At 60.4% G+C, this 48,384-nt stretch carries 51 protein-coding genes; 9 read left to right on the top strand and 42 right to left on the bottom strand.

The features are described 5' to 3' along the window. The 24 genes from ACIQWP_RS10690 to ACIQWP_RS10575 form a co-directional block, all read right to left on the bottom strand. On the bottom strand, positions 1 to 332 hold a 332-nt coding region (locus ACIQWP_RS10690), incomplete at its 3' end, for a tetrahydrofolate dehydrogenase/cyclohydrolase catalytic domain-containing protein (RefSeq protein WP_402786070.1). Between the two features lie 117 nt (positions 333 to 449). After that, complete coding sequence (locus ACIQWP_RS10685; protein WP_402786067.1) at positions 450 to 2,354, bottom strand: succinoglycan biosynthesis transport protein; 1,905 nt, start codon at positions 2,352 to 2,354, stop codon at positions 450 to 452. A gap of 99 nt (positions 2,355 to 2,453) precedes the next feature. Further along, positions 2,454 to 3,293, bottom strand: coding sequence for a WecB/TagA/CpsF family glycosyltransferase (locus ACIQWP_RS10680; RefSeq protein ID WP_402786064.1), 840 nt, complete (start codon positions 3,291 to 3,293; stop codon positions 2,454 to 2,456). A gap of 254 nt (positions 3,294 to 3,547) precedes the next feature. Then, positions 3,548 to 4,075, bottom strand: coding sequence for a hypothetical protein (locus tag ACIQWP_RS10675; protein ID WP_402786061.1), 528 nt, complete (start codon positions 4,073 to 4,075; stop codon positions 3,548 to 3,550). Continuing rightward, positions 4,072 to 4,440: a hypothetical protein gene (locus ACIQWP_RS10670; protein ID WP_075855144.1), complete on the bottom strand. Its 369-nt coding sequence runs from the start codon at positions 4,438 to 4,440 to the stop codon at positions 4,072 to 4,074. The genes ACIQWP_RS10675 and ACIQWP_RS10670 overlap by 4 nt, the downstream gene beginning before the upstream one ends. Positions 4,441 to 4,454: 14 nt before the next feature. Beyond that, a complete protein-coding gene (locus ACIQWP_RS10665; RefSeq protein ID WP_402786058.1) occupies positions 4,455 to 5,051 on the bottom strand; it encodes a rod-binding protein in 597 nt (198 codons plus the stop codon). A 130-nt stretch (positions 5,052 to 5,181) separates the two neighbouring features. Then, complete coding sequence (locus tag ACIQWP_RS10660; protein WP_402786055.1) at positions 5,182 to 5,601, bottom strand: hypothetical protein; 420 nt, start codon at positions 5,599 to 5,601, stop codon at positions 5,182 to 5,184. Positions 5,602 to 5,672: 71 nt separating this feature from the next. Then, positions 5,673 to 6,425, bottom strand: a complete 753-nt coding sequence (gene fliR / locus ACIQWP_RS10655) for a flagellar biosynthetic protein FliR (RefSeq protein ID WP_402786052.1) — start codon at positions 6,423 to 6,425, stop codon at positions 5,673 to 5,675. Further along, a complete protein-coding gene (flhA, locus tag ACIQWP_RS10650) occupies positions 6,422 to 8,509 on the bottom strand; it encodes a flagellar biosynthesis protein FlhA (protein WP_402786049.1) in 2,088 nt (695 codons plus the stop codon). Before flhA ends, fliR begins: the two co-directional genes overlap by 4 nt. 149 nt (positions 8,510 to 8,658) lie before the next feature. Continuing rightward, positions 8,659 to 8,925: a flagellar biosynthesis protein FliQ gene (gene fliQ, locus ACIQWP_RS10645; protein ID WP_402786046.1), complete on the bottom strand. Its 267-nt coding sequence runs from the start codon at positions 8,923 to 8,925 to the stop codon at positions 8,659 to 8,661. A 29-nt stretch (positions 8,926 to 8,954) separates the two neighbouring features. Continuing rightward, a complete protein-coding gene (gene flgD / locus ACIQWP_RS10640; protein WP_402786043.1) occupies positions 8,955 to 9,467 on the bottom strand; it encodes a flagellar hook assembly protein FlgD in 513 nt (170 codons plus the stop codon). Beyond that, positions 9,455 to 9,907, bottom strand: coding sequence for a flagellar biosynthesis repressor FlbT (flbT, locus tag ACIQWP_RS10635; RefSeq protein ID WP_402786040.1), 453 nt, complete (start codon positions 9,905 to 9,907; stop codon positions 9,455 to 9,457). The genes flgD and flbT overlap by 13 nt, the downstream gene beginning before the upstream one ends. Next, complete coding sequence (flaF, locus tag ACIQWP_RS10630; RefSeq protein WP_402786037.1) at positions 9,904 to 10,251, bottom strand: flagellar biosynthesis regulator FlaF; 348 nt, start codon at positions 10,249 to 10,251, stop codon at positions 9,904 to 9,906. Before flaF ends, flbT begins: the two co-directional genes overlap by 4 nt. A 37-nt stretch (positions 10,252 to 10,288) precedes the next feature. Continuing rightward, positions 10,289 to 11,338: a flagellar hook-associated family protein gene (locus ACIQWP_RS10625; RefSeq protein WP_402786034.1), complete on the bottom strand. Its 1,050-nt coding sequence runs from the start codon at positions 11,336 to 11,338 to the stop codon at positions 10,289 to 10,291. A gap of 3 nt (positions 11,339 to 11,341) precedes the next feature. Further along, positions 11,342 to 12,844 carry a flagellar hook-associated protein FlgK gene (flgK, locus tag ACIQWP_RS10620; RefSeq protein ID WP_402786031.1) on the bottom strand — a complete coding sequence of 501 codons (1,503 nt, stop codon included), beginning with the start codon at positions 12,842 to 12,844 and terminating at the stop codon, positions 11,342 to 11,344. A gap of 24 nt (positions 12,845 to 12,868) precedes the next feature. Beyond that, positions 12,869 to 13,054, bottom strand: a complete 186-nt coding sequence (locus ACIQWP_RS10615; protein WP_402786028.1) for a hypothetical protein — start codon at positions 13,052 to 13,054, stop codon at positions 12,869 to 12,871. Between the two features lie 291 nt (positions 13,055 to 13,345). Further along, on the bottom strand, positions 13,346 to 14,017 hold the full coding sequence (gene rem, locus ACIQWP_RS10610) for a transcriptional activator Rem (RefSeq protein ID WP_402786025.1): 672 nt from the start codon (positions 14,015 to 14,017) through the stop codon (positions 13,346 to 13,348). A gap of 280 nt (positions 14,018 to 14,297) precedes the next feature. Beyond that, on the bottom strand, positions 14,298 to 14,921 hold the full coding sequence (locus tag ACIQWP_RS10605) for a transglycosylase SLT domain-containing protein (protein WP_402786131.1): 624 nt from the start codon (positions 14,919 to 14,921) through the stop codon (positions 14,298 to 14,300). Continuing rightward, the gene (locus ACIQWP_RS10600) at positions 14,833 to 16,455 is read right to left on the bottom strand and encodes a flagellar hook-length control protein FliK (protein WP_402786022.1); all 1,623 of its coding nucleotides are present in this window, start codon (positions 16,453 to 16,455) and stop codon (positions 14,833 to 14,835) included. Before ACIQWP_RS10600 ends, ACIQWP_RS10605 begins: the two co-directional genes overlap by 89 nt. A gap of 1 nt (position 16,456) precedes the next feature. Further along, positions 16,457 to 17,761, bottom strand: a complete 1,305-nt coding sequence (gene motC / locus ACIQWP_RS10595; protein ID WP_402786019.1) for a chemotaxis protein MotC — start codon at positions 17,759 to 17,761, stop codon at positions 16,457 to 16,459. A gap of 3 nt (positions 17,762 to 17,764) precedes the next feature. Next, the gene (locus tag ACIQWP_RS10590; RefSeq protein ID WP_402786016.1) at positions 17,765 to 19,192 is read right to left on the bottom strand and encodes a MotB family protein; all 1,428 of its coding nucleotides are present in this window, start codon (positions 19,190 to 19,192) and stop codon (positions 17,765 to 17,767) included. Beyond that, complete coding sequence (locus tag ACIQWP_RS10585; RefSeq protein ID WP_402786013.1) at positions 19,189 to 19,821, bottom strand: hypothetical protein; 633 nt, start codon at positions 19,819 to 19,821, stop codon at positions 19,189 to 19,191. The genes ACIQWP_RS10590 and ACIQWP_RS10585 overlap by 4 nt, the downstream gene beginning before the upstream one ends. Before the next feature lie 243 nt (positions 19,822 to 20,064). Beyond that, positions 20,065 to 21,045 (bottom strand): flagellin, encoded by a 981-nt coding sequence (locus ACIQWP_RS10580; RefSeq protein ID WP_402786010.1) that lies wholly within the window; start codon positions 21,043 to 21,045, stop codon positions 20,065 to 20,067. Positions 21,046 to 21,301: 256 nt separating this feature from the next. After that, on the bottom strand, positions 21,302 to 22,222 hold the full coding sequence (locus ACIQWP_RS10575) for a flagellin (RefSeq protein ID WP_402786007.1): 921 nt from the start codon (positions 22,220 to 22,222) through the stop codon (positions 21,302 to 21,304). Between the two features lie 453 nt (positions 22,223 to 22,675). Between ACIQWP_RS10575 and ACIQWP_RS10570 the strand changes: the two genes are divergently transcribed. Together ACIQWP_RS10570 and ACIQWP_RS10565 are read left to right on the top strand one after the other, a co-directional pair. Further along, positions 22,676 to 24,163, top strand: coding sequence for a pyridoxal phosphate-dependent decarboxylase family protein (locus ACIQWP_RS10570; protein WP_402786004.1), 1,488 nt, complete (start codon positions 22,676 to 22,678; stop codon positions 24,161 to 24,163). After that, positions 24,157 to 25,407: a tetratricopeptide repeat-containing protein gene (locus tag ACIQWP_RS10565; protein ID WP_402786001.1), complete on the top strand. Its 1,251-nt coding sequence runs from the start codon at positions 24,157 to 24,159 to the stop codon at positions 25,405 to 25,407. Before ACIQWP_RS10570 ends, ACIQWP_RS10565 begins: the two co-directional genes overlap by 7 nt. 114 nt (positions 25,408 to 25,521) lie before the next feature. On the opposite strand, the gene ACIQWP_RS10560 is transcribed toward ACIQWP_RS10565, so the two are convergent. After that, on the bottom strand, positions 25,522 to 26,436 hold the full coding sequence (locus ACIQWP_RS10560) for a flagellin (RefSeq protein ID WP_402785998.1): 915 nt from the start codon (positions 26,434 to 26,436) through the stop codon (positions 25,522 to 25,524). Between the two features lie 255 nt (positions 26,437 to 26,691). After that, complete coding sequence (locus tag ACIQWP_RS10555) at positions 26,692 to 27,606, bottom strand: flagellin (RefSeq protein ID WP_402785995.1); 915 nt, start codon at positions 27,604 to 27,606, stop codon at positions 26,692 to 26,694. 331 nt (positions 27,607 to 27,937) lie between these two features. Between ACIQWP_RS10555 and ACIQWP_RS10550 the strand changes: the two genes are divergently transcribed. After that, entirely contained in the window at positions 27,938 to 29,881 is a 1,944-nt protein-coding gene (locus ACIQWP_RS10550) for a glycosyl transferase (RefSeq protein WP_402785992.1), read from the top strand. 53 nt (positions 29,882 to 29,934) lie between these two features. Here the strand turns inward: ACIQWP_RS10550 and fliP are convergent, their stop codons facing one another. The 13 genes from fliP to flgF form a co-directional block, all read right to left on the bottom strand. Continuing rightward, positions 29,935 to 30,693, bottom strand: coding sequence for a flagellar type III secretion system pore protein FliP (fliP, locus tag ACIQWP_RS10545; protein ID WP_402785989.1), 759 nt, complete (start codon positions 30,691 to 30,693; stop codon positions 29,935 to 29,937). Continuing rightward, complete coding sequence (locus ACIQWP_RS10540) at positions 30,690 to 31,184, bottom strand: flagellar basal body-associated FliL family protein (RefSeq protein ID WP_402785986.1); 495 nt, start codon at positions 31,182 to 31,184, stop codon at positions 30,690 to 30,692. Before ACIQWP_RS10540 ends, fliP begins: the two co-directional genes overlap by 4 nt. A 23-nt stretch (positions 31,185 to 31,207) precedes the next feature. After that, the gene (flgH, locus tag ACIQWP_RS10535; RefSeq protein WP_402785983.1) at positions 31,208 to 31,921 is read right to left on the bottom strand and encodes a flagellar basal body L-ring protein FlgH; all 714 of its coding nucleotides are present in this window, start codon (positions 31,919 to 31,921) and stop codon (positions 31,208 to 31,210) included. Further along, a complete protein-coding gene (locus ACIQWP_RS10530; RefSeq protein ID WP_402785980.1) occupies positions 31,918 to 32,469 on the bottom strand; it encodes a MotE family protein in 552 nt (183 codons plus the stop codon). The genes flgH and ACIQWP_RS10530 overlap by 4 nt, the downstream gene beginning before the upstream one ends. Then, a complete protein-coding gene (locus tag ACIQWP_RS10525) occupies positions 32,466 to 33,584 on the bottom strand; it encodes a flagellar basal body P-ring protein FlgI (RefSeq protein WP_402785977.1) in 1,119 nt (372 codons plus the stop codon). The genes ACIQWP_RS10530 and ACIQWP_RS10525 overlap by 4 nt, the downstream gene beginning before the upstream one ends. Next, the gene (gene flgA, locus ACIQWP_RS10520) at positions 33,581 to 34,066 is read right to left on the bottom strand and encodes a flagellar basal body P-ring formation chaperone FlgA (protein ID WP_402785974.1); all 486 of its coding nucleotides are present in this window, start codon (positions 34,064 to 34,066) and stop codon (positions 33,581 to 33,583) included. Before flgA ends, ACIQWP_RS10525 begins: the two co-directional genes overlap by 4 nt. A 34-nt stretch (positions 34,067 to 34,100) precedes the next feature. Next, positions 34,101 to 34,889, bottom strand: coding sequence for a flagellar basal-body rod protein FlgG (gene flgG / locus ACIQWP_RS10515; RefSeq protein ID WP_402785971.1), 789 nt, complete (start codon positions 34,887 to 34,889; stop codon positions 34,101 to 34,103). Between the two features lie 97 nt (positions 34,890 to 34,986). Beyond that, on the bottom strand, positions 34,987 to 35,337 hold the full coding sequence (locus tag ACIQWP_RS10510; RefSeq protein ID WP_402785968.1) for a flagellar hook-basal body complex protein FliE: 351 nt from the start codon (positions 35,335 to 35,337) through the stop codon (positions 34,987 to 34,989). Continuing rightward, complete coding sequence (flgC, locus tag ACIQWP_RS10505; protein ID WP_402785965.1) at positions 35,334 to 35,750, bottom strand: flagellar basal body rod protein FlgC; 417 nt, start codon at positions 35,748 to 35,750, stop codon at positions 35,334 to 35,336. Before flgC ends, ACIQWP_RS10510 begins: the two co-directional genes overlap by 4 nt. Positions 35,751 to 35,766: 16 nt before the next feature. Next, positions 35,767 to 36,159: a flagellar basal body rod protein FlgB gene (gene flgB, locus ACIQWP_RS10500; protein WP_402785962.1), complete on the bottom strand. Its 393-nt coding sequence runs from the start codon at positions 36,157 to 36,159 to the stop codon at positions 35,767 to 35,769. A 119-nt stretch (positions 36,160 to 36,278) separates the two neighbouring features. Then, a complete protein-coding gene (locus tag ACIQWP_RS10495) occupies positions 36,279 to 36,824 on the bottom strand; it encodes a flagellar protein (RefSeq protein WP_402785959.1) in 546 nt (181 codons plus the stop codon). 85 nt (positions 36,825 to 36,909) lie between these two features. After that, positions 36,910 to 38,295, bottom strand: coding sequence for a flagellar protein export ATPase FliI (gene fliI, locus ACIQWP_RS10490; protein WP_402785956.1), 1,386 nt, complete (start codon positions 38,293 to 38,295; stop codon positions 36,910 to 36,912). 11 nt (positions 38,296 to 38,306) lie between these two features. Next, complete coding sequence (gene flgF, locus ACIQWP_RS10485) at positions 38,307 to 39,041, bottom strand: flagellar basal-body rod protein FlgF (protein WP_402785954.1); 735 nt, start codon at positions 39,039 to 39,041, stop codon at positions 38,307 to 38,309. A 223-nt stretch (positions 39,042 to 39,264) separates the two neighbouring features. Between flgF and motA the strand changes: the two genes are divergently transcribed. The 6 genes from motA (at position 39,265) to ACIQWP_RS10455 (ending at position 44,394) form a co-directional block, all read left to right on the top strand. Then, positions 39,265 to 40,137 (top strand): flagellar motor stator protein MotA, encoded by an 873-nt coding sequence (motA, locus tag ACIQWP_RS10480; RefSeq protein WP_095433943.1) that lies wholly within the window; start codon positions 39,265 to 39,267, stop codon positions 40,135 to 40,137. A gap of 2 nt (positions 40,138 to 40,139) precedes the next feature. Next, complete coding sequence (locus ACIQWP_RS10475; protein WP_402786128.1) at positions 40,140 to 41,087, top strand: FliM/FliN family flagellar motor switch protein; 948 nt, start codon at positions 40,140 to 40,142, stop codon at positions 41,085 to 41,087. Between the two features lie 63 nt (positions 41,088 to 41,150). Next, a complete protein-coding gene (gene fliN / locus ACIQWP_RS10470; protein WP_402785949.1) occupies positions 41,151 to 41,681 on the top strand; it encodes a flagellar motor switch protein FliN in 531 nt (176 codons plus the stop codon). A gap of 50 nt (positions 41,682 to 41,731) precedes the next feature. After that, on the top strand, positions 41,732 to 42,775 hold the full coding sequence (fliG, locus tag ACIQWP_RS10465; RefSeq protein ID WP_402785946.1) for a flagellar motor switch protein FliG: 1,044 nt from the start codon (positions 41,732 to 41,734) through the stop codon (positions 42,773 to 42,775). Positions 42,776 to 42,868: 93 nt separating this feature from the next. Further along, positions 42,869 to 43,948 carry a flagellar biosynthesis protein FlhB gene (gene flhB / locus ACIQWP_RS10460; protein ID WP_402785943.1) on the top strand — a complete coding sequence of 360 codons (1,080 nt, stop codon included), beginning with the start codon at positions 42,869 to 42,871 and terminating at the stop codon, positions 43,946 to 43,948. 5 nt (positions 43,949 to 43,953) lie between these two features. Beyond that, positions 43,954 to 44,394: a hypothetical protein gene (locus ACIQWP_RS10455; RefSeq protein ID WP_402785940.1), complete on the top strand. Its 441-nt coding sequence runs from the start codon at positions 43,954 to 43,956 to the stop codon at positions 44,392 to 44,394. A 146-nt stretch (positions 44,395 to 44,540) separates the two neighbouring features. Here ACIQWP_RS10455 and visR read toward each other — a convergent pair whose 3' ends face one another. From visR to fliF, 3 genes are all read right to left on the bottom strand, one after another. Then, on the bottom strand, positions 44,541 to 45,287 hold the full coding sequence (visR, locus tag ACIQWP_RS10450; RefSeq protein WP_402785937.1) for a transcriptional regulator VisR: 747 nt from the start codon (positions 45,285 to 45,287) through the stop codon (positions 44,541 to 44,543). Positions 45,288 to 45,298: 11 nt separating this feature from the next. Further along, entirely contained in the window at positions 45,299 to 46,036 is a 738-nt protein-coding gene (gene visN / locus ACIQWP_RS10445; RefSeq protein WP_402785934.1) for a transcriptional regulator VisN, read from the bottom strand. A gap of 522 nt (positions 46,037 to 46,558) precedes the next feature. Then, positions 46,559 to 48,235: a flagellar basal-body MS-ring/collar protein FliF gene (fliF, locus tag ACIQWP_RS10440; protein ID WP_402785931.1), complete on the bottom strand. Its 1,677-nt coding sequence runs from the start codon at positions 48,233 to 48,235 to the stop codon at positions 46,559 to 46,561. Positions 48,236 to 48,384 lie beyond the last annotated feature (149 nt).

Here is a 48,384-nt window from a genome sequence, read left to right as displayed (position 1 = left end):
TGGATGATCGCATCCGAATCCAGATGCTTCGGCAGCGGCAGCTGCACCAGAATGCCGTGGATTAAGGGATCGTCGTTCAGCGACTGCACCAGACCGGCAAGCGCCTCCTGCGTGGTCTCGGCCGGCAGCGTGTGCTGGACCGACTTGAAGCCGCATTCCTTGGCCATCTTGCTCTTGGAGTTCACATAGGCGTGGCTGGCCGGATCATCGCCGACGATGACGACCGCAAGCCCGGTCTTCACACCGCTCTCCGTCTCAAGCCCTGCAGCCGCAACCTTCACAGCCTCGATCACCGATGCCGCTGCTTGTCTCCCGTCGATCACTGTCGTCACGCTCGTCTCCCGATCATGAATTCGGTGGCAATCTACAGGCCATCCACCGCACGGAATTGCCTGCAAACGCCCTATGGTGTCTGAAAGCGGTAATTGCAAGGGAAAACGATGAGGCGGTCAGCCGCGGTCCTGATGCCGGCGCACCGCGTAGGTTTCGACCTTGGCGCGCAAGGACGCGAGCTCCTGCTGGATGCGGACCCACTCATCCGCGACATCGAGCTGATCCGTATCCTTCGAAACGAGAGCAGCCGGCGGCTCAACTGCGATCTCGAGAAATGACGGGAGAGCGGCATCATCATGGTGCAAATCGAGGCCTGCCGACATGATGTTTTCGTCGACCGTGTGGTCTTCTGCGGGCTCGACGCCCGCCAGCCATTTGCGCAGGAACACGGCACAAAGGGCCAGGCCGAGGCCTGCAAGGAAGCCGGCCGCCTGATTACTCGCGAGATGATCGTCCAGCGGCGCAACGGACGCGACAGCCTGGGATAGCACCGTCAGCGGCGGCCTGGCTTCGGACACCGTCATGGCAGCATTCTGTTGCTCGGCCTCATAGCGGTTCTGTGCTGTCGTGACAGCATCCTGCAGCTGCGCGAGATGGGTAAGATCGACATCGCTGCCCGTCTGGCTGGCGGCAGTCATCTGCGCCGAGAGAGCCGCCTGCTTTTCAACAGCCGCTTTAACCGCCGCTTCGCTGCTGACGGCCAGCTGCTGCAGCTGGCTGCGCATGTTGGCGGCAAGATCGTCGACGGTTGCCTGCTGCGCCAGCAGACGCGGATGGCGCGGGCCGAGCTGCACGGAAAGCTGCGTCAGCTGCGTCTTAGCGGCGTTGTAGCGGCTGCGCAGATCATCAAGGCCCGCGGAGGAAAGATCGCCCGACAACGCGCCGCTCAGCACGGATGCCGGCGTGGCCGACTTGACCGCTGTGAGGCGGGCCTTGGCGGTACGCACGGCCAGATCGGCTGCCCTAATCTGCAGGTCCAGCTGCTGACGCTGCCGCTGAAGCGTCTCCGCCGCCATGATCTTGTCTTCGCCATAGCGCGCCTTGAATTCGGCAAGAGCGGCGGAAGCGCGATCGAGGTCCTTGCGGCTGCGATCGGCCGCCGTCTCGACCCCGAGCGACGTGCCAGCCGCGTTTGCGACCGCGGCATCATAGAGAGTGGCGATAACAAGCCTATTGGCAATATCGGCCGATCTTGCGGGATCGCCCGACGTAACGATCAAACGCAGCAGACCTGCCTGACCGTCGATATCGACGGCAACGCCTTTGCGCAGCACTGCCTGCGCGCGCGATGGCGCATCGGACGCGTTGCCGCTGCCGGAGAGCAGTTCGACCACAACACCGAGGGCGCCGGCGCGACTGCCGGTAAACTCCGGATCGCGATCAAGCTTCATCCTGGCAACGACGTCGGACAATACGGACGGCGCGACGACACGCTTCGCCGCAACATCCAACAAGGCCTGACGTCCGCGACCCTCGCCTTCCGCATGGAGAACGGCCTGCGAAACATAACGCGGCGGCGGCGCAAGCAGGGTGGGAATTGCCGCTCCCGCCAAGGCTGTTGCGAAAACGAAACCGAGGGCCGGGATGCTGAAAGACCAGCGTCCGGCACGAGATACATGTTCAGCGACAACAGGCACGGCGGCAGCCTGCCGCGGAAGCTCCGTTACGCCGTCAAGCAGATCAGGCACGAATTCCAAAAGATCAGGGACCTGCTCCTGTAACTGTCGGCGTTTCGCGTCGAGGGCGTCTCGAATACGTTCAGCCTGATCGGCGGCCGGTCCGGTCTCCAGCGATCGTCTGTGGCCCGACACCGGAAAGGGATCGCCATTCAACCGTCTGCGCAGGATGGCGCGCAATTGCGCATCGCGCGGGTCGTCGGCGTTGGCGGCACGCAGACCGGCGACGCTACCCAGGTCGTCATCGTCGCCGTGGGGAGAAACATGCCGGCCGGATCGCCGCGAAACCTCTGAGGTTTCCGCATCGTCGGGGTGTAATCCGGTCCTGGCTTTGCTTTCAAACATAGCGGGCTATCTCGCGCACATGGTCCAGGACCAATGCAAATGGTTAACCCACTCTAAAATTTCATGCCAAAGAAAGAGTTAACGCCGAGCCCGCAAATACTAACTTGCTAATTTATCTGGCGGAGCGATGCGCCGCTGCGGCAGGGGATGCGGCTCTGCGCGAAGGACGCGCTCCTTGCGGCCGAACTGATGCCTGACAACCTGATAGAAGAACTGCGGTATGCCCAGCATGTAACGCCGCCATAGCCGGTTCGGCTCCAATGCCAGACGGAACAACCACTCGCTGCGCATCGCCCGCACGAGCCTCGGCGCCCGTGGCACCGTCTCGGAAATGAAATCGAACAAGGCACCGACGGTCAGGACGAGACGCGCATGTTGCGGCCCGACATGTTCGGCGACCCATTTTTCCTGCAGCGGCGTGCCCATGCCGACGATCAGCATATCGATCTTCTGGCGGCGGATTTCCGCCGTCACGGCATTGCTTCGCGCCGGATCGAAGAAACCGTCCGATACGACGATGAACTGATGCCAAGGTGCATGCTGGCGGAGTTTCTCCGCTGCCTTTTCCACGACGGAGCGCTTGCCGCCCAAGAGGCCGATCCGCCGCGGCCGCTCCATGAAAGTCAGCAGCGCGGGCACGAAATCCGTACCATTCAGATTGGCGGGGAAAGGTTCGCCGTGAGCGACGCGCGACGCGATGTCGAGGCCGATGCCGTCAGGGAGAACCAGATTGCGCTCGAGGACATTGCGGTAGTTGTCGTCGCGCAGCATGACCAGCATGTTGTGGGCATTGACGAAGGAGATGGAGGTCTGTCCGACCGGCAGGGAGGCAAGCTCGTTGACGAAGGTCAGCGCATCATCCCAGTCAAGATCGCACACCGGCAGATCGAAGATCATGCGGCGTGATGCAACGACGGCAAAATCGGCTACCTGGTTCAATCCCATAACCTCCTGCCCGGCATCGCAAACGCGCATGATGCCGGTACTCACAAGCTCATGCCCCTCGCCGTTCATCGGCGCGGCGACTGCGAGGCATCGCTGGGACGTACTTATAGCAAGACAAATCCAACTTTCCGTTAGGAAGGAAGCTTGGATTTGCCGGAAGACATCAGGGATCTGTTAAGCATGCCCGTTAATAGTAAGTAATTACTTATATAAACATGTGAAGCAGCTAACTTATGGCTGGCGCACGATTATTCGCCGGGCGCCTTGTCCTTGGCTGCATCCTGCACGATCTTGACGGGCTTGACCGTTCTCTTGCCGATGCTTTCCCCGCCATGGGTCTCTTCCTTGGAGAGATAGTCGAGCTGTTCGATCAGCACGTCGGCGACATAGTCCCCGCCGAGCCGCTCGTTCATGCGTTTCTTCAAATCGCTGCGGAAGGCGGCAACGTCGAAACTCTGCGTGTGCGCAATATCGATCGCCTTGTTGCCGATCAGCAGCGAAAAGAGTTCGTCTGTCGTCAGCTCCGGCAAGGGTATCTGGAGGGCATTGGCCTTGCCCTTCTCCATCATGAAGGAGATGCGCGTCAGGAAATAGCCGGTCACCTGGCCGTTGGCGATAACGGGAACGTTGATCGATTCGCCCTTGACCAGCTCCTGCTGTGCCTTCTTGGCATCGTCAGGGCTGATCGCGGGCGCCGTCGCCACCTGCACCGAAAAATAGACCGAGGCCAATGTTACGGCGCAGACCCACAGGCCGGTGATGACGAGCTTGATCATCCGGCCTCACGGACGCGGAATTGCTCCTGCGAATAGGTGCCGTCCGCATCGGCGTTCTGCACGGCATTCTTCAAGATCTCGGCGACGGCCCGCACCGCCTCGAGATGCGCCTCGACGCGGCGAGCATTCAGAACCAGCTTCTTCTTCAGATCATGCAGCTGCTCGATATGGGTGGCGGCGAGATCTGCCGGATCGGTATCGCGAAACAGCATCGACAATTCGTAAAGGCAGCGGCTCTTGTGCGCGTTCGATACCTTGAGATCGAATTCCGGGTCGGTGCCGATCCGGTTGTTCTCATTGTCGATAATCATCTCCAGGCGGCCAAGGACAGACTTGATCCGATAGTCCTGCGACATCATTTCCATGTTTGTTACCTCGCTCATGCTTTCTGGGACGTCAACGAATTCTGGTTGGTGATGCTGTTGTTGCCGTCGTTATCGGCATCAGCGGCGGCCAGCGTCTTGCGCTGAAAATCAGTGATCGCGCTGAGCGCCATCTTCTTGTCGTTCTCATCGGTCGCGGTATGGATGGCGCCGGTGTTGCGCATCTTGTCGACCTGTTCCTTGTACATTTTTTCAGCGATGCCCACGCCGCCGTTCTTGGAGATCGTGTCGCCCAACTGCTCGGCCATCATGCCCTTCCAGATCTCGCCGGCCGAGCCCTTGCCGTAGAGCGTCTCGCTGCTCGGCAACATGTTCTTCACGAAGTTCTGCAGCACCATCGACTCGAACTTGCGATAGGCCTGCGGAACCTTCGTCCCGGCCACATGGGTATTGGCATTGGCGAGACCGGCCTGGGTTGCGGCGCTGTTGAGCGCGTCCACCGACGCGCCGAAGCCGTTGCCATTCTCGGCCAGGCTGGTCGCCGCAAAGGCAGCTTTGTTGGCGGCGAGCTTGGCTTGCGCTGCCTCGACATCGGCGGGATTGGCCGCCTTGACGACATCGAGGACCAAGTCACTCGGAGGCGAAATAGCCACGTCACGTCTCCTTCTATTCTCGCATACCAGAAAATGCGCGGCTCAGCGCTCATCTCAGGGCATATCGAATCAAACTGTCAGAGCAGGCCGGCAACCCAACGATGCGAATCCTGCCCCATGATCGCGATGATTATGGTTTTTGAACCTTGCTGGAGGCTGGCGTTGCGCCAGCGAAGCGCTGATCGATGATGTCGTAGACGGCGTTGTCGTCCGCCTCCCGCGTTTCTAGCTCGCGGGCATCCTTCATATGCTCTTCCAGCCTATCGGCCTTGGTACGCTCCTGCTGGACCTTCATCTGAATGAGCTTCTGGATGCTTTCCAGCTGCTGGTCGCGGATCATCAGGCGGCCGTAGCGTTCGGCGTAATGGATCGAGAAGGCCATATGCACGGGATCGACCGAGCCGATGGCAACCATGACCCGCTCCATCGATTCGGTCACTTCCGAGCGCTGGCGGGTCGTGTCAGCAAGTTCGTTTTCTGCTATCCGCTCCAAATGCCGCTGCACCGCGACCAGGCGCTTCAATTTCTCTGAACGGTTTTTCTCCGCCATCGCCACCTACCCGCCGGTTGCCTTACTCCGGCTACGCTCGCATCGGACCACGTCCTCTTTCCGTTCGCGGGCTAATGCCCATTGAAGACGGTAAGGAACGCACTGGAAAATTGACTGACCAAAGCCGCGATGGTGAGATAGAGCATGAACAGCCCTCCCATCAGCAGATATGGCGTGGAGATGAAGTAGATCGGGATCTGCGGCGCCAGCTTGTTGATGAAGCCGATCGAAATCTGAAACATCAAGCCGTAAAGCACAAAGGGGCTCGCCAGCCGCAGCATGATGAAGAAGGTCGTCTCCAGCGTATCCGTGATCGAGATCAGCGCGGCGCGCGGCTCGATGTGACCGCCGAAAGGAATGACGGAATAGGAATCGACCAGCGCCTGCAAGACATAATGGTGGAAATCCAGAATGAAGAGAATCATCAGCCCGCAAAAGCTGACGAGGCTGGTGAGCGACGTTTCGTTCGATTCCTCGATGATATCGGCGCCGCCAGGCGCATTGAAGCCGATCATCATCGATATGACCGTGCCGGTGAATTGCAGGCCCAGCGTATAGATCCTGGCCATCATCCCATACATCAATCCGATGACGGTTTCGGTGAAGATGAGGCCGATATAATTCGCATCGCCTTTCGACACCTGCGGATAGATCGTGTTCCAGAGCAACGGCAGGATCGCCATCGTCAGGGCCACGGAAAGCAGCAGCCTGATCTGCGGGGGGACACGGCCAGAGGAAAATCCCGGGAGAACCATCATGCAGCCGCCGATGCGGCAGAAGGCGACGAACAGCGCCAGAATGGTCCCCTGGGGGTCGGTTATCATGAAATCGAACCTAGAATCTTGATCTCGATCCCCTTGGCCAATTCCACATGCGACAGGACCGGAAGGGTCGCGAACAGGCGTTCGATGATCATGCGCACATAGGAGCGCGTTTCCGGCGACGTGACAAGAACGAAGGGCATGCCGCGATCCATGTATTCACGGATAACTTTGCCTGCCTGCTCGCTGAACTCTTCGAGGCTGCGCGGATCGATGTCGAATTCGACGATCTCGCCCTTCTGGTCGCGCTTCAGCGCCTGATGGAAGATGAGATCCCATTTGCTGCCGAGGCGCAGCACACGCAACACGCCGTTGTCGGCCAGATCGCCGCAGAGCTGTTGCGCCATGCGCACGCGTACATGCTCGACGATCTGCTCGGTCTTGCGGACATGCGGCGCGAGTTCGGCAACCGCTTCAAGAATGAGATGCAGGTTGCGGATGGAAACACGCTCGGCGAGCAGCAGCTTCAGCACCGCCTGCAAGCCGGAATAGGACATGTGCGACGAGCAGATCTCGTCGGCGAGCTTCTTGTATTCCGGGTCGAGGCGCTCGATCAGGATCTTGACGTCCTTATACGACAAGAGCGCCGGCAGATTGTTGCGGATGACTTCGCTCATGTGGGTGAGGACGACGGAGACGTTGTCGATCGGCTGGAAGCCTTCGCGCTTCAGATCCTCGGTGAAGGCCTCGAGCACGGAGACAGCCGGCATGCCGAAAGCGGGTTCGCGAATCTCGTCGCCAGGAACGGTCGGCTTGCGGCCGGAGCCGGTGACGACGAGCACTTCGCCGACGCGGAGCATGTTGGAGGCGATCGTCGTGCCGTGGATGCGGATCTGATACGACTTGTCGGCAATCGCCATGTCGTCGATCACCTTGATTTCCGGCACGACGAAGCCGTATTGCGTCGCGAACTTCTTGCGCATCTTGCCGACGCGGAAAGCCAGTTCCTGATGGGCCCCGAGCAGGCGGGTCGAGACGATCTTGCCGAGCGCCAGCTCGATCTCGGCGGTCTTCAGAACCGACTTGACCGAATCCTTTTCCATTTCCTTCGTCTGCATCACCTTCTGCTCTTCGGCATCACGGCGAAGCTTGTTCTCGGCCTCGATCTGGCGCGGAATGAACCAGGCGCCGGTCGCCATCAGGCCACCGAGGAGGATGAAGGGAAAGAAGGGCATGCCGGGCATGATGGCCAGGATGCCCATAAGCACTGCCGAGACGGCAAGCGCGCGCGGATAGCCGCTCAGCTGATTGATGACCGCCTGGTCGGTGGAGCCGGACGTGCCACCGCGCGAAACAAGAAGACCGGCGGCGAGAGACACGATCAGCGCCGGCATCTGCGAAACCAGACCGTCGCCGACTGAGAGCTTGACGAAGACGTCGGCGGCCTGGCCGATCGGCATGCCGTGACGGAAATAGCCGATGATGATGCCGCCGAAGATATTGATGCAGGTGATGAGAAGGCCGGCGACCGCGTCGCCGCGCACGAACTTGGACGCACCGTCCATCGCGCCGAAGAACGAGCTTTCTTCCTCCAACTCGCGGCGACGGCGCTGCGCTTCCTTCTCATCGATCAGGCCGGCCGAAAGATCGGCGTCGATCGCCATCTGCTTGCCGGGAATGGCGTCCAGGGTGAAGCGCGCGCCGACTTCCGCGATACGCGTCGCGCCTTTGGTGATGACGATGAAATTGATGGTGATGAGGATCAGGAAGACGATCAGACCGATGACGAAATCGCCCGACATCACCAGGCTGGCAAAGCCGGCGATGACACCGCCTGCAGCATCATGGCCTTCATAGCCATGTGAGAGGATGACGCGGGTCGTCGCAATGTTTAGCGCCAGACGCGTCATCGTAGCGATGAGCAGGATCGTCGGGAAGGACGAGAATTCCAGCGGCTTCTTGATCCAGAGCGCCACCATGAGGATCAGCACCGAGAAAGCGATCGAGAAAGCCAACCCAAGGTCGATCAGAAACGGCGGGATCGGCAGGAACAGCACGCACAGGATGACCATGATACCGAGGGCGAACCCGATATCGCGAATGCTGGGATTGGCTTTTGGAAGTGCTATTGCGGGTGGTTGTGCCATCGACCGGTTCCGTCTCTTCATGAGAGGAGGCAAACGGCTGACCCGCGTGCCCTAGTGGAACCGACCTCTAAAGATCGAAGCTTGCGCGAGCATGGCCGATGCCATCGGCGCGCATGATCCGCCGGCCGGGAACGGCCTTCGGATCTAACTCAGAAGCCCGATTGGATGCGGGAGAAGACGAGATTGGTGAAGATCGAAATCTGCGAGCCGACGAACGGCGCCGAGATGCCGATCGTGACCATGACGGCGACGATCTTCGGCACGAAGGTCAAAGTCGCCTCCTGCACCTGGGTCAGCGCCTGGATCAGGGCGATGACCAGACCGACAACCATGGCGGCGATAACCGCTGGACCGGAAGCCACCAGCACCGTCCAGATCGCCGCCTGGAAAATATCCAATGCATCGGCTTCATTCATGGCATGTCCACTCCCGGTTCAGCGGCACATCATGTGCCGCTGGTCTGATCCGTGCTCGATGAATCGGACGAATCACTGCTGCTACTATCGCTCGACGACGTCGGCTGATCAATGGTGGTGCCCGCCGGAGCAATCGTCACGCCGGCCTGGATCAGAATCTTGTCGCCGGCATCGGTCTGGGCGATGATACCGTCCGTATAGACGGTCACTTCCTTGATCGTGCCTGTCGTCTTGCCGTCGGCGCTCATGATCTGCTTGCCGATGTAGTCAGAGGCCTGCGAGATCCACTGGTTCTGCAAAACCGTTTCCAGATGCGAGTTCGTCTGGATCTGCTGCTCGACCTGGGAGAAGCTCGCCAGCTGCGAAATCTGCTGGCTGGCGTCCATCGGGTCGGTCGGGTCCTGGTTCTGCATCTGCGCGATGAGGAGCTGCAGGAAGTCGTTGTAATTCAGGCTGGCGCTCGCCGACGCGGCGGCGGCGCTGCTCGAGGAACTGCTGGAAGAGCTGCTGCTGGCGCTGTTGACGGCGTCTACCGCTGCCATGGAGCGATCTCCCGACGAATGTGCTCGATCGTCGCCGCCGGCATTTCCTGGTTGTGCAGAATATTATCCTCGACCGGGTAAAGGCCGCGGATCGCCTTCAGCGCGTCGAAGGCGCGGCCGGTGGCAACGAGGCCGTCGATGCGCTTCAGCTCGGCCAGCACTTCGTCATTGTGGAAGCACGACAAGAGCATGACGATCGACTTGCGGAACATCGCCGTCGACTGTTCCTTGCCCTCCGGATTGATGAGGATCATCTGCGCGATGAAATAGAGCTGACGCAATGGCGTCGTCGCGTCCTCTGGCTGGAGGACATGGTTCTCGAGCAGGAATGTCACATCATTCAGGAATTCCAGAGCAACCTTGCGATCGACGCGCAGGACGGCTCCGTTGATAAAGATCTTTTCCCCGGCTTTAAGCGATATGCGAAGCGTACTTTTCATTTAAGTCCATCCCTGATGATGGTGGTGACATCGATGATGCCTTGATAGTTTTCCGACTGGCGCCGCCTGATCCGTTCGCATTCCTTCAATATCCAGATGGCGATCGAAATTAGGTTGGCGCGCAGTTCGACGTTGAGCTGGTTCTCCGGACTTTTCAGGTCCTCGACGAAGCTCACCCACAAGCGTCGCGTGTAGAAGAGAGCTTCGATCGCTTCGCGGCCGTATTTCCCCGCATCACGGGCCGCAGAGAGAAGGGCTACCGACCGGTCCAGAACTTGTCGTTCTCGTTCCTTGGCGTCGGCCACAGCATCCTGCAGGACTTCCGCATATGAGAACTGATACATTCATGCATCCTTCCTGGTCATTACTTCCCTTTGATCATCAAAGGTAATTTACAAGGCTTAGCTGCTGGATCTTGGAAACAATAGTGTAAGCCGTTTCGAGCTGGGTCTCGAGACTGTTGACCTTGGTCGACGCTTCATAGGGATCGACCCCGGTCAGATCACCGATACTGGTGTTGAGAATGGTCTTCTGGGCGTTCAGTGTCGTGTTCGCATCCGACAGGCGCGACTGAGAGAGGCCGAGCTGACTTGCCTGGCTGTTCAATCCGTCAATCGACTGGCGCGTATAACTGATGGCCTGCTGCGTGACGGCATTCACCGCGCTTTGGTTGAGACCAGGCGGCGTTCCCATCAGCGCATTGGTCACGCTGGTCGCAAGCGCCAGATACCGCATGCCAGAGGAATTGGAATTCGTCGAGGTTTCCACGACTTCCGAATTATTGATGCGGCTCGTCATATTCTGATCGGACGCGCTCGACCAATTGGCCCAGCCGGTGTCGGACGTGAACATCGGCGCTACGGTATTGGTGATGAAATCGTTTATCTGCGCGGCAGATATGGTCGATGCGGTTACCGCCGGAGACTGGCTGCTCATGTAAGCCGTCAGTTGCGACTGAATACTCGCGTTCGCCGTCGACGAATAATCCGTCATCGGCTGGACGTCGGTATTGGTTCCGGCAAAGAGATACTCGCCATTGACCATCGTATTAGCGGACGCGATGACGCCCGACAAAGTCGACGTCGCGGCCTGCTGCGCCAGGGCGACGCTGCTGCCGTCGGTATTGCCGCTCAGCGCCACGAGCTGGTCCATCAGGTTCTGCGCCTGCGTGCCCATGCCAGTCAAGGCGGTTTGCGATGTCGTCATGCGCTGGTTCGCAACGGAGTTGCTGCTGAGGATGGAGTCGATGCGCGACACTTCCCTCGTCAGGTTCACGTTGAGCGAAGTGCTGCTACCGAGCGCAACTCCGATATCGGCGTAGACGCCCGTGGTTGCCTCCGTCGAAGCGCTCGTCATCTCATTCTGCGCCTGACGGATCGTCTGGCGCATCGCGTTCTGAATGGCATTGCTCGAAATGAAAGATAGTTTCATGGCTTAGCTCGCAATATCCAGTACCGATTGAAGCATCTCGTTGACTGCGTTCAATATCTTCGTTCCAGCCTTGTAGGACTGCTCGATATCCATCATCAGCGTCAGCTCTTCGTCGAGGTTGACGCCGGTCGCATTCGAATAGGCGCTCGAGGAGCGCGAAAGAGCTGCAGACGTATTTTCCGCCGCTGTCGTTGCCGTGCTGCGCTGGCCCTCGAGCCAGCCGATGGAGCTCGATGAATAATCCATGAGCGTCGCATTGGTGCTGGAGCCCGCATTGCCATCGAAGCTCGCCTTGGTATTCATGGCGGTAATATAGGCGTCCAACTGCGTGGAGTAGCCGCTGTCACCACTGGTATTCTTCGTGTAACTAGTGTCGGTAGTGGTATTGTTAATACCGCCATCACGCACCAGGTTCGGGTTAGCAACCGCGGCGGCACTGAGCTTGATGGAACCGGCCAGACCGGTAATGACCGTCGCACTGCTCGGTCCTGTACCGCTTGTCCACGTGGTCGCGCCGGAGTAGGTGAACAGACCGGTCGCCATGACCGGGCTGCTCGGATTTGTGTTGCTCGTTTCCGCAAACGTCGTCACCAGGCCGCGCGCGATCTCATCGAGCTGCTTCTGGTAGGTCGGCGCAACATCATCACGGATCTGCAGCGCCGCCTGAAGAGTGCCCTGCGCCGTTGTGCTCGCGCCTTGGCCCGGGGTCAACGCAACGCCGTCGATATAGACGCTGTTGCCCGGGACGGGACTATCGGGTGTGTAGGTATCCGTCGACTTGAACGTCACGGTGCGCGGAATGGTCTCGAAGAGGGTCGTCCCGCTCGTGGTGTAGAGCGCCATGTCGTTGTTGCCGCGCGTCACCGTCGTCACACCGACAATCTTCGAGATCTGGCCCAGGATCGAATCGCGCTGATCCAGCGCATCGGCAAGGGCGCTCGACGTTGGACCGGCCGTGGCCGTGGCGGATTTTACCGCGTCGTTTGCCGTCTGGAACTGCGTCAGCAGGCTGTTCAGCGTACTGACGTCGGAGCTGATCTGCTTGTCGGCGTCGCTGCGGGCGGTCTGCACCGCCGTCGTGGCATTGTTGAGCGATGTGACAAGGCTCTGTGCGGCATTGATGGCAGATTGCGCCGCCGTGGAATTGGACGGCGACCCCGCATAGTTCTGCATCGCGTCCTGAAATGCCGACAGATAGGTCGCCGGCGCGATCTCGTTGTCGTTGCCGCCGAGCGTCGCCGACTGGAGATTGCTATAGGCGTTCAACAGCAGCTGCTGCGCCGAATCCGATGACGACGAACCAAGATAGGCCTTCTGCAGAGATGGCTCGCTGCTGCGGGCGATCTGCACCACCTGAGCACCGGCCATATCGGTGGTCACCACCGCCTGCCGACGCGAATAGTTCGTGTTGTTGGCGTTGGCGATATTGTTCGACACGACGCTGCTCTGCGTGCCGGTATTGTTGAATATTGCCTGCGCGTTGTTGAGAGCTGTTGTGAGCGACATGACTTACTCGATACCCTATTCGTTTTAGCGCGGCAGATTGGCCGAAGTGTCGGGATAGCCTGTCAGAGCAAGGCCGGCGAAATAGACCAGATAGTCGTTGGTGACGGACGGATGACCAGCCGAGTGAACCGGCATCGCACTGGCAGAGCGGCGACGTGCGGTGCCCAGGCCAGCTGCCCGTGCTCCCACTTCCGCAAATGCAGTCTTCATGCTGCCCAAATTCCTCATCTGGAATCCTCGTTATCCTTCATACGACTAAGAGTAGGTGGCGGGCCTTGCGTGAAGCTGTCTGAGAGGACGAAAAGCCGATCATCGCGAAAAGCCTCGCCGTGAGCGCCGCACACTGGGCTCGTCCTCGGCCATTCTGCGCCGAAACCGTAAGGAAGAACGCACCTTCCAGCGTCACAGCCATCCGGCAGGCCGCAAAAGAATAAGCCCGAGAATCAAATGATTCTCGGGCTTATTCATGGGTTTGAAGTCCGTGATAGGCGACTTGCCGTATCAGCTCCAGTCGATGCAGTAGCCGAGGAAGCGCTTGGAATCGACCGGGTCGAAGCCGAGCTTCTTGCGCAGCTTCTTGCGCAGCTTGGAAATATGGCTTTCGACGACGTTCTCTTCGACTTCCTCGTCGAAGATGCCGTAGATGGCGTTGAAGATCTGCGTCTTCGTCACGCGGCGCCCGCGATTTGCTATCAGATATTCGAGGATGCGGCGCTCGCGGCGCGGCAAGGCAAATACGGAACCGTTGATCTCCGGATCACGACCGTCTGCGAAGACGCGAATCGGACCGATATCGGTATAGTTGTTGATCGCCTTCAACCGGCGGCGGATCGCCGCGGCCCTGGCAAGGATTTCGCGAGGATGCACCGGCTTGCGCACGACATCGTCCACGCCACAATCGAAAAGTGCAAGGGTGGCTTCCAGCGAGGGCTGGTCGCTGACCGCGATGACAGGTGCCGTCGTGCGGTCACGAATCGCTCTGGGGAGCTCGTGCACCTGCTGGCCCTGCCCGATCAGAAAGGCTTCGACCGCAGCGATATCGCCCTCTGCCGCCGTCGTAACCCATTCGCCGAATTCGCGTGGGTCAAACCCAGTGGACGGGATGCCTTCCCGTCCAAACAGTGATGTATATCCGTCCTTAACGAGCTCTCGCTCATCAACCACTACGATCATTCGTCCGCCTCCGAATCAGTGTGGTGTTTCGATGAACTATGGGTACGAATCGGGCGAATCACGAACAACTGTCGGAAATGAGTGGCGGAAATTAATAATTGATTAACTTTGTAGGTGCGATTTGCACTAGATGTAGTGGGTGGCTTGCGTTTTACACCGATAAAAAAGTTGTTAGTGAGCGTATTATTAACACGCGCATTTTGGGCAAATCCACGGCAGTCAACTGCTTCGATTGGGTTAGTGTCGGCTAACCGGAAAGGGCATGCAACCTATAGGTTGTCTAATTCCGGCAGAACGTCGCCGCGTTGGGCGTCCATTTTCCGTAACCGGTTGCAACCAGATTGGCAATCACGCGGCAGACATAGATCTTTTGGGCGGGGTCATTGTTCGGGCCTGCGTGGTATCTAGCTACCGCCATTGTCCAGGTCTCATGCCTGTCGTGGAGATTGCGGAGAAACTTTGCGGCATACTCGACATTACTACGCGGATCGAACATGGCGTCGACAGATGCAAAGTTTTCGCCATGAAAATACTGATTGATCTGCATGCACCCGACATCGATAAGCTTTGCCCCATTTTGCCGTGCCGCGGCGAATACCTGCAGCGCGGCGCCCTCCGACGGCGGAAAGATGGGCCGTCCCTCAACATTGAGGGCGTAGGGGTAGAGCGATCCCTTGCGCCCCGTCTCCGTCAGACCGACCGAGTAAAGAATCCCTTCCGGTATTCCATATTTCGCGGCGGCTGACTGGATTTCGCGTTCGCAAAGGCCCGCGGCGCCATTGTCGGGCGGCGCCGGATTGCCCGATGCGTATGCCTCAGAGGTAAACCGCCCCAGAGCGAGAACGCTGCACGCCAGCAGCAGCGCCGTCCTCAACACCGCGCTCACCCGAACTGCGATTGCCATCGTTTCCATTTGCCTGCTGTCCCGAATAGTTCTGGCCTCTGGGACGCGCGTCGCCCCCCTGCCCCTGGTTCTGGTTCAGCAGAGACTGCTGCTGCGGCTGGTTCGATCCGGAATTGCGGCCACTATCGGACTGCTGGTCCGCATTGGACGCCAGGGTGACGGTGATATTGTCAACCTGATAGCCCTGCGCGCGCAGCGCATCGACCATGCGGCTCTGATCGGCATGAAGCTGTCTGTAGGCTTCGCCCGTCTGGACTTTCAGGTCAACGCTCAGCTGGTCTCCGGAAAGCCGCATGGTTGCCGTGACATCGCCGAGATTGTCGGGGCGCAGCTGGATCTTCAGCGTGTTGACGACCTTGCCAGTGCTCGTCAGGTTCGCAGCGTTGGAAAGCGCCGAGCCGGGCTGCATCGCAGCCGACCATTCATGGTCGCCCGCCAGGGTTCCGGCAACGAGTGCCGAGTTGGAGCTGGTGGCAAGTCCTAGATAGCGGCGCGAATCCAACACGGTAACGGTTGGCATGTCGCCGCCTGCCGAGGCTTCGGCCTTGATGTCGGCCGTCTCGTCTCCGCTCTTGCTGATCGAAAGATCGAGCGCGCTGCCGCGGCCGTCCACCCGCGTCAAGCGGAAGGTCTGGGACGCATCCGATCCATTGCCATCGTTCGGCAGCGTCACGGTCGTATCCGATACGTTGTCAACAAGTGCCGCCTTGCCGAGCGGCATTGCCTGAACCTTCGTATCTTCGACCGTCTGACCCGCCTGTGCCGTGCCGGCCTGCGCCGCCGCGACGGACTGCGGAAGGTTCAGGAGCGACAGGGTATCGAAGATCGGATTGGTCGTCTGACCTGCCTGCGTCGTTGTTGACTTACCATCATCCGTCGTGGGTTGCGCGTCCTTCCCACCTTTCACGACGGACGCTTTGTCGTCGCCTTTCACCGGCGTCGCCTGGCCAGTGGTCGTTGCGACATCGGCCAGCTGCTGCGCGATCTCGGCAAGCTGATCAAGCGCAGCCGACTGCGCCGGCACCTTGCTCGGGTCGGTCGCCGGCATGGCCGGGTCCGTGGCTACGGCAGGCTGATCGCCCTCAACGGGAGCCGCGTCACCTTGGGCGGCCGCTGGTGCTGTCTTCTGCAACTCTATCAATGATTTGGAGAGCGTCGCAACGCCGGCGCCCTGGGAAGCTTTTGCACCCTTGGTCAGGCCGGCGAGGTTGGCGAGATTGGCCCCGGACGTATCGATCATTCCAACTCCGGCCTTGGCGCTGTCATCAATGGAGAGAGCTATCGCCGCGGAATTACCCGCGATTGTCTTTGCCGCGCTCGTATCTTCATCGGCGTCACCGCTGGCAGTCGTGTTCGCATTGGCTGACGTATCCGTGCCGGCATTCGGGCTTGACGATTTGCGGCCGTTGCCGAGTGAACTGGTCAGCGCATCGATAAAGCCCTTGCCGTCGTCCTGCTTTGTGGAGCGGGCACCTTTGGCAACAGCAAGAATATCAGCCCCGGATGAGGCGCCGGACACACCGATGTCGTTCATATCAATGACTTTCCTGCTTCAACAGGCCGTCGATTGCATCCAGCTTCGAGCGGCTCGTCGTGACGAATGCGTTGAACGAAGAGTCGGCCTCCTGCCGCCCTCCCTCCGGGGCGGGAGCCGCGTTTGCCGGGGCTCCCTGCTCAACACCCGCCGTGCCGGGAGATTGGCCTCCCGTTTGATTCGTCACAGCAGCATCGTGTTCAGTCTTCTGTTGGTTTGGCAGGTTAGGAACATTGCCTTGCCCGAGGCTTGCAGCGTCAGGCGTGCGCAGTATCTCTTCCGCGACAGCCTTTGCCGCCGCACGGAGCGCGCGGTCCCGCTCATCCAGTTCGCCAGCCGGCATCTGGTTCACATCGTTGATCGCCGACTTCAATTCGGGCGTCGATATGCCTGCCACACCGCCATAGAAGCTTGCGAGCGCACCGAAGGCATCGCTGCCATCGTTAGAGATCGCCTGGGCTCGGTTGGCCGCCAGCGCGGCAAGATCGGCCTTGCCGGCGATCGCGGCCCGGCGTGCCATGCGCAGATAGATCTCGCGCTGCCTGGGCGGGTCCATGAAGGACAGGATGTCGATGATGTCCTGTTGTTTGACGTCGGTGTCGTGATCCACGACCAGCTGCACGAAGAGATCGGCAAACTGGCTTGCATAGGGCGAATGCAGGAAGCGCCGTGTGTAGCGTTGCGCATATTCGAGCCCTTGCGGCACCATTCCCGCATCGGCGCACAGAGCCAGCGAACGGCGCAGCGCCGATTCCTCAACGATCGTGCCCGGCGCCATCAACCGCGCCCAGTCGTAGAGCTGCAAGGCGGTCCTGGCATTCTTGCCCGACATGACGTTGCCGGCAACCAGCGAAAGATAGGAGCCGATCGGCTTGTCGCGATACTCCTTGGAGATATCGACGAGCGTATTGACGACGAGCAGCCCCTTGCCGTTCAGATATTTCCTGAGGACATCGGCGACGCGATTGTCGAAATTGCCGTTGACGTCGCGCGACATCAGATATTCGAGCGTTTCGGGGTTGCCGCCGCTCATGGCGTAGATCAACGCCGCATCGACATTACGGCTGTCTTCGAAAACGGACTTGTCGGCATTGCGCAGGCGCTCGTCTATGGTGGCGAGCAGAAAGCGCTGCATCTCTCCGGCGGAACTGTCGCCCGCGACAACGGAATCCTGAACGAACTCGAGCGAGCGCAGCATCTTGTAGAGCGGCAGGCTATCCTGCCCCTCGGCACTCGCAACCCCCGGCACCAACATGCCGAGGGTGAGCGTGAGCGCAAGGCGATGACGATGCTGTTTGCGCGCCATGAACTATCCCTGCTTGCCTTGGCTGGACTTGCCCTTGCCCGAAGCGGGCTTGGCGGGCGTCTGAGCTCCCGGAGCCGCCGGGTCCGTCGCCGCCTGGCTGGAGGGGCTCGCGATCAGGATCTCGATGCGGCGGTTGGCATCGTTGAAAGGATCGTCCGGCAGCTTCAGGCGACGGTCGGCAAAGCCGGAGACCTGGACGATCCGCTTTTCGTCCAGCCCGCCGCTGGTCAGCATGTAATAGGCGCTCTGGGCGCGATCGAGCGACAGGCGCCAGTTGTCGTTGCGGCCGCCGACCATGTAGGGACGTCCGTCGGTGTGGCCGCGGATCAGGATCGATCCCTGGTGTTCCGCCAGGATCTTGCCGATCTTTTCCATCGCCAGCACCATCTCGCGCCGGGGAACCGCCGAGCCGATGTTGAACATCGGGTCGTTCGTCTGATCGGAGATCGTGACGAGCACACCGCCTTCCGCAGCACTCACCTGCAGACCCTCGGCCAGTTGACCGGCAACACCCTTGATCTCGGCCTGGATCGCCTGCTGCAGATCCTTGGCCTCCTGCTGCTGCGCCTTGGTCGGCGTGACATCCTTGCTCTGGGGCAAGGCGGCATTGTCTTCAGGCGTCGAGGCGTCGCTTTGCGCGGAGGCCTTGGCGAGCTGCTGTGCCTGCGTCTGCTTGTCCTGTTGTTTGCCGGTCGCCTGCTGCCCGCTTATTGTCGGCTGCTGCTCGGGCGTTTGCGGCTGATCGGCCGGCTGACCGGTATCGGCCGCCGTTGCCTTCGACAAAGCGATGACTTCGCCCTTGGCCGATTGATCCGACTTGGCGGACTGTTCCTCATTCGCCTTCTTCGAAGCGCTGGAAACCTGAACCTGCTTGGTCCAGAAATCCGGATCGAACGGATCGCGATAGGCCTGGCCGCCATCGGCGCCTGTCGCCGGACCCGACTGGGCGGCACCGCCATCGCCCTTGGCGCTGACATTGGCCTGCTGGCCGACTTCCTGTGCGATCTCGGCCAGGACCGAATAGGGGTTTTCGAAGAAATCGGCCTCGGAATAGTTCGTCTGGTCGCCGGAGGTCGACGTCAGGTCCTCGCCGGTCTTGGCCGACTTGCCGTCATTCGGCTTTTCCTGCGGCTTGTCGGACTTCTGCTGGTTCTTTTCGCCCTGAGCCTGATCGACGGGCTTCTTGAGGCCCTTCTCGGTCGGCTTCTCGTCGGCGAGCTTGATCGGATTGAAATAGGAGGCGACCGAAGCCTTCGTCTCCTCGTTGGCGGCATTCACCAGCCACATCACCAGGAAGAAGGCCATCATCGCCGTCATGAAGTCGGCATAGGCGATCTTCCATGCGCCGCCATGGCCGCCTTCATGTTCGCCGCCGCGGCGCTTGACGATGATGATCTCGTGCTTGCCGTGATTTTGATCGCCGTCGCTCATTTCAAAATCTCTTTCAGGCTAGCGGCCCAGGCAGACATTCGGGTCACAAGAACGCTCTCGCCGATCGTGACGGTGAGATCGACGTCCTGCGCTTCGACATGGCGCAAGAGAGCGCCGTCATCGCCGAGATGGCTATGAAGAGCCTCGAAGAGGTGGCGCGGGCCGCTGACGGAGATCGGTCCGGCACTGCCGTCGAGGATCGCGGCCCTGACCAGCTCGGCGAGATCTGCGACGGCCTTGGTCGTCAGCGTCTCGGTCATGATCGGCGCGAGGATGGCGGCGGCCTCCGTGCTGATTGCCTGCCCGAGCATCGTGGCGATGCGGCTCATATCTGCCGCGATCTTCTCCGCCGCCTGCTCTTCGTAGCGTATCCGCAACGCATCCATTTCGGCCCGGAACGACTCGTTCACGGCATCGAGCTCTGCCTGATGCGTCTGCGACAATTCCTGGGTTGCTGCCTCGTGTCCTTGCGCATAGGCGGCGCGACGCTCCGCCTCGACATCGACGGGCGGCTCCATCGGGCCGTCGACAAACTCCGCCGGCTCCGCAAAGGCCATATCCTCGACATGGGGAGGCGAAACCTGTTCGGCGCTGAAATCCTTGAGATATCGGGACAGTGTCAGGCTCACGCGCGCATCTCCCTCTGCGCGTCGCAAAGACGCTGCAAGTCGATGCCAACAGAGGGCCGATCCATTCCCATTCTCAAAACGTCGATCATCACGCTTCCGGTTTCCGTCCTCGGGCCGCGCCTTCCGGGACCAATGTCACCGGCACATTGCGCAGCCAAGCCACTGCGAAGGACCGTAGGCAGTCAAACTTGTGCGAAGATGAATGCGATGCTGTATTGCCGATCCGACGGAGCCGCCCGACGATCATTTTCCCTGGAGGATAATCAACACCTTGCTCGCCATGCTGTTGGCGATCGACAGTGACTGCACACCCATCTGCTGGGCCGTTTGCAGGGCACTCTGACGCACCGCGGCCTCTTCCATGTTCGTGTCGACGAGGTCACCGACGCTGCTCTTGATGGCGTCGCTGAGCTTCGAAATATAGTCCGACTGGCTCTCTATATTCGACTTCATCAGACCCAGCGTCGAATCCGCTGAGGTCGCCGACTTCAGAAGCGAGTTGGTGACATTGATCATATCGGTCAGTTCGTCATCGGTCGTGCTGCTCGACAGCGCGATCTCGGTCCCGCCCGCCGGCGTCGAGCCGCCGCTGGCGGCGAGGAGATAATAGTTGCGGGCGGGAGTGGTGGTGGTGCTCGAAGTATCGAATGTGCTTGCATTAACATTCTTCGTCAGCAGCCCATTGCCGGGATTTGCGGTATCGATCATCAGAGTTTGTGAGCTGTCGTAATTGATCGTCGTGAAGCTGACCTGCCCGCTTGTACCGCGCGTGAAGTTGCTGATCACGGATTGCTGCGTGGTTGGCTGCTGTGCACTGTTGTAGAGCCAGTTCTCGCCGGAGAAGGATGCCGACTGGCTAACGGTTTGCAGCTGATTCTTGAGCTGCTGAATATCGGCGTTGATAGCGTCCTTGTCGGTGCCCGGCTCCTTTGCCGAAACCAGCTTGGACTGGATCTGGGTCAGCAGGCTGACGACCGTATCCATGGCTGTGGATGCCGTGTCGACCTTCGAGGCGCCGAGACCCAGCGCATCCGTGATCGTGGACAGGCTGCTCTGGTCCGAGCGCATGGTGGTCGCCATCGACCAATAGGTGGGATCGTCGCTCGCCGTCTGGATGCGATAGCCGGACGAGACCTGCTGCTGCACGACACCGAGATCTTTGTTCACTCCGCGCAACACGGTCAGCGCCGCCGACGCGGCAGGATTCGTCGTCACATTGCTCATCTGAAAATCCGTAGTTCCATTGGGACTGGCAAGCCGGACCGATCCGGCAGCAACGATTGGCCTCATGCCCACCAGCGGGAGATATCCCAGCGCGGCCCGTCGCTAACGCGCGAGCCGGCAACCGCTCAAAAGACGAACGAAAACCGGACCTGCGCAAAGACTGCAAATCAATTGGCGGCAACGTTAACAAAAGCTTATGTGCGGCGACAAGAGAGAAATGCCGCCGCGCCATTTCAACGCAAGCTCCAGTCAAGGCTCACTTGAAGAGAGCCAGAACATTCTGCGCGCTGGTGTTGGCAATCTGCAGCGACTGGATCGCCAGCTGCTGCTGGGTCTGCAGCGCCGACAGTCTGCTCGACTCCTCTTCCATATCCGCGTCGACGAGCTTGCCGACGCCCGAATCGATCGTGTCACGCAGGGTAGAAACGAAGCTCGTCTGCAGATCGATGCGCGTCGAGAGAGAACCGAGCTGCGACGCCGTGCTGTTCAGGGCGTTGAGGGCGCCCTGCACCAGGTTCATCGCCTTGCCGATGTCGCCGCCCGTCATGTTGGTGATATCGAGACTGAAGACGGAATAGGCTTTGCCGCTGATGGTCAGCTTGCTGCCGAGAATGCCCGAGCTCGTATCGATCGTTCCGCTGCTGTTGGCGCCGAACAGAACGTTGCCCTGCGAGCTGGTATCGAAGGCGTAGCTGGTGCTGTTGACGGAAACCGTGCCGTTATTGTTGCGCACGAAGGAGGAGACGACGGAGGCTGAAGCGCCGTTAGCCGCATACATCCAATTCTGCCCGGAGAAGGATGCGGACTGGGCAATGCTCTCCAGCTGCTGCTGAAGCTGCGTGACCTCTTCCTGGACGTCGGCCTTCGACACGCTGTTTTCGGTTGCCGCGACCAGCTTGTCCTTGATCTGCTGAACGACGGTGATGGCGTTGTCCATCGCCGTATATGCCGTATCGACCTTCGCGGCGCCCAGGCCCAATGCGTCCGATACGGCGGAAAGCGCGCTATTGTCGGAACGCATGGTGGTCGCGATCGACCAATAGGCGGCATTGTCGGCGGCCTTGGCGACCTTGTAGCCCGAGGAAACGCGGCTTTGCGTTTCCTGCAGGTTCGTGTTGATGCTGCGCAGGGTTTGGAGAGCGGACATCGCCGCGTCGTTGGTGAGGATGCTTGTCATTGGGGTGCCCCTTGTGGCTGAATTTGAAAGGGACATTCCGGTCTTCGGCCGGGAACGGCAATCAGCCTCATGCTTGTTAACCGCCTCTTAGGAGAGGTTAACCAACCGTTGCGCTAGCTGCAACTGACAGGAATAGGGTTAATAAAAGGTTAACGCCGCCTGCAAAAGTTAACGGAATCACTCGTTTCGCCGACCGGCCGATTCAACATCGCGCCGTCGGCTGTGCCACCCTTCATTGAACCTGAAACGGCGATATCCGCCCAACGTGCGCTGACATGCCGCTTTCCGCCCCAACATCGCCATCTGACGCGCGCCAAGGGCCTCAAGTCAGCCTCGCGCCACCTTCGGCGTCGTAGATAGCGGCTATCCGTCCAATGGCGGGCGAAGGCGGCCGACATCTTTAGCGGCGTTCCGGCGATGGTGTCGGCACCGGCGGCCATATGCGAGGTTGAGATGTTCAGTTTGCAGGACGCCGGACGGGCGGCGGTTGATCGCCATGAGCGAGCAAGCCTCGACCCCGACGACTGGCAGGCTCTGCGCAGGCAGGGTCACCGGATGCTTGACGACATGTTCGATCATCTCGAGACGCTCGGCACGAAGCCTGTCTGGCAACATGCCCCCTCCTCCACCCGTGCCCTTTTCGATGCGCCTTTGCCCATCGAAGCCAATGATCTTGCTGAAGTCCACGCCATCTTTCGGGAAAACATCCTCCCCTATGGCAGCGGCAACATTCATCCCGGCTTCATGGGCTGGGTCCAGGGCGGCGGCACGGTTACCGGCATGCTCGCAGAAATGCTCGCCGGCGGGCTGAACGCCAATCTCGGCGGACGCGACCACATGCCGATCGAGGTCGAACGCCAGATTATCCGCTGGACGCGCGAGATCTTCTCCTTTCCGGAAACGGCGGGCGGCATTTTCCTGACCGGCGCTTCGCAGGCCAATTTCGTTGCGGTGCAGATCGCCAGATGCCGCAAGCTCGGTCGCGATGTGCGTGCAGCCGGCCTGTCCGACGAATCCCGGCTTGTCGCCTATGCCTCGAGCGAGGTGCATGGCTGCGTTCCCCGCGCCTTCGAAATGTCGGGCATCGGCAGCGATCAGCTGCGGCGCGTTGCGGTCAACGCCCGCGGCCAGATCGACATCGACGCGCTCGAGCAGGCGATCCTTCGCGACAGGCAGGAAGGCTTCGTGCCGTTTCTCGTCATCGGCAGCGCGGGAACGGTCAACACCGGCGCCGTCGATGACCTTGCCGCCTTGCGGCATATCGCCGACAGCAATGATCTCCATTTTCACGTCGACGGCGCGCTGGGCGCCCTCGGCGTCTTGAGCCCTGACCTTGCGCACCTGTTCGCGGGCATCGGCAGCTGCGATTCGCTCGCCTTCGATTTCCACAAATGGGGTCAGGTGCCCTACGATGCCGGCTTCCTGCTCGTGCGGGACAGCGAATGGCAGCGGCAAACCTTTGCTTCGGATGCCGCCTATCTCAGCCGCGCCGCCACCGGGCTTGCAGGCGGAGACTGGTGGCCCTGCGACTATGGTCCGGATCTGTCGCGCGGCTTCAGGGCGCTGAAGACCTGGTTCACGCTGAAAACCTATGGCGTCAAAGCGTTGGGGGACGCGATGAGCGCCAACTGCCTGCTGGCCCGCAGGCTGGCCGAGCGCATCGAAGGGGAACCCGCCCTGAAATTGCTTGCGCCGGTCGCGCTCAATATCGTCTGCTTCGCCTATGTCGGCGCGGAGGGAACGATACCTGCGTCCATCAATTCCGATATCGTCGAACGGCTGCATGCCGAGGGCCGTGTCGCTCCATCCCTGACCCATCTGAACGGGCAGCCGGCCATCCGCGCCGCGATCGTGAACCACCGCACGCGGCAGCAGGACATCGACCAGCTCGTTCATAGCGTTTTGACAATCGGCTCCCGACAGGATCTCCCCCAATGCTGATGACCAAAGCCCCGACTATCGACCCGGCCTTGCCCAACACGCCGGATGCTTCCAGAATTCTCGGCATGCAGAGGATCGTCTCGCTCGTCTATGCCGGCCGCGACGTGACGCTACTATGGAACGAGCTCATGCAGCGCGTGACGGCCGATCCGACCGATGCGGCCGCATTTATGGACCTCGCCATCATCCTGCAAACGCTCGGCCGCACCGAAGAGGCCCGTCAGATCCTGAAGAACGCCGTGCAGCTGCGCCGCGACTTCCGTGTTGTTCACGGCTATGGAACCGGTCCGCATATCCTGGCCTTCGTTACCGAAGGCGACTTCATGGCCAACACGCCGCTGGATTTTCTGCTGGCGGGCAGCGATTGTGTCCTGTGGCTGCGCTATGTCGACCTGAAGACCGCTGTTCTCGCCGATCTGCCGGATCACGACGTCGCCTTCATGGCGATCGGAGAGTCGACCGAAAACGCGCCTCTGCTCGCCCACATGCAGCGGCTGCTTGCCGGGTTCGACGGTCTGGTGATGAACCGCAATCCGGGCCTGATCGCAGGGCTCACGCGCGACGGCGTGAGCGGAATGCTGGCAGATGAGCCATCCATCCTGTCGCCCGCCACCCATCGCTTATCGCGCGACGATCTCGCAGCCATCGGCGCCGGCGCCAAACAGCTGAAAGACTGCGCCTTGGGCCTGGCATTCCCGCTCGTCGTGCGCCCGATCAGCACACATGCCGGCCACGGAATGGAGCTCATCACCGATCCGACCGAACTTGCGGCCTTTCTGGCGGCGCAGTCGGCGCCCGAGCTTTACGTGGCGCCCTTCATCGATTTCCGCGGAGCCGACGGCTACTACAACAAGCAGCGTATCGTATTCATCGACGGCAAGGCCTTCGCCAGCCACATGGCGCTTTCCGACCACTGGATCGTGCACTATCTGAGCGCGGGCATGGGCGAGAGCCCGGCAAAGCGAGCGGTCGAGCAGGCGTGGATGGAGACTTTCGACGAGGATTTCGCAGTTCGTCACAAAGAGAGTTTTGCAGCCCTTTGCCGTCATATCGGGCTCGATTATTTCGGCATCGATTGCGCGGAGCTTCCCGACGGCCGTCTGCTGGTGTTCGAACTCGACGTGGCGATGGTGGTCCACAATATGGATGACCCGATCGTCTACCCCTACAAGCAGGTCGCGATGCGCAAGCTCTTCGATGGCTTCGTCGATGCCATCAGGCGAAAGGCGAGCGCCGCGCTTTAGGCATCAAGACCGCATCACGGCGTCGCACCGAAACGAAAACCGCGCCTTCCGGGGAAGGCGCGGCAAGATAGTTTTGCGGTAAGATCGGCCAACGCGCTGCGTTGGCGCTTCCTATTAACGGAAGAGGGTCAGGATCTGCTGGGTCGACGAGTTGGCGATCGACAGCGACTGAACGGCCAGCTGCTGCTGCGTCTGCAGAGCGGACAGCTTGCTCGATTCTTCTTCCATGTCGGCGTCAACCAGCTTGCCAACACCCGACTGGATCGAGTCCGAGAGCGAGGAAGCGAAGCTCGTCTGCAGGTCGATACGGCTGGAGATGGAGCCGAGCTTCGAACCCAGGCTGGTCATGGAGTTCAGAGCGGTCTGAACCATGTTGAGCGCGCTGGAGATCTGGCCGCCCGTCATGTTGGTGATGTCGAGGCTGAATACCGAAGCGCCGACCGTGGTGTTCTTCGTGCCGAGGATGCCCGAAGCGGTGTCGATCGTGCCGGCTGCATTCGCACCGAACAGAACGTTGCCGGTTGCGCCGGCGTCGAAGGCATAGGCGGTCGAGCTGACCGAAACGGTGCCGTTGGTGCCGCGGATGAAGGACGATACGACCGAGGCGGAATCGCCGGTCTTGGCCATGACCCAGTTTTCGCCGTTGAACGAAGCCGACTGGGCAACGCTCTGCAGCTGCTGCTGGAGCTGCGAAATTTCTTCCTGAACCGACTTCTTGTCGACCGACGGTTCCATGGCGGTTGCAAGCTTGTCCTTGATCTGGCCGACGATGTCGATGGCGCTGGTGACAGCGGTGGTTGCCGTATCAACCTTGGCGGCGCCGAGGCCGAGAGCGTCGGAAACGGCGCCGATGGCGCTGTTGTCGGACTTCATGCTGGTGGCGATCGACCAGTAGGCGGCGTTGTCGGAAGCCTTGGAGATGCGCAGGCCGGAAGAAACGGCGTTCTGCGTGTCCTGCAGGTTCGAGCCGATGGTGCGCAGCGTCTGGAGAGCAGCCATTGCGGCGTTGTTGGTAAGAATGCTCGTCATGATATTTGCCCCTTTGGCAGTTGTTGAATAAGGGACATTCCGGACCTAAAACCGGTAACGGCATTCAGCATCATGCCTATTAACCAAATTCGTTAAGGTTAACTCGCCGCTTCGATGGTCCTAAGAAACAGCAATATAGTTAAGAAAAGCTGAACCGCCCTCGGCCGGAAAAGATAAAAAAAACCGCGCCTTAGATAGGCGCGGTTAACTTGTTGTTTAGGATTTTCGACCAACGCGCTGCGTTGGCGCTTCCTATTAACGGAAGAGCGACAGGATCGACTGGGTCGAGGAGTTGGCGATCGACAGCGACTGGATGGCCAGCTGCTGCTGCGTCTGCAGAGCGGACAGCTTGCTCGATTCCTGTTCCATGTCGGCGTCAACCAGCTTGCCAACACCCGACTGGATCGAGTCCGAGAGCGAGGAAGCGAAGCTCGTCTGCAGGTCGATACGGCTGGAGATGGAGCCGAGCTTCGAACCCAGGCTGGTCATGGAGTTCAGAGCGGTCTGAACCATGTTGAGCGCGCTGGAGATCTGGCCGGAAGTCATCTTGCTGATGTCGAGGCTGAAGACCGAAGCGCCGACCGTGGTGTTCTTCGTGCCGAGAATGCCCGAAGCGGTGTCGATCGTGCCGGCTGCATTCGCACCGAACAGGACGTTGCCGGTTGCGCCGGTGTTGAAGGCGTAGGAGGTCGTGCTGACCGAAACGGTACCGTTGCTGCCGCGGATGAAGGACGATACGACCGAAGCGGAGCCGTTGTTCGCAGCCATGACCCAGTTTTCGCCGTTGAACGAAGCCGACTGGGCAACGCTCTGCAGCTGCTGCTGGAGCTGGCCGATTTCTTCCTGAACAGAACCCTTGTCAACCGAGCCTTCCATGGCGGTTGCAAGCTTGTCCTTGATCTGGCCGACGATGTCGATGGCGCTGGTGACAGCGGTCGATGCGGTGTCAACCTTGGCGGCGCCGAGGCCGAGAGCGTCGGAAACGGCGCCGATGGCGCTGTTGTCGGACTTCATGCTGGTGGCGATCGACCAGTAAGCGGCGTTGTCGGAAGCCTTGGAGATGCGCAGGCCGGAAGAAACAGCCTGCTGCGTGTCCTGCAAGTTGCCGCTGATGTTCTGCAGCGTCTGCAGGGCGGCCATTGCGGAATTGTTGGTGATAATGCTGGTCATAGGTGTCCCCTGGAAACTGGATACGAAAGGAGGACATACCGGACTGGAGATACCGGCGATGACGGAGCAGCTTCATGCCCCTCGATCCATTTTTCCTGGAGGACCAAACCCGTCATGTCGCAAGAAACTTCGCATCCATTGCTTGCCAATTTCTTAAATCCGGGGCCGTCGGAAGCCGCCTCTCGGGAACGTGGCTAAGAATCCGTAAAGGCATTTCCAACCGATGCTTCGGTTTCAGGCAAGCTCCGTGAGGGATCATGAAGCGAATCCATGATGCCGGCCCTCGACCTTCGGCGGGAGCCAGTCAACATATCGCTCGGAGTTCTCGCTCGTGAATACGAAAAATGCCTTTGTGACAGCGTCCAGCTTCTACCAAAAGGGGCAATATACGCGCGCACTCGAAACGCTGAACGAGCTGCTGAACGTCGACAGATCGCCCAAGACCTATGCGCTCCTGGCAAAGACGCTGCTCAAGCTCGGTTTCCGATCGGATGCGGCGAGCGCCTACGAGCTGGCCGGCCGGCAAAAACCGCAGCGTGACGACTATCTTCGGGAAGCCCTGCTGCTGCACGGCGATTGCGGCAACGACGACCAGGCTCTGGCCATCGGAAGCCTGATCCTGCCTTTGGCATTCAAGGACCCGGACCTGGCCTTCGTCCTCAGCCGCATTTTCCTTGGCCGCCAGCAAAAGGAATTGCTGACCGGCTTCAAGACCGTGCTCGTCGAGGGGCCGGAACTCAAGCATCGCCAGATGGCGGCAAGGCTGCTGACCGACGATCTCTATGACGAAAGCAACCGGCACATCGTCGCGACATTGTTCAAGAAGCACCCGGACAACGTCATCTTCCGTGCGCTCTATCTCATCTTCGCGCGCGAAGTGTCGGATCTGGCGGCCGTCGAAAGGCATATGGCCCCCGTAACGGCATCGCTGGCCCAGGGCAAGCTCGAGCATATCATTCCCGACAATCCCTTCTTCCATCTCCACTGGTGCGGCGACGAGGCGATCAACAAGCTGGCGATCCACGACACAGACCCGCTGCCCGCGGGCCATGCGGAGGCGCGCCGCAGGCTGCCGCATACCTGGGCCAGCAAGATCCGCATCGGCTACCTCTCCTCCGACTTCTGGCCGGGCCATGCGACGATGAAGCTGATGCATCGCGTTCTCGAGCTGCACGACAAGGACCGGTTCGAAATCACTCTTTTCGACCACGCAGAATCGTCTCACCAGAAAGAGGAGGCGTTCGACTACTCGGCACTCGGGACGACGGTCGACATTCGCGGCCTGTCCAATCAGGCGGCGGCAGAAGCCATCCGCGCCCGCGGGATCGACATTCTCGTCGATCTCAAGGGGCATACCAAGGGAAGCCGCGCCTACATCCTCAATCACATGCCGGCTCCGGTCCAGGTCGCTTGGCTCGGCTTTCCCGGTACGACCGTCAACATCGACCTCGACTACATCATCGGCGATCATTACGTGCTGCCGGATCATTCGAAGGCGCATTTCCACGAGAAGTACTGCCGCCTGCCCGAATGCTATCAGCCGAACGACCCCTTTAACCGCCCGAAGCCGCGGCCGACGACGCGCGCGCAGCACGGGCTGCCGGAGGATGCCTTCGTCTACGCCTCCTTCAACGGCAACCGCAAGATCACGCCGCAGATGGTCGACATCTGGTGCAACATCCTCAAACGCAGCAAGAACAGCGTGCTCTGGCTGCTCTGCAACGGCCCGCGGGCGGAGGCCAATATCTGGTCGCGCCTGGAAGCCCGCGGCATCAGCCGCAAGCGGGTCGTCTTTACCACCCGCATTCGCTACGAGGACCACATCGACCGCCAGCAGCTTGCCGATCTCGGCCTAGACACCTTCCCGGTCAACGGCCATACGACAACGTCGGAGCAGCTCTGGGGCGGCCTGCCGGTCCTGACCATCAAGGGCACCAACTTCGCTTCCCGCGTCAGCGAAAGCCTGCTGAACGCCATCGGCCTGCCCGAACTGGTGGCCGACGACATCAAGGCCTATGAAGACATGGCGGTGCAGCTCGCCGGCCAGCCGGAGAGGATTGCGCAGTTCAAGCAAACACTGGCCGCCAACCGCTATATCAAACCGCTCTTCGATGCGGAACGCTTCATACACCATCTTGAAACGGCCTTCGAGATGATGGCGGCGCGGGCCAAGCAAGGCCTCGCCCCCGACCACATGGACGTGTCGGCGCTGCCGGTGCGCACGGAACCGTTCATGGAAGACGACCACAACTCGGCGGCAATCGCCGCCGAGTAAGGACCAGCAAGCATCGGGGCGGCAGCCCCGATGATTACCCTCTGCTCATCGTATCAGTGGAAAGAGCGGACCAGGCTGCCGACCAAAAGGTTCCAGCCATCGATCAGCACGAAAAAGAGGATCTTGAACGGCAGAGAGATCGAAGTCGGCGGCAGCATCATCATGCCCATCGCCATGACGATGGTCGACACGATCAGGTCGATGACGAGGAACGGCAGGACCACCAGAAAGCCGATCTCGAAGCCTCGGCGGATTTCCGAGATCATGAAGGCCGGGATCAGGACGCGGTAATCGATCTTGTTGTCGACGACGGTCGTCTGGCCGCGCTCCTGCGCCAGATCGACGAAGAGCTTCAGGTCCTTGTCACGCGTATTGTTGGACATGAAGGTGCGGAAAGGCTCGGCAATGCGCTGGACGGCCTCCCCTTCCGAAATCTGATTGGCGAGAAGCGGCTGCACACCGTCCTTCCATGCCTGATCGAAGGTCGGCGACATGACGTAGAAGGTCATGAACAGCGCTAGGCTGAGCAGGATCATGTTCGACGGCGTCGTCGCGAGGCCCATGCCGGTGCGCAGGATCGAAAAGGCGATGATGAAGCGCGGAAAGCTTGTCACCATGATCAGGATGCCCGGCGCGATCGACAGGATCGTCAGGAGCCCGAAGGTACGGATGATCCAGGCGGCAACCGAGCCGTTGACCGGTGCGTTCAGGAGATCGGTGGGAAGCTGTTGCGACAATTGCTGCGCCACCGCCAGTTCAGGCGACAATGCAACAATGACTAATATAGACAGGGCTAGTGCTAACCGACTCATTCGATCACGAAAGTTCTGAACATAACTTTCGATACTCGCCCTTCCGAGCGCAGGTCAACACGCTCCTGAATGTCATCCCGAAGATATTGCAGGCCCCGCGCACCTTCGATCTGCTGCAGGGAAACCGTGCGGATGTAACTGAGGATATCCTGATGGATCGCCTGGGCGAGTTGGGCATCCGGCGGCCCCTTGAATACAAGTGCAAGCTCCAGCCTGATCCAGCTCTGTGAGGGGTAGGCGAGATTGGTGGTGATCGGATCGAGCGCGATGATGCCGTTTGCCTGAGCGGCAGCCGCAGCCTGCTTGCTGTCGCTGCCGGGTTTTGCGGTTGCCTGGACCGCAGCGGTGGCCGCCTTGATCCGCGGCGCCACCATCGTTCCCAGCACCCAGCCGCCGCCGCCGCCAAGCACGGTCAGCACCAGTAGGCCGACGATCATCATGATCAGCGGCGATCCCTTGCCTTTTGCCGGTTCGTCTGCGGCTGCTGCCATATCCCTATCCGTCCACTGTCAAATCAGAGCGGCGAGAGCAGGTCGACGGCCTGCTGTCCCCTCGGCGGCTGCTGTATTTCCGTCAGGCGGCCACGGCCGCCATAGGAGATGCGCGCCTCGGCAATCTTGTCGTAGGAAATGGTATTGTCGGCGGTCACGTCCTGCGGCCGGACGATGCCGGCGACGTTGAGAATACGGATTTCCTGGTTCATGCGGACTTCCTGCGAGCCGCTGATCATCAGGTTGCCGTTTTCGAGAATGCCTGTCACGACAGCTGCGACCAAAAGGTTGATCTGCTCGGAGCGCTGCATCTTGCCCTTGCTGTCGGTGCTGGTGTCGGAACCCGAGGTCGCATCGGCATTGGTGCTGGGCTGCCAGCCGAAGATCTTGGCGGTGATGTTCCAGTTCATATCGCTCTTGTTCGTGCGATTGCGATTGGTCTCGTTGTCCCAGTTCGCCTTGTCGTTGATCTGGATCGTGACGGTCAGGATGTCGCCGACATTGAGCGCGCGCGCATCCTTGAAGAGGGCTGCCTGCGAATCGTTCCAGAGCGAATAGCCCTGTGCGACCTGGTGAGGCCGCTTGGGGTACTGCGACATCTGCGGCGTCTGCGCATATTGCAGGCCGCTGCCGATCGGACTCATGGCAGGCGCCCTGCCGATTTCCTTGAGGGCCTGCGACTGGCAGCCGGCGAGAAAGACGACGATTGCGCAGGCGGCCGTAAGACGCGTGTTCATGAGGGGTCCTTCGACTTCGATGTATTCGGGTCGGATGCGCTGGCGATGATATTGGTGATGACGGCCGCCTTCTTCGCATCCATTTCCGCGAGGATGAGGCTCGACTGACGCGGCGAAAGCTTCATGATGATGGCTGCCGCCACGACCGTCCTGACATCGTTGAGGCTCGCAGCGGCCGCATCCGGTTTCATATTCTTATAGATATCGACCAGACCGAGATCCGCCGTCTTGAGGAAGTCGTCGCGGCGTTTCAGCCAGTCCTCGTATTCGGCCTTGCGCTTGTCCATGGTGGCTATGCGCTGATCGACGTCGGCCTGCAGCTTTTCCAGCTCCTGCTTCTGCAGCAGGTAGCGCTGATCGCGGGCCGGATCGGCGATGTTGGTGCAGAATTGCCGGATCTCGTCCTGGCTGGATGCCGGATCGACGACCGGCTTCGGCGCTTGCTGCGCCACGCTGACGCCGAGCGACAACAGCAGGATGCCCGCTGCCGCGATGGCCGAGAAACCGCACGAGATCAGCATTTTTCTGGAGCTGATGATCGATATCATTGCAATACGAGCTCCGCTTGCAGGGCGCCGGCCGACTTGATGCCTTGCAGGATGGCGATGATGCCGTCCGGCTTGACGCCGATATTGTTGAGACCGGCGACCAGCGTCTTCAGATCCGGCCCTTCCAGCACGGCCACACGGCCGCCGCTCTTGGTGGCGGTGATGTCGGTCTGGTCCTGGATGGCCGTCTGGCCGTCGGAGAAGGGTTCTGGCTGGATGACCTGCGGGTTTTCGCTGACCTGCACGGTCAGCGTTCCATAGCTGACGGCGACCGGCGAGACGCGGACATCTGCGCCGATGACGATGGTTCCGGTGCGCTCGTTGATGACGACCTTGGCCGGCGTGTCGGTCTGGACGTTGAGATTTTCTAGGTCGGCCATCAGGCGCGTCAGATCGGCCATCTTCGGCTTGGCGATCGTCACTTCCTGCGAATCCTTGGCTTCCGCGATCGGTGCGCCGTAACGCGAGGTTGCCCAGGTATTGACGGTATCGGCAATGCGGATCGAGGTGGAGAAGTCCGGATTGCGCAGCTGCAGGACCAGATTGACCGAATCCTTGAAGCGCGACGGCAGCTCGCGTTCGATGATGGCGCCGCCCGGCACGCGGCCGGCCGTCGTGACACCCTCGGTCACCGTGGCAGCAGCACCCTGCGCCTGGAACCCTGATACGATGACGGAGCCCTGCGCCACGGCATAGATCTGTCCGTCAGCGCCGCTGAGCGACGTCATGATCAGCGTGCCGCCGCGCAGCGACGTCGCATCGCCGAGCGAGCTGACCGTCACGTCGATGCGGCTGCCGGGGCTTGCAAAGGGCGGCAGGTTCGCCGTCACCATGACGGCAGCGGTATTCTTGGCCGCGGACTGGCCGCCCTGCGTCGAGATGCCGAGGTTCTGCAGCATCGCGCGCATGGACTGCTCGGTAAACGGCGAGGAACGCAGGCCGTCGCCGGTTCCCTGGAGGCCGACGATCAGGCCGTAGCCGATCAGCTGGTTGTCGCGGCCGGATTGCAGCGACGCTATATCCTTGATGCGCGATTGCATCGCGAGAGCCGGATCGGCGACGATCAGGCTCGGCAATGCGAACAGGACTGCTAGAAGTTGACGAAGCCGTTTCATTTTGCGACCACGCGGATCGTACCGTTCTGGAGGACCGTGCCGTTGACGATGATGCCCGAGTCCATGTTGCGAGCGCGGACATTGTCGCCGACGGCGCCGTCATCCAACGGTGTACCGGCTGCCGTGATCGTCATACTGCCCATGCTCATCACCAGACGGACATTGGAGCCGCGCGTCACCGCATAGGGCTGGCGCAGCGCGGAGATGGAGATGGTGCGGCCGGGAAGAAGCGTCCGCTTCGATACCAGGCCGGTGACGTCGCGGAGCCGCTTGGCATAATCACCGCTGAGGTTGGGGTTGGTGACCTCGACCTCCTCGAGCTGGCCGCTGTTGATGATGTCGCCCGGATAGATCGTCTCCGTCGGCACGACTGCGGTTCCGAGGCTTGTTCCATCGGCGCTCATGGCGGCGACGGGCGCGGCCGAAACGAACACGACGGACAGGCTCGCTGCGGCGAACCAGGCCATTGCTAAGCTTTTCATCCGGCGAAACCTCATGTTCGGCCCGTCCCTCTCGCTACTTCAGGTTCTTGCTGACGATCTGCGCCATTTCGTCGGCCGTGGTGATGACCTTGGAATTCATCTCGTAGGCGCGCTGCGCGGTGATCAGATCGGTAATTTCCTTGACCGGATCGACATTCGACGATTCCAGGTAGTTTTGCTTCAGATAGGCGAAGCCGTTCTGGTTCGGATCGGAGACGACGGGATCGCCCGACGCCGGCGTCTGCGTGAAGAGGTTGCTGCCCATCGGCTGCAGGCCGGCTTCATTGACGAAATTGGCGATCTGCAGCTGTCCGAGCACCGTCGGCGTGGTCGCCGTGCCGATGATCGCCGACACCTGGCCGGACTGGCTGATGGCGAGGCTGCTGGCATTGTTCGGGATCGTGATGCCCGGCTCCAGCACATTGCCATCCGGCGTAACGATCTGGCCGGTGTCGCTCTTGTTGAAAGAACCGGCGCGGGTGTAGGCGGTCGTGCCGTCGGGCATCTGGATCTGGAACCAGCCGCGGCCGACGAGCGCGACGTCGAGTTCGTTCTGCGTCTGCGACAGTTCGCCCTGCACCTGGATGTTGCGCACAGCCACGGTCTGCACGCCGAGACCGATATTGGCGCCTTCCGGCACGACTGCCTGGTTCGGCCTGTTGGCGATGCCCTTGGCGCGCTCGGTCTGGTAGAGAAGGTCGGAGAACTCGGCGCGCGAGCGCTTGTAACCCGTCGTATTGATGTTCGCGATGTTGTTCGCGATCACTTCGAGATTGGTCTGCTGGGCGTCCATGCCCGTCGCGGCAATTGCGAGCGCTCTCATGCTTTCGTCCTTCGAGCCAGGGCGAGACCTTCGAAACCGCCAAGCGGCCTGCGAACAACTCTCGCCAAATCAAGTAATTAGAGCGGGAAGCCCCGCGCTAGATCTGCATCTTGGTAATATCGAGAAAGGCCGAGACGACCTTGTCGCGCAACGCGATCGTGGTCTGCAGGGTCTGATCGGCCTGCATGACCTTGTCGACAACTTCGCGGGTGCTCATCGTGCCCTTCATGCCGGCGAAGGAAGCGTTTTCGGCGTCCTTCAGCGAATTGATGGAATCCTTCGCGACATTCGACATGACCGACGCAAAGCTCATTCCGGCGTCCGCGCCCACGGCAACCGCCGGCGAGGCGTTCATTGCGCTGGAAGCGGCGGAGGTCAGATCCGTGGCGATGCTGCCGAGGCCGCGGGTCGCCGAGAGGGAGGCTACATTCTTAACCGAGTCGATCATTGGTTCTTCAGCAAATCAATAGTGGAGGAGATGAGATCACGGGCCTGCCTGACGGTCTGCAGATTGGCCTCGTAAGAACGGTTGGCTTCACGCATGTCGGCCATCTCGACGAGAATGTTGACGTTGGGCATCTTGACGTAGCCCTTCTGATCCGCCGCGGGATTACCGGGGTCGTATTCTTCGACGAACTTGCCTGTGTCTTCGCCGAGCTTCTTGACGCCGACCGTCGTGAGGCCGTTGGCGCGATCCATTTCGGCGCCGAACGTCACGGTCTTGCGCCGATAGGGATCGGCGCCGGGCGTGTCGCCCGTCGAACGGGCATTGGCGATATTTTCGGAAACGACACGCAGACGAGTCGATTGAGCCTCCAGGCCGGAGCCTGCAATTTTCAATGCAGCTGATAAAGGGTCCATGACATCTTCACTTCATCTATTGTTTTACGGTCATCAACATCATGCGATGAAAGGAGCCCACGAGCGCGGTGTTCAAGCTGTACTGACGCTTGATTTCACCGGCCTTGGCGAGCTCGTCTTCCAGGCCGACGGTGTTACCCGACTCCTGGACGCCAATTTCTTGGGCGAGCGGCGCTTCCTCAACGTTGACGTTGCCGCTCGTGCTGAATTCGCTGCCCGAAAGATGCGCTGGATTGGTCCGGACCATGCTGGCATTCTGGCTATCCAGAACGGCCTGGAACGGCGTCACATCCTTGGCGCGAAACTTCGGCGTATTGGCATTGGCGATATTGCCGGCAACAACCTCCTGACGCACCTGGAGCCACTCGGCTTGCCGCGAGGCCAGGTCAAAGAGCTGAATGGGTTGCATGGGCTTCTCTCCGTTCTTACACTGGGAATCTAGCGGGATAATCTTGCGTGGGACTTGCGAGAAATGCGTTCCTGTAAACTCTTCGAAGTGCCTGAAATTCAGGCGATTCCGGGTTCTCTTCAATTGTTGCCGTAGACATCGCCCGACGAGGTGACGATGACCCATTTTCCGTCTCGTTGTTCGATCGAAGCCAGCCGGCTGTTGTCGGGCAGAAGCGATCCGACGCGCACGACATACATGCCGGTATCGTCCTCGATCAGCGCGCGGCCATTGGCGACATGCAGCAACTGGAAGGCGGACTTGCCCGGGAACGGCTGCTGATCGGCCGGCGGCCCCTTGTCGTCCTCGCGGCCGGCGTTGCTGACCGTCGCCGTCGTCAAGGGATCGGGAATGAAATCCTTCGGCTCGGCGGGATTCTTGTTGACCATGGCGAGCGGCGATACGCTGACGATCGTGCGGCCAGGCCAGCTCGGCAGATCGCGGCTGCGATCGCCTTCGGCCACCTGAATGCCGAACTTGTCCGGGTTCAGAAAAACGTACCAGGGGAAAAAGGCGGAGGCACCGGCAAGCGCCAACCCCGTAAAGGCCAGCGCCTTGTCCGCAACGGTTCGCCTTCTTGCCGATTTCGGCGCGGCGACCGGTTCGTCTGCGTCGGATTCTCTCACTTCTGGCCCCTTTTTCGGCATGACATACGGCAGTATCCGGCAGGCTGCGGACAAGAAAAAATCGAGGTAGCGCTGCGGGCGGCCATCACTTGCCTCTGGCGGGGACACCGCCCGAAGCGTTTCTGAGGGCCGTCGCGAGATCGGTGAAAGCATCCGCCGACGGTTCTTCGCCGGGGGTCTGCTTCAGCATGTCGTAGATGATGGGCACCTGGCGCACGGCGATATCGAGATCGGCATCGCTGCCCTGGCGATAGCCGCCGATCAGACGCAGGTCGCGGGTTTCTTCGTAACGATGCACCAGCGCTTTCAGGCGCGAGACCAGCTTTTCCTGATCCGAGGTCCAGGCCTTTCGCGCCAGACGCGAGACGGATGCGAGCGGATCGATCGGCGGATAGCGCCCTTCCTCGGCGAGGCTGCGCTGAAGCACGATGTGACCGTCAAGGATGCCGCGGGTGGAATCGGCGATAGGGTCGTTGTGATTGTCGCCATCGACGAGGATGGAGATGATGGCTGTAATCGTGCCGGTACCTTCCGGTCCCGGACCGGCGCGCTCGAGAAGGCGCGGCAGCTCGGTGAAGACGGAAGCCGGATATCCGCGCGCGATCGGCGGCTCGCCGGAAGCCGTCGCCACTTCGCGGATGGCATGGGCAAAACGGGTGACGCTGTCGACGATCAGCAGGACGTTATCGCCCCTATCGCGGAAATGCTCGGCGATGGTGATGGCCGAAAGCGGCGCCATCTTGCGCAGCATCGGGCTCTCGTCGCTCGTCGCAACGACGGCCACCGATTTCTGCATGTGGGAACCGAGCGTATCCTCGATGAATTCGCGCACTTCGCGGCCGCGTTCACCGACAAGCGCGATCACCACCTTGTCGAAAGCGTCGGCCCGCGCCAGCATCGACAGCAACGTCGATTTGCCGACGCCGGAGCCGGCGAAGATGCCGAGGCGCTGACCGAGGCAGAGCGGCGAGAAGATATCGATGGCGCGCACGCCGGTCTTGAATCCGGTTTCGACGCGCTTTCTCGTCATCGACGGCGGGGCCGTATTGGAAATCGAGCGGGCTTCCAGACCCGATGTCAGCGGCCCGAGCCCGTCGATCGGTTCGCCGAGCGAATTGATCGTGCGGCCGCACCAACTGTCATCGGGCGCGATGCGGAAGGCACCCTTGCGGATGATGGTGTCCTGGATGCCGATCGGCTCGCCCGGCTCGATCGGACAGACATAGGTCAGCTCCGGCTCGACGCGGACGACCTCGCCGAGGTGAACACCGGTCTGCGACCGATGCGCGACGAATTCGCCGAGACGCACCTGCCGGGAAAGGCCGGCGACGGTATAGTGTCCGGCGGCGATGGTGCGCACATGGCCGCCATGGGCCACGGCATTCTCCGCCATCGCATATTGGCCCGAAAGAACGGCCATATGCGAAAGTTTCGGCGATATCACGCCTTCAGGCAACCGATCCTCGATCATGACAAGCTTCTCTACTGGCTGCCGCCGAGGGTCTTGATGGCGTCGGTGAGCGTGCCTTCACTGCTGCTCGTGAGCGTGCTGATATTGTCGAAGGCGCGGCTGACCTCGATCAGATTGGTCATTTCCCGCATGCCGTTCACGTTGGAATTTTCGAGATAACCCTGGGCGATGCCGATATTCGAGCGGTCGATCACCGCCTGCGGCGTATCGGTCGGCAGGATGCCGCTGTTCTGGTAGCGCAGGAAGCCCTTGCCGACATCGGCGCTATAGAGGCCGATCTGGCCCATGCTGCGGCCGTTCTGCGTGATCGTCCCGTTCGACGCGACGCTCGGCGCACCACCGGCGGGATCGAGCTGGATCGGCGCGCCACCCGGATCGAGCACGGGGAAGCCGCGCGTGGAGACCAACGCGCCGCTGTCGGTCATGGTAAAGCGGCCATCGCGGCTCAGCACCAGGCCAGCCGGCGTGTTCATGCCGAAATAGGCGTCGCCCTTGACGGCGAAATCGAAGAGATTGCCGGTGTTCTGAAGTTCGCCGTTGTCCGTGGAGAGGTAGTCGTTGCCCTGCGAGACGAAGGCGACCTTGGCGTTGAGTTTGTTTTGGGTATTGCTGAGGACCTGATCGAACTTGACCTCGGTGCCGCGGAAACCCGTGGTGTTCACGTTGGCCAGATTGTCGGCGATCGTGGTCAAACGCCGCTCAAGCGCCATCTGGGACGACAGCGCCACATAGATACCAGACTGCATTTTCAACGCCCTCCGGACATTGGAGAATAACGGGAAAGGAAACGCCGCCAGCGCTCCTACATTTCGTTAGCGGGGCATGGATGCCCTTACCCGCCATCCTGAAGGGCTTGGCTTGTGCGAAGCTGACAAGGCAAAAAGGACGTTCAGAGGCCCATCGAACAGCCTCACGCAAGGCAGGTCCCCTAGTTCATCATATGAAGCAACGTTCAGGTGTGGACCGACGATGAATATTATTATCGGATTTGTAGTGACCTGCGGCTGCATCATAGGCAGCTTCATGGCTATGGGCGGAGACGTAGGCGCGCTGTTCCAGCCCTTCGAATTTGTCATTATCGCAGGCGCCGGTCTCGGCGGCTTCATCATGGCCAATCCGATGAAGGTCGTGAAGGATTCTGGCAAGGCGCTCGGAGAAGCCTTCAGCCACAAGGTGCCGAAGGAGCGCGACTATCTCGATACGCTCGGCGTGCTCTACGCCCTGATGCGCGACCTGCGCACCAAGTCGCGCAACGAGATCGAAGCCCATATCGACAATCCCGATGAATCGACGATCTTCAAGGCCGCTCCGACGGTTCTGAAGAACAAGGACCTGACGGCCTTCATCTGCGACTATGTCCGCCTCATCATCATCGGCAACGCCCGCTCGCACGAGATCGAGGCGCTGATGGACGAAGAGCTCGAGACGATGCAGCACGACAAGATGAAGCCTTATCATGCGATCACGATCATGGGCGATTCCTTCCCCGCCATCGGTATCGTCGCCGCCGTCCTCGGCGTCATCAAGGCGATGAGCCACATCAACGAATCGCCCGAAGTGCTCGGCCATCTCATCGGCTCGGCGCTGGTCGGCACCTTCCTCGGCATCATCCTCTCCTACTCCGTCTGCGCGCCGCTGGTTTCCCAGATCAAGGTCGTGCGCAACAAGCAGCACCGCCTCTACGTCATCGTGAAGCAGACGCTGCTCGCCTACATGAACGGATCGGTGCCGCAGGTCGCACTCGAATATGGCCGCAAGACCATCTCCTCCTACGAGCGCCCGTCGATCGACGCCGTCGAGCAGGAAATGATGAACCCCGGCGGTGAAAGCAAGGCAGCCTGACGATCATGAGCCAGCAATCCGCGCACAGGGCAGAGACGATGGACCGCACCCTTTTTGCCAAGCTCACAGGCAATCTCGGCGATCAGGCGACGCTTGCGAAGCTCGGCACCGCCTTCGCCCAGGTCTATGCCGAATTCCTGCCCGACATCATCAAGACCGAGACGGGGCTCGACATCAGCATCGCCTATGCCGGCTGTCAGTCCGGCCCGATGAACGAACTGATCGCCGGGCTCGGCGGCGGTCATGCCCTGGTCAACGGTTCGCTGCGCAACTGGGCGCCGAACTTCATCCTCGGCTGCGGCGCAGGCTTCATGATGACGCTGATGGAGCATATGCTGGGCGCGCGCCCGGAGGACATGGAGGCAGCCGTGGCGCGGCCGCTTTCGGTGATCGAACTCGATCTCTCGGTCATGGTGTTCGAAAAGATCGCCAAGGTGCTTCGCTCGGCGGTCAATGCGTCCGGCGGCTTCGAACCCTATCTCGACCCGCCCTACAACATCGAGAACCGCCCGGCGGCGCTCGGCGACGAGGGTAACGATTTCGCCGCCGCAATCACGATGACGATCTCGCTCGGCAAATCGCTTTCGCAGATCGTCATCATCGCGCCGCAGCGCGACCTGCTGCGTACCGTCGTCAGCGCCCCGCGCGCCAAGAATACGACCGCAGCCTCCCAGGCATGGTCGGAGCAGCTCAGCGAGCAGGTGCGGCGCTCGCAGGTGACGCTCGAAGCGCGAATCCGGCTCGAATCGCTGACGCTCGACACCATTTCCAAGCTCGCCGTCGGCGATGTCATTCCCTTCATGGATACTGGCGATGTCCGGGTCGAAGTCAGCGCCAACAGCAAGGATCTCTATATCTGCGAATTCGGCCGCTCTGGCGAAAATTATACCGTGCGCGTCAAGGACAATGTCAATTCCGACGACGAGCTTCTTCGACACTTGATGAATTGACCGGCTGGTGCGTGAGCCCGCTCACGGCAGCTTGAGGCAAGTTTCAACTGGAATAGTGATTTCATGGCTACGAAGACGACACAGCAAAGCAGCGAGGAATCGCTGGAAATTCCAAACAGCGACGCCGCCTTGGACGAGGCCATCGACGGTCTGCGCGGCGTCCTGAAGAAAGACAACGAGGGCGGCCTGCCTGAATTCGACACCGATGCATTCGGCGCGGAAGCAGGCACGGATCTTTCCACCTTCGGCGATTTCGGCGACGACGATGCCGGAACGGCCTTCGATGGAGGCGATTTCGGCAGTGCCTCCGCAGCACCTGCGGCTCCCGGCAGCGCGCTGACCGCCAACCTGGACCTGATCATGGATATCCCGATCGATGTCCAGATCGTGCTCGGCAGCAGCCGCATGCAGGTGTCCGGCCTGATGAACCTGACAGAGGGCGCGATCATCGCGCTCGACAAGAAGATCGGCGAACCGGTCGAGATTACCGTGAACGGCCGCAAGATCGGCCGGGGCGAGATTACCGTTCTGGAACATGACGAAACCAGATTCGGCATCAAGCTCACTGAAATTTACAACGCGAAGAAAAGCTGAAGCCGGCTCAGGATGAGCCCACTCCCCCTTGCGGGACGGAGACGAAGACCATGATGGACTTTGACGATTTCAGCGGCGCAATCGCCGAGAAACCGTTATCTCAGACTGAAAAAGCAGCCGCCGTCCTCCTCGCCATGGGAAAACAAGTGGCAGGACGGCTGCTGAAATACTTCACGCAGAACGAGCTGCAGATGATCATCGCATCGGCGCAATCGTTGCGGCTCATCCCGCCGGACGAACTTGCGCAGCTCGTGGCGGAATTCGAAGACCTCTTCACCGAGGGCGCTGGCCTCATGGATAACGCCAAGGCCATCGAGAGCATTCTCGAGGAGGGCCTGACGCCGGATGAGGTCGACAGCCTGCTCGGCCGCCGCACCGCCTTCCAGGCTTACGAGACCTCGATCTGGGATCGCCTGGGCGAAGCCGATCCGGTCTTCGTCGCCAAATTCTTCCTGCGCGAGCATCCGCAGACCATCGCCTATGTCCTGTCCATGATGCCTTCGGCCTTCGGCGCGAAGATCCTGCTGCAGCTTCCCGAAGCCCAGCGCGCCGACATCATGAACCGCACCGTCAACATCAAGGATGTGAGCCCGAAGGCCGCCCAGATCATCGAGAACCGTGTGCTCGGGCTGATGGCGGAAATCGATGCCGAACGCAGCGCCTCCGGCTCCACGAAGGTCGCCGACCTGATGAACGAACTCGACAAGCCGGTCGTCGATACCCTGTTGAGCTCGCTCGAGACGATCAACAAGGAATCGGTCGAGAAGGTACGCCCGAAGATCTTCCTCTTCGACGATCTCACGCGCATGCCGCAGCCGAGCCGCGTCCTGCTGCTCAACGACATCGCCGCCGACATCCTGACGATGGCGCTTCGGGGATCTGGCAACGACATCCGCGAGATCGTTCTGTCCTCGATCAGCCCGCGTCAGCGCCGCATGATCGAATCGGATCTGCAGATGGGCAATGCCGGCATCAACCCGCGCGAAATCGCGATTGCCCGGCGCGCCATCGCCCAGGAGGCCATCCGTCTGGCCAACTCCGGCCAGATCGAGCTCAAGCCCAAGGAAAATACGCCTGTGGAAGAAGCGGCGTAGGCGCGGCGCGACTCAGCGAAAACGTCGTAGACTGATGAGCCATGGGCCGCGCATGATGCGCGGCCTCTTTCCGTTTCGCAAAAGGCGGCTGCTTTGGCTGACGAAGACAAGGACAGTAAAACAGAGAAACCGACGGAGAAAAAACTCCGCGACACGGTCGAGAAGGGCAATGTCCCTCACTCCAGAGAAGCAACGCTCTTTGCTTCCATGCTCGCGACTGTCATCTACGTCACCTTCTTTCTGCCCGAGCGCATGGGCCGCATGGGCGAGGTTCTGCGCGATCTCTTCGAAAAGCCGGATCAATGGCAGCTGGAGACAGGCCCCGACGCCATCGCGCTGTTTATGCGCATAGGCTGGGAAGTCGGCAACATGGTGCTGCCGGCGGTGGTGCTCTTCTTCGTCTTCGGCATCGGCGCCTCGATGTTCCAGAACCTGCCGACCCCAGTACTTGAGCGTATCCGGCCGCAGTTTTCGCGCATATCGCCGGTGTCGGGTTTCAAACGCATCTTCAGTACGACCGGCCTTGTGGAATTCGGCAAATCCCTCGCAAAGATCGTGCTTGTCGGCATCGTCATGTTTTTCGTGCTGCGCAGCCAGTACTTCCACGCGATGGATTCGCTCGTATCCGACCCGCAGACGATCTTCGTGCGCCTGTCGACGATCGTTCAGCGCATCCTGATCATCGTGCTGATGGCGACCATCGTCGTCGGCGTCGCCGACCTGCTGTGGAGCCGGCACCACTGGTTCGACCAATTGAAGATGACGAAGCAGGAGATCAAGGACGAACACAAGCAGTCGCAGGGCGATCCGATCGTCAAGTCGCGCCAGCGCTCGATCGCACGCGACCGCGCGCGCCGCCGCATGATGAAGCAGGTGCCGCGCGCTACCTTGGTCATCGCCAACCCGACTCACTTCGCTGTCGCACTTCGCTACGTGCGCGAGGAAGGTGACGCGCCGGTCGTCGTCGCCAAGGGTCAGGATCTCATTGCGTTGAAGATCAGGGAGATAGCCGAGGCGAACAATATTCCCGTTTTCGAGGACCCGCCCCTCGCGCGCTCCATGTTTGCGCAAGTCTCGGTTGATAGCGTCATACCGTCAGTATTTTACAAGGCTGTCGCAGAACTCATCCATCGGATCTATGCCGCGCAGTCGAATAGAAAACGGGTACGATAAACGATATGAAAAAATGCCCCCACTCTGCCCAACGTGAACAGATACTTGCCGAAGCCATCAGCCCTGTCGCCAGCGAGTTGCGTCTCCTTGATGCCGCCGACCTGATCTCGCTGCTGCGTTTCGAACGATACGGCAACCTCGCCGACCTCGTCGCCTCGGCGGCCGAACTCTATTTTCTTCCCGGCGTGGTCAATTTCGGCCTTGGCGGCGACTATAAGCTCGATTGGGGCGGACCGGCGGAAGTTACGCTCGATCTGGAGATCAAACCGCGCGGCGTCACCATCTATGCCAAGCTTTCGCTGGCGGAACATCATGCGGGCATCGAGATCAACCACATCGCCTTCGACAGGGCCTCGACCGATCCGGACGAGAATACGGCCCTGCTCGCACGCAGCCTGCGGGATGCGCGTTACCTTGTCCGCGGTGAAGCGGCACACGCAATCTGACAAGATCCAATAGTCCAAGACTCGCTGGAGCGTTTCCGCTTTTCCTCGAATCGCGAAAACGCTCCATTCTTTAGGTTTACGCAATTCCCGATGGAAAACCGCTATGCACTTTCCCTGGAATTGCCCCAGGGCAAGATGCCGCGACGTCAGCTTATGTAGCCGAAGCGGATGGCCTTTGCGATTGCCTGGATGCGGTTGACGCTATCGAGCTTGATCGTCGCCGATCCGAGATAGGCGTTGACCGTGTGAACGGACAATCCCAGCTTCTCGGCAATTTCCTCGCTGATGCGCCCATCACCGGCAAGCTGCAGACAGGCAATCTCGCGCTCGCTCAGCGCTTCGGCAGCCTGCGAGCGGCGCTCGTCCAGCGACAGAAGCTCCATCATGAGTTGGCAACTGCGACCGTGCAGCTCAACGATCATATCGCTGGCGAGGTCCATGAACTTGGCCGTGAAGACGGTATAACCATTGCCGACCGCGCCGAGGCGCACTGGAAAGGCCACGCCGGCAAAGGGCAGAAGATGCGGCTTCAGGCGCTGCGTGAAGGCGGCAAAATCCGGCGTCTCGGCCGTGCTGTCGCTGTCGCGTCCGTTCCACATCAGCGGCAGCAGCGATTTGTCGATATGCTCGATCAGCGCTTCGCCATAGGCCTCCACGAAGGATTTGCCGACAACCGAGTTGGCAGAGCCCCAATTGTCGAGCTCGCAGACGAGGCGCTGCTTGTGCGGCAGGCCGGAACCATGCAGGCGATAAACGGCGAAATGCTGCGCGTCGATCAGCTTCTGCATCGATACGAGCTTCGGAAACAGATCGGAGCGACCAGAAATTCGCCCGGAACGGGTAAGCCGCGCCTCGCTCGGCGTATCCGTCGTCCTGCCTGGCTGGTAGCGCATCCGGTCGGCCTTCAAACGAGATTGTTGCGCACGGCGAAGGCGATCGCCTCCGAGCGGGTCTTGGTGGCGGTCTTGCGCATGACGCTGGTGATGTAGTTGTTGATGGTGTTGCGCGAGATCCCGAGGATCATGGCGATCTCGTCGCTCGTCTTGCCTTCGGCGATCCAGAACAGGCATTCCAGCTCGCGTTCGGTCAGGTCGAAGTCACGCTCAAGCTTGCCCTCGAAGCAGCGGGTGGAGCTGGCAAGATAGCCGGCCAGCAGGCCGACATCCCGCAGCCGCTCGGGCGAAAGCATCACCGCTTCACCCGCCAGCAACAGCAGGGAGAAGCGCGTACGCCCGACATTGAAGGACAAGGCATGGTACTGGCGGCCCACACCGACAGGCAGCGAGGCATCATCGGGCATCATTGCGATGCTCGACTGAAACAAGGCCATGCATTTTTCCAGCTCGCCAATGCGGCCGTAACTGCTGGTCAGTTCCGTCGCCAGGCGCCGGACGAGATCAAAAGGCCAATCCGAGGAAACCACGAAGTCCAGGCCGCTTTCCTGAATGAGATCCGACCGGACAAGAAGATAGTGCGTGGCACCGGCATAGCTCGTCAGGGCGTGAAGGCCGGCTTGCAGATAGGCCGCGCCTGAAATGGCATTCAGCTGCAAAATAAGGTGCTCGCGCGACATCGCGCCGGCGGACACGATCGATCGCGCGTCCCTATCGCCTTTGCTGATCTGCGATATCTGCATGTCCATACTTGCATTTCCTGCCGCTGTTGGACGATCGGTCGTCAACGAGAGCATTGTTCCGACGAAACCCGGCGCATCACCCCAGAAAACCAAAAGGGATTCCGATGAGGCTTCAGAGCCGGATCTTTCTCCCCGCGACACAAACACACCCCGGCGGAAGCGGGCAGATGAGCGTACTCATCCCTGAATTCGACATCCGCAATCATGCTGGCATGCGACGCCGCAAACACGACCTACGAACCATGAACTGATTTTTCCGCGCTCCTGGACCTGCAAACTTAAAACATGCGAGACGCGGAAAACGAGGGCCTATTCGCTCCCAATACACGGCTAATACGTAATAGGCACAGTATTTGTAAGTCGATTCTTCATACCCAGCAACCGTATATCCAGTGAAATTCCATCTTACGAACACGTCAATTTCTTTGGCAGCGACTAATTGATCACAGGTGACATCGACAAAGCCACAAGATCAAATGCCATCACCCGGACAACAAAAAAGGACCGGGAGATCTCCCGGTCCTCTTGTCAGGCCGCCTTGTCGACAGCCCATTTTCTGAGGATCTTTGCAGCGCGCTCTTCGCTGATTTCCACCATACGGGACAGACGGCGCTCCGGCCCTTCCTTGACGCGGCGGTTGAAGGTGCCGCCATCGTCGCCCATCGTCAGCAGGTCGTCGGTGCTGTCGAAGCCGAAATCGGAACCGAAGCCGTCCATCAGCGCCGCACCGGGGCCGCCCACGGCCGGGGCAAAGTCCGGCAATTCGAGGCCAGCTGCTTCCGGCAGCGCCGTGCCGCCGTTTGCACCACCCAGCGAGCGGATCAGCGGGCGGAACCCCATCCAGACGATCAGGAAGGCGACGGCGACGAAGGCCAGCGAGTTGATGATGCCGGCCATGTTGCGGCTCAGCATATCGGTGATGCTGAAGCCGGAAGATGTATCCTCAAGCAGCTGGGTGTCGAGGAAATCCATCGCATTGACGGTGACGACGTCACCGCGAGCCGGATCGACGCCTGCGGCCGTCGCGACGATCTTCTGCATCTCCGCGACATAGGCGTCGATCTTGGCCTGGTCGGCGCCCTGGCCGACCATCTGTGCAATGCGGCCCTTGTTGACCACCACCGCGACGGACAGCTTTTCGACCTTGTAGCTGTTACGGGTCGTCGCCGTCGTCTTGCTGTTGATTTCGTAGTTGGTCTGCTCTTCTCGCTTGTCGGTCTGATCGTTCGACGTCGGCGTGTTGCCGCCGGACTGCGGAGCCGCCTGCGGAATATTCTGCTCCACGGTCGCAGCACTATCGGGCTGGCTCTGCTGTGACTTCTGCGCTTCCTTCACGGTGCGGACGGAGCGCTCGACCTTCGAGTCCGGATCGTAGGTGGTTTCCTGCACCTGCTGGCTGTCCGTATTGAGCTGCGCCGTCACGCTGGAGCGGAAGTTATCCATGCCAAGGAAGGGCGCCAGAGCCTTGTCGATGTTGGATTCGACTTCGTTCTGAACATTCTGCACGATACCGAGATTGCGGCTGAGGGCACCATTACCCGGATCATCGCCCGATGCGAGCAGCTGACCCGTCGAGTCGAGGATCGTGACGTCATCGACCTCCAGGCCGGGAACGGCGGAGGCGACGAGGTGGCGGATGGCCGGAGCCGATTTGCGGGCGGCTTCCGCACTTGCGCGGATCATGACGGATGCCGTCGGCTTCTGGTCCGCCTTGCGGAAGTTGCCGACGTCCTGCATGACGATATGGACGCGTGCAGCGCTGATGCCGGCAATCGAGGTGATGGTGCGGCTGATTTCGCCTTCGAGAGCACGGACGCGGGTGACTTCCTGCATGAAGGAGGTCAAACCGAGCGAACCGACATTGTCGAACAGCTCGTAACCTGCCTTGCCGCTGCTAGGCAGGCCGCGCTCGGCGAGAAGCGCGCGGGCCTTGCCCGTCATGCCTGCCGGAACGGTCAGGCTGGTGCCATCCGTGCCGACCTGGAAATTGATCTTGGCTTCTGCGAGCGCGATGCTGATCTGGTTGAGATCGGTCGCATCAAGGCCGACATACAGTGTCTCCTGTGCGGGCTTATTGACGTAGAGGGCCGCAAAAAGGATCAGCATCATGGAGACAACGCCGACACCCCCCAGGATCATCAGCCGCGTTCTCCCGAGATTCTGAAGATTCCGAAACAGGGGAACTAATTGATTTAACAGATTCATTCTGTTCTCGCACGATTCGTCAAAGACCTGATGGCTTTGTGCTCTGCAGCGAAAATAGAAATCGAAACTTGTGCGAACGTTTCGTCCGGCCCGAAAAACCCAGGAAAAAGTCTGGAAAAACGTAAGGGATTACATAAGAAAAACAGTAT

Origin of the sequence: Rhizobium sp. NPDC090279 (assembly GCF_044769665.1) — a bacterium.
Classification (GTDB): Bacteria; Pseudomonadota; Alphaproteobacteria; order Rhizobiales; family Rhizobiaceae; genus Rhizobium.
The sequence above is the reverse complement of the archived record's forward strand: the minus strand, read 5'-3'. Positions and strand labels throughout refer to the sequence as shown.

What these genes read in the sequence shown, in the direction of transcription:
- ACIQWP_RS10605 (WP_402786131.1), bottom strand. Translation starts at nt 14,921, where the DNA reads ATGGCAATCGCAGTTCGGGTGAGCGCGGTGTTGAGGACGGCGCTGCTG.
- fliP (WP_402785989.1), bottom strand. Translation starts at nt 30,693, where the DNA reads ATGAGTCGGTTAGCACTAGCCCTGTCTATATTAGTCATTGTTGCATTG.
- ACIQWP_RS10530 (WP_402785980.1), bottom strand. Translation starts at nt 32,469, where the DNA reads ATGATATCGATCATCAGCTCCAGAAAAATGCTGATCTCGTGCGGTTTC.
- ACIQWP_RS10685 (WP_402786067.1), bottom strand. Translation starts at nt 2,354, where the DNA reads ATGTTTGAAAGCAAAGCCAGGACCGGATTACACCCCGACGATGCGGAA.
- flgF (WP_402785954.1), bottom strand. Translation starts at nt 39,041, where the DNA reads ATGCAGTCTGGTATCTATGTGGCGCTGTCGTCCCAGATGGCGCTTGAG.
- ACIQWP_RS10615 (WP_402786028.1), bottom strand. Translation starts at nt 13,054, where the DNA reads ATGAAGACTGCATTTGCGGAAGTGGGAGCACGGGCAGCTGGCCTGGGC.
- ACIQWP_RS10675 (WP_402786061.1), bottom strand. Translation starts at nt 4,075, where the DNA reads ATGATCAAGCTCGTCATCACCGGCCTGTGGGTCTGCGCCGTAACATTG.
- ACIQWP_RS10555 (WP_402785995.1), bottom strand. Translation starts at nt 27,606, where the DNA reads ATGACCAGCATTATCACCAACAATTCCGCAATGGCCGCCCTGCAGACG.
- ACIQWP_RS10570 (WP_402786004.1), top strand. Translation starts at nt 22,676, where the DNA reads ATGTTCAGTTTGCAGGACGCCGGACGGGCGGCGGTTGATCGCCATGAG.
- ACIQWP_RS10590 (WP_402786016.1), bottom strand. Translation starts at nt 19,192, where the DNA reads ATGAGCGACGGCGATCAAAATCACGGCAAGCACGAGATCATCATCGTC.
- flhA (WP_402786049.1), bottom strand. Translation starts at nt 8,509, where the DNA reads ATGGCACAACCACCCGCAATAGCACTTCCAAAAGCCAATCCCAGCATT.
- flgD (WP_402786043.1), bottom strand. Translation starts at nt 9,467, where the DNA reads ATGGCAGCGGTAGACGCCGTCAACAGCGCCAGCAGCAGCTCTTCCAGC.
- ACIQWP_RS10575 (WP_402786007.1), bottom strand. Translation starts at nt 22,222, where the DNA reads ATGACAAGCATCCTCACCAACGACGCGGCGATGTCCGCTCTCCAAACC.
- fliF (WP_402785931.1), bottom strand. Translation starts at nt 48,235, where the DNA reads ATGAATCTGTTAAATCAATTAGTTCCCCTGTTTCGGAATCTTCAGAAT.
- ACIQWP_RS10580 (WP_402786010.1), bottom strand. Translation starts at nt 21,045, where the DNA reads ATGAGCAATGTGACGACGAATCCTGCCGCGTCGGCGGCGCTGACCGTG.
- fliI (WP_402785956.1), bottom strand. Translation starts at nt 38,295, where the DNA reads ATGATCGAGGATCGGTTGCCTGAAGGCGTGATATCGCCGAAACTTTCG.
- flbT (WP_402786040.1), bottom strand. Translation starts at nt 9,907, where the DNA reads ATGAAAAGTACGCTTCGCATATCGCTTAAAGCCGGGGAAAAGATCTTT.
- fliG (WP_402785946.1), top strand. Translation starts at nt 41,732, where the DNA reads ATGATGGACTTTGACGATTTCAGCGGCGCAATCGCCGAGAAACCGTTA.
- ACIQWP_RS10600 (WP_402786022.1), bottom strand. Translation starts at nt 16,455, where the DNA reads ATGAACGACATCGGTGTGTCCGGCGCCTCATCCGGGGCTGATATTCTT.
- fliR (WP_402786052.1), bottom strand. Translation starts at nt 6,425, where the DNA reads ATGATAACCGACCCCCAGGGGACCATTCTGGCGCTGTTCGTCGCCTTC.
- ACIQWP_RS10565 (WP_402786001.1), top strand. Translation starts at nt 24,157, where the DNA reads ATGCTGATGACCAAAGCCCCGACTATCGACCCGGCCTTGCCCAACACG.
- motA (WP_095433943.1), top strand. Translation starts at nt 39,265, where the DNA reads ATGAATATTATTATCGGATTTGTAGTGACCTGCGGCTGCATCATAGGC.
- flgK (WP_402786031.1), bottom strand. Translation starts at nt 12,844, where the DNA reads ATGTCGCTCACAACAGCTCTCAACAACGCGCAGGCAATATTCAACAAT.
- fliQ (WP_402786046.1), bottom strand. Translation starts at nt 8,925, where the DNA reads ATGAATGAAGCCGATGCATTGGATATTTTCCAGGCGGCGATCTGGACG.
- ACIQWP_RS10670 (WP_075855144.1), bottom strand. Translation starts at nt 4,440, where the DNA reads ATGGAAATGATGTCGCAGGACTATCGGATCAAGTCTGTCCTTGGCCGC.
- flgG (WP_402785971.1), bottom strand. Translation starts at nt 34,889, where the DNA reads ATGAGAGCGCTCGCAATTGCCGCGACGGGCATGGACGCCCAGCAGACC.
- flgB (WP_402785962.1), bottom strand. Translation starts at nt 36,159, where the DNA reads ATGCAACCCATTCAGCTCTTTGACCTGGCCTCGCGGCAAGCCGAGTGG.
- flgC (WP_402785965.1), bottom strand. Translation starts at nt 35,750, where the DNA reads ATGGACCCTTTATCAGCTGCATTGAAAATTGCAGGCTCCGGCCTGGAG.
- motC (WP_402786019.1), bottom strand. Translation starts at nt 17,761, where the DNA reads ATGGCGCGCAAACAGCATCGTCATCGCCTTGCGCTCACGCTCACCCTC.
- flaF (WP_402786037.1), bottom strand. Translation starts at nt 10,251, where the DNA reads ATGTATCAGTTCTCATATGCGGAAGTCCTGCAGGATGCTGTGGCCGAC.
- visN (WP_402785934.1), bottom strand. Translation starts at nt 46,036, where the DNA reads ATGGACATGCAGATATCGCAGATCAGCAAAGGCGATAGGGACGCGCGA.
- ACIQWP_RS10510 (WP_402785968.1), bottom strand. Translation starts at nt 35,337, where the DNA reads ATGATCGACTCGGTTAAGAATGTAGCCTCCCTCTCGGCGACCCGCGGC.
- ACIQWP_RS10625 (WP_402786034.1), bottom strand. Translation starts at nt 11,338, where the DNA reads ATGAAACTATCTTTCATTTCGAGCAATGCCATTCAGAACGCGATGCGC.
- ACIQWP_RS10455 (WP_402785940.1), top strand. Translation starts at nt 43,954, where the DNA reads ATGAAAAAATGCCCCCACTCTGCCCAACGTGAACAGATACTTGCCGAA.
- ACIQWP_RS10540 (WP_402785986.1), bottom strand. Translation starts at nt 31,184, where the DNA reads ATGGCAGCAGCCGCAGACGAACCGGCAAAAGGCAAGGGATCGCCGCTG.
- ACIQWP_RS10560 (WP_402785998.1), bottom strand. Translation starts at nt 26,436, where the DNA reads ATGACGAGCATTCTTACCAACAACGCCGCAATGGCTGCTCTCCAGACG.
- flgH (WP_402785983.1), bottom strand. Translation starts at nt 31,921, where the DNA reads ATGAACACGCGTCTTACGGCCGCCTGCGCAATCGTCGTCTTTCTCGCC.
- flgA (WP_402785974.1), bottom strand. Translation starts at nt 34,066, where the DNA reads ATGAAAAGCTTAGCAATGGCCTGGTTCGCCGCAGCGAGCCTGTCCGTC.
- visR (WP_402785937.1), bottom strand. Translation starts at nt 45,287, where the DNA reads ATGCGCTACCAGCCAGGCAGGACGACGGATACGCCGAGCGAGGCGCGG.
- fliN (WP_402785949.1), top strand. Translation starts at nt 41,151, where the DNA reads ATGGCTACGAAGACGACACAGCAAAGCAGCGAGGAATCGCTGGAAATT.
- ACIQWP_RS10660 (WP_402786055.1), bottom strand. Translation starts at nt 5,601, where the DNA reads ATGGCGGAGAAAAACCGTTCAGAGAAATTGAAGCGCCTGGTCGCGGTG.
- ACIQWP_RS10525 (WP_402785977.1), bottom strand. Translation starts at nt 33,584, where the DNA reads ATGAAACGGCTTCGTCAACTTCTAGCAGTCCTGTTCGCATTGCCGAGC.
- rem (WP_402786025.1), bottom strand. Translation starts at nt 14,017, where the DNA reads ATGATCGTAGTGGTTGATGAGCGAGAGCTCGTTAAGGACGGATATACA.